Below are 44261 nucleotides of genomic sequence, written 5' to 3' on the forward strand. Positions count from 1 at the left end.
AAATAATCTGTTGCCAGGTGTGTTGCTTGGTTTGGTTGCTCATACCGACCTCCATCGATTAAAAGTGATGGAGGTAGTTTGAAGCGATTAATTCTTAAATTGTAGGTGCTGTTTTATGGGCGCATACGAAGAGGGGGTCTAGTTAATTAACGATTAATACGTTTTTTTAACTCCACCGTGAATCTCAGTGTTTCACTGCCCCCAGCGGGCAGGTGCATCTGCCCTGTGAGTTTTCCTGCGCCATCATCTTTCATAGGATGAGTGGCATCACGTAATGACCATTCTTGTTGAAAGCCAACGCTAATATCAAGGCTACGGCCTTCATTACCTGCGTTAGTGACAGTGACTTCCTGTTGAATGGTGACACTATCAAAGCCATCACTGAACAGGGTTTGACGACGCTGTATGTTCAAATCAAAGGCGCGTCCTAAGGCCAGTTCTGCTGTTTCTCCAGTCGCTAAGTTACGCAGATTCGCGGCACCAATGAACTGCATCTCTCCTTGTCGATCAGGACGAAAAACCCGTGCTTGTCCTGCGGGTAATGGCGCGTTTTGATCCTTTAACTTGGGCGCATCAAATACCAAGCTGATATCTGCCTGTGCTTGATGTCGCTGTTGATCCAATGCCGGCCAAATGGAAAAATGATGTTGGTAACGCAGCGTTGCTTCAACATCAGCCAGTTGTATTAAAGGAAGTTGCTTTGTTTCGTTAGGCTGAAAGGAAACTGGGTGAGGAAGTCGATACAGATAAAAATCTTGAACCGATTCCGCTGCTTGCTCGGGCATACTGCCTAACGCATCATTCATGGCCATGGCACGCATCATGACAGGTTGGCGTTGATCCGGTGCATTAATGTCGCCCGCCATCAGTCGCAGTTCCGCGTTAGTAAAATGACCACCGCTATGGTTATATACCGATGCTAGGCCTTCAACGGCTAGCGATTTACCTGGTGCATCTAAGGTCATGACGTAATCCATCTTCCAACCTAACCCCGACGTCAGGTAGCTCAATATGGCTGTCGAATCTTGTTCTGTTCCTGCGCTGGTAAAGTGAATACTGTCTTGACCTTGTAGGTTGCTGGGTAATTCAGCGGGGAAAATAAAGCGCCATTCTCTGGTCTGAAGCGGAATGGACTCGATCTGTCCCTCTCGACGAATCAGCGCATGGCTTCCATCGACACTGAGCAATTCGACACGACTGATGGTTTCTTGCCCTGTGCTCGTGTTGAGTCGGGCGACGTTTAGTGTCTCGCCAACATAGGCTTGAAGCAGGGATAGGAAGTTAAGGGAAGAGCGTGAAATTCCCTGCTCTAGAATCTGCCCTGCGTTTTGAATTCTCAAGGTTTCAGGCAGTATAGCGGGGCTCATATTCTGAACTTGAACCTGTTCGCCAGCATTCAGAACTGATAGTTGTCTGTGATCTTCAACCACAGCAAAATCTTGGTTGTACACCGTTAGTTTGAGCTGTGTCTGTTCTGCTTCTGTTAGAAGCGTTGCCTGAATAGGAAAGGTAAACAGACTGGCTGCCATTAACAGGGGTAACAGTTTCATTCCTTGGGCCATGATAAAATCTCTTGTTTGGAGGCTTTAGTTAAAGCGTTTCTAGGACGTTAATCTAATAGTTCTAATGAATATTTAGGGAGCTTCGTGTAAATCTACCGCAACTCTAAAACCAAAGGTGTGTTGGCGAAGATTGATTTCTTGTCGATAGCGGCTAGATGAACGAATCACACGGGGGATATCAAACCAAGATCCGCCACGCAGAACCCTTAGGTTACAATTACCCATGTGCATGGCCGAACCATCTTCAGGTGCCGAGGTATAATGGTCACTGTAGCAATCTTCGACCCATTCTTCGACATTGCCATGCATATCCTGTAAACCCCAAGCATTCGCGGGGAGTTGACCGACAGGTGCTGTTTGCTGACCATCCCATTGTGTTCCACAACCATCACAAACGGCCATGCCCGGTTCCAGCTCATTACCCCACCACCATGCGGAACCCGTTCCTGCACGCGCGGCATATTCCCATTCCGCTTCAGTCGGTAGACGATAGGGTTGTCCCGTTACATCCCTTAGCCAACGGGCATAGTCGCGAGCATCTTCCCAACTGACATTGATGACAGGGCGATCACCACGCCCCCAGCCGGCATCATCAGGTAAGTCGCGTCCTGTCGCTGCAGCAAATTGATCATATTCAGCAAAGGTGACCTCATGAACTCCGATGGCAAAGCGATACTCAAAAATAATCTCTCGCACGGGTCGTTCATTATCGTCGCCAATACGATTCAGGTCGCCCATTAAAAATTCACCCTGTGGTAACTCCTGCATCATCGGTGCAACGCCGCTCTCACCAAAGAAATCTTGGAAGCGGATCAATGATTCTGGACTTTCAGTATCTTGAAGGGTCTGTCTATTGGTCGGTTGAGCCGCTACTGGTTGGTAGCTAGCCTGCGTATCATTATTCTCGGCAAGAAGATCATCTATTTCCATTGCGGGTTCAGGTGATTCGTCAATTTCAGGAGCTGACAGTGGCTGCTGTTGTAATGCTTCCAGCATCGCTTGAGTGCTAATTAACTCATTTTCAAGGCGAAGGATTTCGTTGGTAAATTGAGTGGTATTCGGTCTTAACATTAAGCTGATGAGAAGTCCCAGAAGTAAACCTGCAAAAAACAACGATAGCATTCGTGTTTTGTTACCAAAACCTTGAGTCAGTTTGGATAAGCGCGAAAACGGCTTTATTAACCCACTGGGGAGTTTGCTGATAAGCCAGTGATCACTGGATTTGTTGTTTCCATCTTCAACATCCGAACGTTGCTCATTAGTTTGATCTGTCGTGTCAGCATCGACGGAAGACTGCTCATCTGAATCCGCTTCTGAATCTTTAGCAGACAAAGCGTAGAGTTGCTTCAACAGTACCATAGCGTTTGCCGGACGGGTGTCTTGATCAGGGCTTAATGCGGCCTGCAGATACTGCCATTGGTGCTCATCCAATTGAGTGGGTGCTTTCAGTTCACGTTGGAAGCGAGATTTTTCATCGTCATTGAGTAAAAAAGCAGGCTTGCCTGAGTAAAGATGATAAATCATCGCAGCAAAGGCATATAGGTCGGACTTTTGGGTGGTCGGTAGTGGATCAAAACCTTCGGGTGCTTGATATTGACGATAACGAGGTTCGCCAGGAATTAAGTCTAGAAATTCATCAACAATATGCCGCCAACCCAACATCATCACTCGAACACCTTTGCCAGAGCTGATAAAAATGAGTTCTGGCGAAAGGCTAGAGTGGCTTTTACGCGTGTCGCGATGGAACGCATCTAGCGCCTTGCCGATTTGAATAACTAGACCTTGTTTTTGCTCCGGTTTCAGTTTTTGCGCTTGATTGTTATCCAGCATTTTTGCGAGTGTGAGGCCATCAATGGACTCGAATGCAACAAAGATAGCACCCTTATGAGAGAATAAACCATAGCAGTCTAACGCATTAGGGTGTTTGCACTTGCGTGCTAAAATCACCAGTTTTCGCAGTTCTTCCACACAAGATTGCTGTCGGCTTAAGACATCAGGGAGGAACAGTAACATGACTTCAGTTTTAGATGATGTCGCTAAATCCTCTGCCTTCCAGCAACTGCCATAAGGATGCTCGCCTAAAGAAGACAGCAATCGAAATCGGTGTCTCTCAGGGCCTACAATGGCATCACTTTTGAGTGTGGAAAGGATTGATTCGGCCATGTTATTGACTGGTATCCAGCACTGGAAGTGATTTGATCAAATCATCGACTGCTTTCATCTGTGATAAATACGCCTCCAGTGTATGAAGTGGCAAAGCACATGGACCGTCGCATTTGGCTTTACTGGGATCGGGGTGGGCTTCTAAAAATAAACCGGCAATCCCTTGAGAAAGTCCAGCACGGGCTAGCTGTGCAGCCATAGCACGACGTCCATCTGCAGAGTCAGCACGACCACCTGGCATCTGTAAGGCATGTGTGGCATCAAAAATAACCGGATAGCCAAACTCTTTCATGATAGTAAAACCGAGCATATCGACAACAAGATTATTGTAGCCAAAACTGCTGCCGCGCTCACAAAGCATCAAATTTGAATTACCGGCTTCTTCGCATTTATGCAGGATGTGTTTCATCTCTTGAGGAGCTAAGAACTGTGCTTTCTTAATATTAATCACAGCGCCTGTGGAAGCCATGGCTTGAACTAAATCGGTTTGTCGCGATAGAAAAGCAGGTAGCTGAATAATGTCACATACTTCTGCAGCAGGCGCCGCTTGGTGGGGTTCATGAACATCCGTAATAACGGGTACATTGAAGGTTTGTTTGATCTCTTGCAGAATTTTTAACCCTTCATCTAAACCAGGTCCACGATAGGAGTGTAATGACGAGCGATTGGCTTTATCAAAAGAGGCTTTGAACACATAGGGAATGCCAAGCTTTTGCGTGACTTCAACATACTTTTCTGCGATTTGCATCGCTAGATCACGCGACTCAAGTACGTTCATCCCTCCCAATAGCACCATAGGGTTGTTATTACTAACGGATAAATGACCGACCTGAATTGTTTTCTGTTCCATATTAACATCCTGTGAGCAAATGAATGACTACATTATAGGAAGGCAAGTTAAACAAGTCTTCCTTATTGAGTCGATTAAGGTTTAAGACGTTGCTGAATTCATGAGTAAATACTAGCCGTTAGTAGTTCAGCGCAAAACCAAAGCGCAGCGGCAAGGTAAATTAAACAAAGTGTCGCTCTAAATCTAAAGCGTTTGACCAGTTTTTCCTCATCTTGAGTAGAGATGAGCAATGGGTGGCCAGGTAAACCGGGATTGGACAAGGTATGCATATCGGGAAGATCTAATGACGCTTGTCGTTGTTTTTGTGCTTCTATACGAGCAGCGTCACGAACGTTTTGCCATTCGGTATCCGATAGTAGTTTGGCTCCCGGTGTTCCGAAACGTATCAATAGATCTTGATAATTTGCTTTCCAATCCCGAATAATTTGAGCTTGTAATTGCTCTATATTAGCTACTCCTCGACCTCCGCCAACCGTCTGAAAAGTACCGAGTGCATAGACTTTTTCATGCTCTAAAATGAGGGTTTCAATATAACGATATCGAGTGCCTAGGGGGATGCCTGCTGCTATTGTTAGTGGTCTAGTTAGAAAGCTGCCGGTGTGAGTGTGAGTCGTCGTGTTAAGATTGGGGTTAGGCGTGTTGCCATACCATACTCTGTGTTGCACGGCATCTATCTCAGCTTTTGCAGGATCGATAAGGCAAACCCCTGTGCCGTCATCTACCTGAAACCATTGCTCGGAGGTACCTCGATGTTCACTACTCCAGCGGTTTTTTCGACTAGAGCTTTGACGGTCTACCCGATATCGGTACCAAACACAGGGTCTGCCCGATAATGGAGCTTCTAATAAACCTCCTTCACCGCCAACCACATGTCCAATGATTTCCACATAGCCTTGCGGTGCCGAGCGTATGAGTGCCGTTGGTGTGTCGGTAATGAGTCGATAGCGACGAAGATGACGAAACATAAACCATGCAGCAGCCAGCATGCTGGCAGAGCAAACGATGATCCCAAGCCAAAATTCTTGTTGGTCTATATGTAAGTTCAATAACATAAAAACCCAGTATTGGCTTAGCTAAATAATTGTTTCATGTTGACGTCTTTTAGTTCTGCTTCTTCAAACTCCAACAGCGTGGCAGCGGTAAAGCCTAAGCGTTTCGCCACGATAATATCGGGGAATTGCTCTATGCGGATGTTCAAATGGTTTACAGAGTCGTTATAAAACTCACGACGATCAGCAATACCTGATTCTAACGATGAAATTCGGGAATGAAGGTGTTGAAAGGATTCACTGGCTCGTAATTCAGGGTAGGCTTCAGCAACCGCGAATAAATTACCTAAGCCAAAGCGCATTTGCGTTTCAGCCTGTCCCAGTGCTTTGACGTTACCGCTTTCTCTCGCTTCTGAAACCGCAGCACGGGCTTGCATGACACGTTCAAGCGTTTGTTGTTCGAATTCCATATGTTGCTTGCAGGTTTCAACCAGTTTCGGCAATTCATCATGCCGTTGCTTCAGTAACACATCGATATTCGACCAAGCTCTACTCACGTTATGCTTCAATCTAACAAGATTGTTGTAGATGAATATGCCATACAAGATAACGAGTGTTAGTAGAACTAGCACGATCAACCAAAAAGGATCCATAGAAACAACTCCACTAGGTTTGTATGGAATAACTATAGCTTAATCAAAGATCCATGAGATAGACAATCAAGTTTTTAATCAAGAAAACACCTAATCCAAGTCCCAAAGCAAGAAATAATATAAAGGTACCAAACTTGCCTGCTTTCGACTTTTTGGCTAAGTCATAAATGATAAAAAAGATAAAAGCAGCAAACACAGCTAAACCAACGTTCAATGCAATGGCTTCGATTTCAGCTAGACGCATGAGGATCCTCTTAAGATGACATGAATGAGTATTCGATCAGCACGATATTGTACCTAGGACAACACGGCGACAGCGAAAAAAATTCAAATATTGCAATAATATTTGATTATAGGCTTATGCTGGTGAAAACGATCATTTTATTGGCTGATAGGCTGCTAACCAATCGATAAAATATTTACCAGGAACTGGTTTGCAGAAGAAATAGCCTTGGAGGTACTCACAGCCTAAGCTTAATAAAAGCTTACGTTGTTCGTCAGTCTCCACCCCTTCTGCTATCAACCGCAACTTTAGGCTTCTGGCCATTGAGATGATGGCTTCTACTAATAATGAATCGTCACTATTGACCGTCATTTCACTGATAAATTCCCTGTCAATTTTAAGCATATCGATAGGGAAACGTTTTAGGTAACTGAGTGCTGAATAGCCCGTACCAAAATCATCGATGGCTAAATGAACGCCCATGTTGCTAAACGATTGAAGCCAAGCGATGGTGGTATCGCTGTTGTCTAGTAACATGCCTTCAGTTATTTCGAGTACTAGCTCATTCGCCGGAAAATGTGATTGCTCGAGAATCCGTTTTAGAGAACTGGCATCCAATCCTAAATCACGTTGGCGCCCGGAAATATTCACGGATAGATAGAGCTTAATACCCTGCTGGCGCCATAAGTTGACTTGTTGGCAAGCGGTTTCCAGTACCCACTGACCGATAGGGCCAATCAAGCCAGTATCTTCAGCTAGAGGAATGAACTTATCGGGTGGCACCATGCCGAGTGTTGGGTGATGCCAGCGCAATAGTGCTTCAACGCCCGTCACCCTTCCTGTATTGGCCTTAACCAGTGGTTGATAAAAGACTTCCAGTTGACCTTTATCTAAGGCTAAACGTAAGTCTTGCTCCATCTCCATCAGGGTATTGGCTTGCTCTTGTAAACTGCCGGTAAAGAATTGGAAGCGATTACGCCCAGTTTGCTTAGCTCGATACATCGCAAGATCCGCATTGCGAAGTAGGGTATCAGGATCATCTGACTCACCGGGAAATAGGGTCAAACCTATGCTGGCGCCAATCACTATTTCTCGACCTGCGAGTGTAAAGGGTTCAGATAAGCGTCGAATTATTTTCTCAGCAATCAGAGTAGCCGCGCGTTCTGATTGAATGTTATGTAATAAAATGACAAATTCATCTCCACCAAAGCGTGCCACCGTATCGCTTTCACGGACACAGTTGCTCAGTCTTTTGGCGACCTGAACGAGTAATTCATCACCATACTCGTGCCCAAGCGTGTCATTAACATATTTAAAGCGATCCAAGTCGATAAAGAGTACCGAGATGATTTGTTGATCTCTTTCGGCGGTATGGATGGCCACTTCCAAACGATCGAGCAGTAAATTACGATTAGGCAGTTGAGTTAGTGCATCATAATAGGCTTGATGACGAATATGGGCTTCAGCCTCTTTACGGTTAGTGATGTCAGAAAAGACTGAAACATACTCCGTAGCATTACCGTCATCATCATGTAGCGCTGAAATTGAAAGCCATTCTGGGTAAACGCTGCCATTTTTTCGACGGTTCCAAATTTCGCCTGACCAACAGCCTGTCGTTGTGAGTGTTTCCCACATACTTTCATAGAAATCACGATCATGTCGACCAGAGCTTAGCATACTGGGATTTTTACCTTTGACTTCATCAGCCGTGTATCCAGTAATACGCTCAAAGGCGCGGTTAACCACTTTGATAAGACCCTTGTGGTCGGCAATCATGATCGCTTCATTACTGGTTTCAAAGACGGCAGCAACCATGCGAAGCTGCTCTTCTGCGTTCAGTCGCTCGGTAATGTCCTCCTTAACTGCAATGAAATGACTAATCGTGCCGGTATCATCGCGCAAAGGAGAGATAGAGGTAGAGTCCCAAAATAACGAGCCATCTTTTTTACGATTGAGTAGCTGTCCTGTCCAGGTTTTGCCTTCACGAAGGACGTTCCACATCTCAATAAACAAGCTGGCCGGCATTTCTCCCGATTTTAAGATGTTATTGTTTTGACCCAAGAGTTCATCGGATAGATAACCTGTCATTTCAGATAGCTTCGGATTGATATATTCAATAACCCCTTCGGTGTCAGTAATCATAACGGCCGAAGGACTTTGTTCTAGAGCACGTCCTAACTGTCTGAGGCGTAAATGGGTTTGTTGCATTTCGGTGATATTGGTTCTGACACTGGCAATCCCCCCTTCAGCCGTTAGATTATTGCTTGCTTGATACCAGCGTCCATCAGGGGTTTGTTCTAGATAGTTTTGGGTTGTATCCAGTGTGTTTGAAATATCGGCAGAGGTTGTCACTCCGAACTGCTTGTTCAGTCGTTGCTGGGAAGCCCAATCTAAAGAGTCCAGCTCTTTCAACCAAGGATAAAAGGATTGCCAGCGCTGATTGAACAGAACTAATTTGCCGTCCTTATCAAAAAGAGCAAACGCTTCCGATAAACTGTTAACGGCATCTTGTAAGCGAGTACGCGCTTGCTCAGAGCGTTCATTGAGTTGCTGTAAGCGTTTAAACATTCCACCTAACAACAGCATAAGCAGAATACTTAACAGCAAGAGTGTTAGCGTAAAAGCTTCGGCATGCCGAGATCGTTTGTTGTAGTGGCTTTGATAGCTTTGTTCCAGTGAGCGCAGCAAACTCCGAGTACTAATATTATTGAAGGCATCTCGGTATTGATGGAGGTTGTTCAAGTGGCTTAGGTTTTGATTTGCCTGAGTTGCAAAGGCAGTTAATGCTGGATGATTATTATCCAAGTTGCTTTTGAAGTGATCAACACTAATGTACAGATCAGTTAACACCCGAGGATCGGGAAACAGATGATAACGAAATAGTTGACTCATCAAGCGAGCGCTTTCGTCGCGTTGAGGGTGCTCATCATCACGTAACTCTTGCACTAGGTTAGGCATAAATAACAATGCATTACGAATAAGCGCAGCATAGAGTTTTATCTCTTCGGTGATGCGCGCTTTCTCTGCTTGAGCCTGAGCGTATTGGTGTAGCAATTCAGAAGATTTTTGATCCAGTCCTTGATAGAAGCGGCCGTCTTGATGGATCAATTGAGCAACAAGAGTGTCGATCTCTTTACGCAATTGGACCTGTGTGTCGTATTGATTTTGAACGCCTGTTGCAATCAGCAGTGTTTGCTCATCTAGCTTCGAATCCAGCTCGCGTAACTGCAAAAAATGATCTAAGCGTTCAGTATGCTCTATTAAACCGATACTCCTCGTTTGAAGGAATAGTGCAATTAAAGCCGAGATCGTCAGGATTAACAGTACTGTGAATGGTCGCATTAACGCTGGCATTACTGCTGCTCCAACTTGTTATTGAGCGGTGAGCTTAAGCGTGGATGTGTTCCTGTTAATGAGTGTATAAAGGCGGCTATATCGGCAATATGTTTCTCAGGAAGTTGGCGTCCTAATTGAAAGCGCGCCATGGTAACAATAGCGTCTTCAAGTGAATTGGCACTGGAATCGTGAAAGAAAAAATCGTTTAAGGCGGCGGTTCTTAAACTAGGCACTTTAAATACATACCGGTGATTCGGGTTTCCGGTCACGTTATAACGGCCCAGATCAGCTTGAGAGATGTGTTCACCCTTTAATTCGAAATAGTTTTCCAGTGATCCCATACGTGAAAACATATTGCCGCCAACGTTTGCTCCTTGATGACAACTGATGCAGCCATAACTTCTGAATAACTCATAACCTCTCACCTGTTGTGACGTGAGTGCCGAATGATCACCTAACAACCAACGATCAAAGGGTGAGTCAGTTAAAATTAGGGTTTTCTGAAAGGCAGCGAGTGCCTCGCGAATATTATCGGCGGTAATGCCATTACGAAAAACTGCATTAAAGCGTTGTGTGATGCTAGGGTCTTCTTGCAGTTTAGCAATAATACTTTCCCAATCTGATCCCATCTCGACTTCGTCATGAATAGGTCCATCGACTTGTGATTGCAAATCGATAGCTCGCCCATCCCAAAACTGGGCAAGATCAAAAGCACTGTTATAGACACTCGGCGCTCTTATTCTTCCAACGGCACCGCCGACCCCTACAGAAAAGGGTCTACGATCAGCTCCATTGTGAGATAAATCATGGCAACTGGCGCAACTAATGGTGTTATCTGCGGAGAGGCGAGTGTCATGAAATAGTGTGTCTCCTAAGCTGACCAATGGTGCTGGTAAAGAGGGGAGTTCTGGCGTAGGAAGGATAGCTCTGTTCGCGTAACTATTTAGGCTGACAGCACACAGGGAAAAACACACCATCACCTTTAGATAATGTAATAAAGAAAAACGAGTGTTTTTGATCAAAAACGGGAGCAGGTAGTTTTTCACACGAATGTCTAATGACCTATTTTTTGAAAGTGTAATAATCAGGTTAAACCTAAATAAATTCAACTGATCCAATCAGCTTTGTTTGTTAAATATCAATGATTTTTATCATTTAGTATAGCTGATTGGCTTTTCGGTAACGACCTTGGTAATCGAAGAGCTTTTCTTCTATTTTCCAGAAGTGTCCTTGACGCTTCGCTATGACAAAGTCAGGGTGCTTAAATTGTGCTTCCAGCTGAAAGACCTCATCAAGAGAGTTAAATGATTTCGAACCCATATACATGCGTCGACCTAACTGTTCATTAAACCTGTGTCGTGACTTAGTGTAACTAAAATCAAATGCCTCTTTTAGCGTATCACCTTGCTCATCATGGTAAATCACGATAAGACGTTGTTGATCCGTTTCAAAAGAAATACCGGCACATCGCATGACTTTTGCATCTTTTAGCGACAAAGCTCGTTTAAGTATATCGTCTGGGTCAATTAAGACATTATCGCAATGTTCGCAACGTCGAGCAGCAATATCATTTTCGTGATTGCAAAAAGGGCACTCTTTGAACACAAAGCGATAGTGACATTGACGTTTGTTTTCACCCTGAAATGTTAAGCCTTGGCAGCGCCGACCAAAATGCTCAATCACCTGACCTTGTTCGTCCCTTCTTCCCCAAAAAATATTGGCAAAGTTGCATAGGGGACAAAATACTTGAACCGCCTCCGTATCCGCAGCAGGTTTAGGTGAACCTATCTCAGGACTAAATAAGTTAAACCCATTCGCAGCATAATCGATGATTAGGCAGTCTTTTTTATCAGGGTAAAGGCGTAGACCGCGCCCTGCAATCTGCTGATAGAGGCTTACTGATTCGGTGGGCCTTAAAATCGCAATTAAATCGACATGTGGTGCATCGAATCCAGTGGTCAACACTGAGACATTGACCAAAAATTTAAGTTGCTGCTGCTTAAAGGCGTTAATCAAATTTTGTCGTGACTGGCGATCAGTTGAGCCTGTGATAATGGCAGATTGTTGTTCGGGCAAGTAACGATAAATCTCCTTTGCATGCTCTACACTTGCGGCAAACAGCATCACTCCTCGTCTAGACTTAGCCAGTTCGACGACTTCCTCTGTAATGGCACGAGTCACTCTGGGGTACTTTCGCAATAGGTGACTCAAAGCTTGGGTTTGATGTTGATGGTCAACCGCTATCAGGCTAGAAAAATCATAATGATGAAGTGCCGCATCAATACAAACAGGCGGTGTTAAAAAACCTTCTCGTATCAGTTGGCTTAATGGAAGTTCATAAATGCAATGGTCAAAGACAGCATGGTTTGTTTCCCTGACAAAACCGCGATAATCATAACGATAGATCCATCCTTGACCAAGACGATAGGGCGTTGCGGTTAAGCCTAATAGCATTAAAGAAGGATTACGCTCTCTTAACGTGCTAATGACTTGCTGATATTGACTATCATCCTTGTTACTCACTCGATGACATTCATCGATGATGATCAACGAAAACTGTTGATTGAACTCTGTAAGGCCATTCGCTATGGATTGAATGCTCGCAAAAGTTACCTGTTCTTGTGTTTGGCGCTTACCCAGTCCTGCCGAGAAAAGTCCCGCTGTGAATCCGAGTGCTTCATATTTCGCGTGATTTTGTTCGACCAGCTCTTGCACATGCGTCAGTACTAGCAGATTTCCACGCGCCAATCTGGCCAGTTCTGCAATGACTAAGCTTTTCCCTGATCCCATAGGCAGCACAATGATGGCCGATTCTTGAGACTGTCGAAAGTGATTAAGCGTCGCAGTCACTGCCTGTTTTTGGTAGTTTCGGAGTACAATCGCAGTCATTAAATCGTTTTAAGCCCTATTGATGGCAGTGAATTTATGAAAACAAACCCGCTGGTAACCATGTCTATGATAACAATTGTAAAAGCAGATCTCACTCAAGCTACTCATGCGCAGGCGGTGGTCAGCCTGTTAAATGAATATGCCTGTGATCCAATGGGAGGAGGCGAGCCGCTGTCGATAGAAGTTCAGGCTAGTTTAATTGACGCTATGATGAAGCGTCCTTTTATACACAGTTTTATCGCTTATGATCAAGATACCCCAGTTGGACTGATTAACCTTGTTGAAGGTTTTTCGACCTTTGCAGCGAAACCACTCTTAAATGTTCATGATGTAATGGTGATTGAGGCATATCGCGGTCGAGGAATCGCCGCGCAACTCTTTACTGCAGCAGAAAGTTTTGCCTATGAATTAGGCTGCGTGAAGCTAACATTAGAAGTGTTGGAAGGCAATGAGCCAGCTAAACATGCCTATCGTCGACTGGGTTTTAAGCCCTACCAACTGGATCCTTCTGCAGGAGTGGCGCAATTTTGGCACAAAAAAATAGTCTAATAAGATCTAAATGTTCTGTTTTTTCCGAATATTCTTTGATATAGTTTTGTTACACATTTGGCAATAAGAAAGGTTGGTGATGTTAAAACAACCCTTCATTGCCTAAGCAGGAGATCTAAATGGTTCTAACAGGAAGTTAGCACCATTTTATTGACAGCGCAGGGGGTTACCCTTGCGCTGTTTTTGCATCTAGGAATTCTTCGCTTAAATAGAGCGATTCATTGCTGTTGATGCCTACGCCACGAGCGATAATATCTTCGGCAATCTGCTTAGCTTCTTCCAAAGAGTGCATTGTGTAGGTTCCACACTGAAATTCGTTCAGCTCTGGGATATCTTTCATTGATGGTACATGAATGACATCTTGCATGGCGGCCGACCAAGCATTAGCAACTTGCTGTTCACTTGGCGTGCCAATTAAACTCATGTAAAAGCCTGTTCTGCAACCCATTGGTGAAATGTCAATAATCTCAACTTGATCACTGTTCAAATGATTGCGCATAAAGCCAGCGAACAGATGCTCAAGAGTGTGAATTCCCTTCTCTGACAAAATTTCTTGGTTTGGAACACAAAAACGTAAGTCAAATACGGTAATCGCATCGCCTGAGGGGGTTTGCATTTTTTTTGCGGTTCTAACGGCAGGTGCGTGCATTCGAGTGTGATCGACGCGAAAGCTATCTAGTAATGGCATGATTAACTCCTGAATGTTTCCGAATTACTTTAGCACACTACGTACATTAGTTGGTATTTAGATGTGTGTGCTGGCTAGGGCAAATGTTTTTGTTCTATAGTTCTTCCATGAAGTCCTAGCTTTACTAGAGTAAAAAAGTGTCTGATTAGACACTTCATAATTTAAAAATTATAAGGATGAGCCATGTTGTCCGATCCGGCGATCAATGAGCTTTTGCAAAACCTTGCGAAACTTTATGTTCAACGCTTACCAAAAGAAGTCGAGCAGCTTCAGGTGGTTGCGCATGAACTGGCAGAACAAGGTTTTACTAGTGATCTGCTGGAAAAGCTTGGGCATCAATTACATGGCATTGCTGGCTCAGCGGGTACCTTTGGGTTTCATGAGGTTACTGAAAGCACACGTATTGTTGAAAACCTAGTCAAAGCATTAACTGAAAACCCTGAGTCAGAGGTGTATCAGCATAATCTACATGGATTGATTGATGACCTAGTAACACAGCTTAATGAAGTCAGGTATCTAGATCCCTCTCCCAATACAAGCGTAATTGACCCTCCTCGGTATCTACCTAATCAACCGCATTTGTGGCTTATAGAGGATGATGCTCTTCAAGCTGCTGAAATACTGCGTGTATTGGATCAATTTAATTATTCGGTTAGATGGTTTGAATCATTTAATGTTGCAGAAGAAGCGGCAAAGTATGAGCGTCCAGATGGTTTAATCTTAGATGTCATGTTTTCTATAGAACAGATCAACATTGCAGAGAAGTTAACGCGTGAATCTCCACTAATGAGATTAGGTGTGCCGATGGTGTTTATATCAGCATCTGACTCATTTAATGCCCGTCTTAAAGCAGTTCGAATGGGTGCCTTGGGTTATATGCTCAAGCCCCTGGACTATCCTAGATTAATTGACCGATTAGAGTCAGTTCTAGAGCAAGAGAGGCAAATTGCTTATCGAGTGCTTATTGTCGAGGACGATGATCTACAAGCACAACACTATGCTGCAATATTGACTGCTGCTGGAATGTTAGTGCAAACCTTAGCTGAGCCAACTGAGATCATGGATAAGTTGGCAGATTTTCGTCCAGAATTAGTGTTAATGGACATTCACATGCCGGGTTGCTCTGGTGCAGAGTTGGCAGGCATGATTCGCACTTATGAAGAGTGGGTAAGTTTGCCAGTAATTTATCTTTCCGCCGAAACCGATTTAGACCAGCAACTGATGGCCATGGGAAGAGGTGGTGATGACTTTATCACTAAAACTATCACGGATACTCGTCTAGTGGCTTCTGTTCGTGTGCGTGCCGCACGTTTCAGAAAACTGGATTCGCTGATGTCTCGTGATGGGTTAACGGGACTGCTAAAACACTCAAGAATAAAAGAATCATTAGAGGTTGAAATAGCTCGTTCTGAACGCAACTCCTTGCCTTTATCAGTTGTGATGTTAGATCTAGATCACTTTAAGAAAATTAATGATACCTACGGTCACGCTGCCGGTGATCAAGTAATCAGAGCGATGGCACATCTGTTACGACAGCGGTTACGCAAGTCTGACATCATTGGTCGCTATGGCGGTGAAGAGTTTGTCATTATCCTGCCTGACACCGGTTCAGAAATTGCTGAACACCTCATGACCGATATTTTGCGTCGCTTTAGTGATCTGCAATTCAAAGATGAACAGGAAGAATTTCATGTGACTTTTAGTGCAGGTATCGCTTCTACCGCCGATCAGGTAACACCAGCAGCACTATTAGCTGTTGCTGATAAAGCACTTTATTTAGCCAAGTCTGAGGGGCGTAATCAAGTTAGACGATTTACACCTAGGAATCGTTTGAATGAATAAAAAAGCTTCTATGGATCAAGTTGATCGTCTCTTACGTCAATTAGCGGAAGCTTTTTTAACTGAGTTGCTTGATCATTGTGATGATGCTGAAGCTGATCTTCTGTTGCTGGAAAAAAAATTTGATACCGACGTATTCAACCGTCTTTTTGGTTTAGTTCATAGCATTAAAGGATCCGGTGGTACACACGGGTTTGGCATGATTACCAGTATTGGTCATCAATTTGAATCTGCATTGATTGAATGGCAAAGTTCGCCAAGTCGTGATTCTTTGCCAGTGCTGCTAGGTTTTGTTGACTTACTTCGCCAAGCGGCAGATCTGTTATCAACGGGCGCAGATCTAACTGGGTTGAAACAGCAGCTTGAAAAGCTGTGTTTAGATTCAGATCAGGTCTCTAAGAGAGTGCTGTTGGTTGAGTCGTCTCGCATCATGCAGCAACTTTGCCAGCAGGTTTTAGCGGATCTGGCAGTTCAAGTGAATACCTTCGATGATGGCTTGAAGGCCCTGAATGAGTTACTCCATTCGCGCTATGACTGTTTGATTATTGGGCGTCAGTTAAACTCCTTAAACGGTTCTGCTGTAGTTGCTGCGGTTAGAGAGTCAGATTCGCCTAACCACAATATACCCGTTTTGATGCTAAGCACTGATCAACGTCAACTGCCTGATCATTTAAATATATTAAGATTATTGCCTAGGACACCGGCATTATCTGACGTTTTACTTATTGAAATGGAGAGATTGATAAAAAAGCGTCCCGCTAAAGAGGGTGGCAAACTTGGCTGAAATTTTAAAAATAGATAATCTTTCTAGACAGCAAAAGCGCTTTCGTAATTTGATGGCGCTTTCAGCGTTTTTATTTGCCAGCGTTTTTTTGGCATTGAGTGTCTGGGTGGTTCGTGAAACTGAAGAGGATCATTTGCTTCGTGCCGCAAGAAATTACTCTAATGCCATAGAGTCTTTCCGAAACTTCTACACAGAGGTGATCGTCAGTCCTTTGGTAGGGCATCCTTGGGTTATCATTACAGAACATTACCGCGATCAAGGAGGTGCGATCCCGATACCCGCAACCATGACTATTGACTTGGTTGACTACATGAGTCAACGTGATGAGACTATTGATGCGCGTCTAGTCAGTGATTTTCCTTTTCCGCAGCGTGCTGACCGTCTCATTACGCCCTTTGATATTGATGCATTAGAACAGATGCGTGAACAAAATCTGCCTGAATTCTTTCGCTTTCAAGTCGATGATCAGGGCAAAGAACTGGTTTATGCAACACCGATTAAAATGCTGCCTACCTGTGTAACATGCCATAACAATCACAAAGATTCACCCAAGCGAGATTGGCAAGTGGGCGATGTTAGGGGTATTCAAGTGGTAACGATGCCCGCCAGTCAAAACGTGCTAGCTCAAAGTGGGCGCTTCTTATATCTGATAAGTTTTGTTGTATTAGCTTTTATCAGTGCCTTGTTTGCCCTTTTCTTTATGGATGGGCGAGTACGAAAAACGATCAAATTACTTTTCGATCGAAATCGTAAGCTTGAATTTGCAACTAAAGAACTTAAGCAGCAGCAAAATGCATTGGATCAGCACGCGATTGTCAGTATGACTGATCGTGCAGGGAATATTATCTACACCAATCAGCACTTTAAAAATATATCAGGATATGAAGATGACGAATTGATTGGAAAAAATCATCGCATCATCAATAGTGGCCATCATTCGGTTGAAATGTTTGAAGCGCTTTGGCATACCATTGTGTCAGGTCAGGTTTGGCATGGTGAAATTAAAAACGTGAACAAACAGGGGTGTCATTATTGGGTGAAAGCCACCATCATGCCCCTTTATGATGCAGACGGACAGATAGACAGATATATCTCTATACGAACCGATATAACGCAGCAGAAACAACTGGAACAGGATCTAAAACAAACTAACGACGAGCTTAATGCACTGAATAAAACGCTGGATGAAGCACGAAAAGAAGCGGTTGCTGCCAGTGAAGCAAAAAGTGCGTTTTTAGCGAATATGAGTCATGAAATACGCACACCCATGACAGGTATTATCGGAATGACGGATCTTGCCTTAGATACCGAACTAACGCCTGCTCAACGAGATTATTTAGATGTGGTCAAATCCTCAGCGGATGCTTTGCTAGCTATTCTGAACGATATTTTAGATTTTTCTAAAATCGATGCGGGCAAGCTGCAAATCAGCCCTATCAATACAGACGTAAAAGTATTGCTATCGCAGTGCCTGAAACCTGTGGCCATGTTGGCAGAGAAAAAAGGGATTACGCTGGTCGTCGATATCCAGTCAAATGTACCTGATTGTTGTCTCATTGATCCGGTTCGTGTGAGACAGGTATTAGTCAATATTTGTGATAACGCCATTAAGTTTACAGCTGAAGGCGAAGTTCGTGTAACCATCGGTTGGCAAGCCATTGAAGGCTCTTCAGGAGAACTTTATTTAGGAGTCAAAGATCAGGGTATCGGAATCTCCAAATCGCAGCAGAAACATATTTTCCAAGCTTTTTCTCAGGCCGATGATTCGACTACTCGTCGCTTTGGTGGCACTGGGTTGGGTTTGACCATCACGGCTAGACTAGTTGAGCTAATGCAAGGCGAGATAGGTGTAGAGAGCGAGCCTGGTCAGGGAAGCCTCTTCTGGATTAAGTTACCTTGTCAGCAAATCGATATTGAACCTGAAGATGTTATGGATAAGAGTCAAACATCTTCTTCAGAGAGTGCGCCACTCAATATTCTGCTAGTCGAGGATAACAAGGTTAATCAGAAGTTAATCACAACCTTACTGAGCAAGCGAGGACACTGTGTAACGCTTGCAGAAAATGGCCAAGAAGCAGTGGACATCTGTAAAGAAAGCACTTTTGATATGATTTTGATGGATATGCAGATGCCGGTGATGGGAGGGGTCGAAGCAGCCAGTCATATTCGAAAAAATGAACGTGTATTGTCAAAGCCTCCTATCCCTATATTTGCCATGACCGCTAATGTTCTACCCACAGATAAAGAGGCTTGCTTGAATGCAGGTATGAATGGCCATCTTGGTAAACCTGTTAAGTTAACTGAACTGGACGCTGTCCTTGACGCTGTTAAAAGGTCCAAAACGCATGACTGAGTCATTAACACGTATCTTGATAGTCGATGATGCAAACATCGAGCGTATGAAGCTTAAAGGTTACTTGGGTAAACGAGGTTTTGAAATCATTGAAGCCGCCAATGGCGCCGAGGGAGTAGATCAGTATATTAAGCAACATCCAGATCTGATCTTAATGGATGTCAATATGCCGGTGATGAACGGTTATGATGCGATACGGCAGATACGTCTACAAGAATCTAAAATGATGACGCCGATTTTAATCCTCACCGCAGATGATGATTTAGTGGCCATAGATCAGGCTTTTGAAGCGGGTGCCAATGACTTCTTCCCTAAGCCGATCAATTATCCACTGCTACACAAACGTATTCGCTATGCACTTAGAGATGCAGCGCGAGAGCGCGAACTAATGCGTATCACGGGGCTTCAGGAAACTGCGCGCATTCTTGCAGGTCTTGCTTTCTGGGAAGTCGATATGAAGACACAGGAAATGCGCTGGTCTGATGATGCCAGTGATCTATTGCATTGGATTGATGAGCTTCCCAATAGCTTTGAAAGTGGTATGCAGATTATTCATCCAGATGATCGTCAGCGTATGATTCGTATCTTTGAGGATGCTGCAAAAACTGGAGCTAAGTTTGAATTAGAGGTACGCTCACCAGCACAAAAACAAGATCATATTTTAAAAATTGTTGGTCAGCACAATATAGCACAGGGATTATTTGTTGGAGCTATACAAGATGTATCCTCACAACGCCGCCTTGAACATCAGGTCAACTATCTCGCCTTTCATGATGCAACGACAGGGCTGCCTAACCGAAAGCTTTTCCTGCGCGATTTAGAAGAAAGTATCGAGTTATCTACCAGAAATAAGTCACAAGTGATCGTTGGCGTTATTGAGCTCATTAGATTCCAACAGATTACCGAGACTTATGGCGTTGATGTGGCTGATCAGCTTTTGATCAATTTGGTGTCCCAGCTTCGCAGTGAGCAATTACCCAATACCTTTATTGCGCGAATGGATGGAGGAGTGTTTGTATGGCGAACACTGCTTGATACGGATAACAATGATGAGCGTATTTCTGCAGAGATAAATTGGTGGCTAGCTCAGCTAAATCGCTCTTGGATGTTAGGAGATCGTGAAACCTATCTGACATTCACAGCCGGTGTTGCCATCGGACCTCGCCATAGTTCTTCGGCCAGTGAGCTGTTAGGTATGGCACATCGAACACAGCGACTGCAAAAGCCGACAGCCAATGTAACGCTTGGATTTTACACCGACAGTAAAGACGATGGTTTACAAAGTCGTTTACAAATGGAATCTGACTTAAGAATGGCGGTGACTGAAAAGCAGTTTTATTTAGTTTACCAGCCGCAAATTGATTTAAGCAGTGATCGAGTGGTAGGCGTTGAGGCATTGTTACGTTGGCGTCATCCTCAAGGAGAGTCGGTGCCACCCTTTCGTTTCATTCCAATTCTCGAAGAGATGGGGTTGATTAGTGAGCTGGGAGACTGGATTCTAGAAGAAGCCTGTCGTCAACAAGTGGAATGGACGACAGAGGGCTATCCACTTCGCATGGGAGTTAACCTTTCCCCTATACAGTTTGACCAAGCTGATCTGCCTGCTCAAATCCAAGCAATTGTTATCAAGACAGCCATCGTTCCTCAGCAGCTTGAATTAGAGATAACAGAAAGCCTTGCAATGCATAACCCCGAGGCAACGATTGAGACGTTACATCAGCTCAGAGAGATGGGTTTCAAGATAGCAATCGATGATTTTGGTATCGGTTTTTCATCGCTGGAATATTTACTACGCTTCCCGATAGACACTTTAAAGATAGATCGTGCTTTCGTAAAAGATATCACTCGAGGAAGAAGCGACCGCGCCATCGTGCGTGCGTTAACCTCACTGTGCCAAGGTCTTGGGCTGACCACTATTGCCGAAGGTGTTGAAACACAACGACAACGAGATTACATCGATGCTTTAGGTGCCACTGAAATACAGGGTTATTTGATTTCACCGCCTTTGGAGCCAAAGGCATTGATCAACTTGATTAAAAATTTATAACTACCCTTTAGCTGCAAAGAAACCTGATGAGCAGGTTAGGAGCATAATAATGAAAACTTTCTTTCTTGAAGATCCATCCGTTGAAACGCTAAAGGCTCAGCTTGAGCAGCTAAAATCGCAACCAGACGTGTCTTCGATATTAGTATTTGCAGCGGATGACAATGGTTGGACGCCTGAGTTGGTGGATCCGATACTCTCAAGTGCAAACCTAACTGTCTTAGGTGGTATTTTCCCACAGGTGATTTATGAAGGTAAAAACTACACCCAAGGCACAGTGTTGGTCACGTTTCCGACTGCGTTGCAGTGGTCTGTCGTTGATCAATTAAGTAATCTTTCGGCCGATTTTGATACACCCTTGGCACATCTGGCTGATCATTGGGATACCTTTGACGGCTCTGCAACTCACCTAGTTTTTGTCGATGGTCTGTCTACCTGTATTGCTACCTTTATTGAAGCCGTTTTTATGAACTTGGGACTAGAGCAAAACTATCTCGGGGGCGGGGCAGGATCGCTATCCTTTGTGCAGAAGCCTTGCTTAATTACACCAAACGGATTAGTTCAAGATTCAGCTTTGCTCATACGTTTGCCATTGCTTAGTGGTATTGGTGTGTCGCATGGTTGGACACCCATCAGTGAACCGATGAAAGTAACTGAATCGAATAAAAATCATGTGATCAGTTTAGACTGGAAGCCTGCCTTTGAAGTCTATCGTGCACTGGTTGAAAGTCATAGCGGTCAAACTTTTACTGACGATAACTTCTTTGATATTGCTAAGTCTTATCCTTTTGGTATCAGTAAATTAGATGCAGAGCTGATCGTTCGTGATCCCTTGATGTTAAAAGATACCACAGGTATGGTTTGCGTGGGTGAAGTCCCTGAAGGAAGCTTTGTTCGTATTTTAAACGGTACTCCTGAAAGTTTGATCAATGCAGCCTCTGAGGCAAGTGAGCGAGCCCAGCAGGCGTTTAATTCAGTATCTAATGCTGCACCCAGTTTAGGTTGCTTCATCGACTGTATTTCACGTGTGTTATTCATGCAGGAGGGTATACTGGAGGAATTCAAACAAGTGTCGGGTGACTATACCCTCTTCGGTGCGCTTACTCTGGGCGAGATAGCAAACTCAGGTCAGGATTACCTTGAATTTTATAATAAAACCGCTGTGTTGGGCTTGTTATCCTCGCCTACTGACAAGTAAGAAGAGTCATTCAATTTGAGCCAAGTCAACGAAACTGAACTACTGTACGAAATTGCTTTGTCGATTGGTAACAGTTTGCATATGCAAGAAATGATGCGTCAGTGTTGTTCAACCATGATGCGTGTTCTAAATGCTAACGGTTGTGCAGTATTCAGTTTTGAACAAAGCAAGATGCAAGATCAAGCAGGTCATGATATCTGCTCGATGGAATTGATATGGGAAAATGAACTGAGCTTACCGCGACGTTTTACCAAACAAGCTGACATTATAACCTTGATTGAGACAGCATCCTTTCCCGTTGATCGTATGCAGCTAAGTGCTTTTATGCAGCAGTTACCAAGAGTCTTTGAAGAAACAGGGTCCTATCGTTATCTGTTTTCATTACCCGATTTTGGTGTGCTTTTATTACAAAAGGCGGATCAACCTCTCAGTGATGACTTAAAGGCGTCTCTTCAAAAACTCATGTCCAAGCTTGCCGGCGCAGCCTTAGCATGTCGCTATGAAGAAGCGCTGCAACAGCAAATACGTGCTGCTGAAGCCGCCAGTATTGCTAAAAGTCAGTTTCTTGCCAATATGAGCCATGAAATTAGAACACCGATGAATGGTGTAATCGGTATGTTGGATCTGGTGTTAGAAACCCATTTAGATCGTGAACAACGTGAACATTTGGATCTGGCAAAACTATCTGCTACGAATCTTCTTGAAATCATTAATCATATTTTGGATATATCCAAGATCGAAGCCGGTAAGCTAGATCTGCAAACGGAAGTTGTTGACCTGCTAGAGTTAGTAGGACTTTCTGTTAAAACGCTGGCTTCGAGAGCTTGGGCTAAGGGGCTGCAGATACATTACGACATTTCTGAAAATTTACCTCAATATGTTGAAGCTGATCCAAGTCGTTTGCGTCAAATTATTACTAACTTGGTGGGTAATTCGATCAAGTTTACTGAACAGGGTGAAGTGAAGCTTAGTGTCGCTTATATCGATAAGACCGAAATACCGCACTTTCATTTTGTTGTTGAAGATACCGGTATAGGTATTCCTGATGATCGTTTACCCTATATCTTCAATCCATTTGAGCAAGTAGATGCTGCCACGAATCGGAAGTATGAAGGTACAGGATTGGGTTTATCTATTACCCGACAATTAGTCGAAATGATGGGAGGAACTGTTTCGGTTTCTAGCCGTCTCGGTGAAGGGTCTCGATTCGAATTTGATCTGCCACTAACCGTTGCACAATCCCCAGAAGAAGTTGGACGAGTCGATATAGATTTAGCTCAACAAAAAGTTCTGTTGGTAGATGATGAACCGGTGAATCGACGAGTTATTTTCGCTATGCTGCAGAAAATTGGCGTGCAGGTTGACGTATGTGCTTCAGGCCCAGAGTCTATTTACATTGCTCAACAAGCTTTGCGCTCAGGAAAATCCTATGGGTTGATTTTAATGGATGCCTGGATGCCCGGTATGAGTGGTTATACCACTGTTGAAAAGCTGCGTGATCAGGGTTTGTTGGAAAGTACACGTACACTGATTTTAACCTCATCAGCAGAATCGGGAGATGCTCAACGCTGTAAGAATCTGGGCATTGCCGGATACTTAACCAAGCCATTGACGCTATCGGAGTTAAGAAGAGCGTTGAAGGAACAATTGTGTCAGTTAGAGTATCAGCGACAACCAGTTACATCTGGAAATGCCTATGATGTTTTACAAGGTATTACTGTATTACTGGCTGAGGACAATCCCATTAACCAACGAGTAGCCATGAAGCTTTTGGAAAAGAAAAATGTTTCCGTGATCTTGGCTCACAACGGATTAGAAGCTCTACAACTTTTTAAAAGTCAGTCGTTTGACTTGGTACTGATGGATCTCATGATGCCAGAGATGGATGGTCTTGAAGCGACAAAGCAAATTCGTGATTTTGAATCATCGCATTCATCAGTTAAAGTGCCTATCCTTGCCATGACAGCGAATGCTATGCAGGGTGATAAAGAGCGATGCTTAGCTGCAGGTATGGATGGGTATGTCTCTAAACCTATCAGACCTGATTTACTTTTTAGTGAAATGAGTAAAATGGTTACCCAGTACGGTAAATCAACCATTAATGATAGTCAGCAAGGTAACCCATCATTGGATGAGATGATGATAGCCTTGTCGTTAGATAAAGATACAGATCAAATTGAGTCGACAACTAGCGCTGAAGTTCTTTTTCAGCCAGAAATAGGAAGCGTTATGTCCACAAATGATATGCCATTGTACAATTGGGAAGAATCACTTGAGATGATCGGTGGTGAAGAAGAATTATTGTTATCAGTATTAGAGATGTTTCTTCATGAAGTCCCTGAGTATATGGCGAATTTAACTCAAGAATTAGAGCAGTCGGATTACATGAGTGCCGCTCGTACGGCACACACCTTGAAAGGGTTGCTAGCCACTTTCTGTGCCGGTCAAGCCACGACGGCAGCCTTAAATCTAGAGCAAGCAGCCAAGAAACAGCAAGATTGCTCTGACTTAATGCATGAACTAGAAGATGCTATCAATCAATTACTTCCTCAGCTTCAGCAAAGGTTGTAGTATCCCGTTTAAGAGGGTTTACTTTGCGTGTTTTAAATTTTTCAGTTGCTATCATTGCACTTGCTATATGTTACGCAGGCGCAGGGCTGTTAGTGGCAGGTTCAGGACTTCATGATCAAATAGTCCCGTTATGGGTTCCCACCGGTATAGGTTTAGCTGCCGTATTACGATTTGGTTTTCCGGTTGTCCCTGGCGTTTTTCTGGGAAGCGTGCTGTTCAATCTTTGGCTTCCCTATAGTTTTCAAAATAGCTTACCGTTTAACGTTATTCTGACAGCGTTATGTATTGCAGTTGGTGCAACGCTTCATGCTGTTGTGGCAAGTGCTTTGATCAAGCGCTACAGAGCCAACCCGTTAAGGCCTCAAAATGTTCAAGGGTTGTTAAAATTTATCCTGTTTGCTGGATTTTTAACCTGCATCATCAGTGCCACGATTGGTAGTTCAGCTATTTATCTGCTATCAGACAATCAGGGCAGTGCTGGTTTCTTAAATGACTGGTTAAGCTGGTGGATGGGTGATACCTTCGGTGCGATTTTGGTAACCCCGTTATTGTTGGCATGCTTTGAACTATTTGAAAAACATCGGCCTAAACGTCAATTACGACTGATATTGCAACTCTCGATGGTGATTTTCATCGTACTGATGATCAATCAGTTGTTTCTCGCACATCTATCACAACAGTTTAAGCGAAGTTTTGAGCAAGATGTAAAAGTACTCGACTCACAGCTTCAAGCCATTATTCAGCAAAACTTAGCCGATTTATCTCATTTAGGTCAGGCCTTTTCAGGACCTATTGATCCAAATCCAGCAGAATTTAGGGCGATGGTGTTAGAAATCCAACAACGCAATCCCTCGGTGTTAGCCTATTCATGGGATCCGGTTGTATTGCCTAATGAGCTAGAGGTCTTTGAAGCAAAAACGCAGCAGCTTCTCAACGAACCTAATTTCAAAGTCTATGGCGCGTCACTTTATCCTGATGACCCACTGATTCCAGTCCAGTTTGTAGAACCCATAGAATACAACCGTCCTGCACTTGGCTTTAATCTTCTATCGATTGAAGACCGCCGGCGCTGGGTTATTAAGGCGCAAGAACAAGGTCGTCCGATTGCCACGCAAATACTGAATCTTACCCAAGCTCCGGATGAGCCTGGGATGTTAATTCTTCATCCAGTGTATACCTTACTTGATCAAGACAATCCTTTAATGGGCAATAAGCAGTTAACAGGGTTTATGGTCGGAGTCTTCACCGTTGAACGAATGTTCAATGCGGCTCTTGAACAAGCAGGTATAGAGTACATTACCTTTAGATTATTTGAATCAGGACTTGGCGAGCACTTCTACAGCAATCAATATTCTGGTTTAGGAAAAAATACCCTCAGCACAGAGTTTGAAATTGGTATTGCCCAGCAAGTCTGGAATATTCAAGCGGAAGCAGGTTCTACCTATTTTTCAATGAACCAAGCCAGTAATGCTCAATTGATGCAAACACTGCTGGTATTAGTCGGTTGTATGGGCAGCTTGTTAGTTTTAAGTATGCATGATCGCGAACGCTTGCTGACGGATCTTGTGAATCGTCAAACGCAAACTTTAGCTCATCAAGCACGACACGATATGCTAACGGGACTTCCCAATCGCTATATGTTAATGGAAACCGTATCACAGCATATTGATCAAAAAGATAAGCAACCTTTCAGTTTACTGTTTATCGACCTCGATAGATTCAAAATGATTAATGATAGTTTGGGTCATCAGATAGGGGATAAGCTGTTACAAAGTATGTCTTTAAATCTTTCTCGACGATTAGTTGAAGATTCTGAATTGTTCCGAACCGGTGGTGATGAGTTCATTCTGATGGTTAAAGGGGATGTACAACGCGGTGCTGATGAAGCTGACCGGTTTCTTAACCTATGCACGATTCCATTACAAATAGATGGCCACAAGCTACAAATGACCTGCAGTATCGGGATCAGTCACTATCCTGACCAAGCAGAAGATTTAGACACTCTAATCAAATTTGCCGACACCGCTATGTACAAAGCGAAGGCACAGGGGAAAAACTGTTCTGAAGTTTACAGCACAGAATTGACCGAAGAGGCGTTAAACTCTTTCCAGTTAGAGCAAGACTTACGCATTGCCATCCATTCACACCAACTGGTTTTACATTTTCAACCTCAGTATTCGCTTAAAAATGGTGACGTCTGTGGCTTAGAAGTACTGGTGCGTTGGCAACATCCAGAAAAGGGATTGATGCTGCCAGGCAAGTTTATCGCGTTAGCTGAAGAAACCAATTTGATCGTGCCTCTAGGTTGGCAAGTGATTGAAATGGCATGTGAACAGATTGTCATTTGGCAAGAGCAAGGCTTAATGGTGCCTCCGGTTGCGGTCAATATCTCACCCAAGCAATTGCTAGAAGCTGATTTTATAGAGCATATTAATGCTATTTTAGACCGCTTTGGTATTGCTCATGGTCAGTTAGAGTTAGAGATAACCGAGGGCTTGATCATGCAAGATCCTGACTACACCATTCAGAAGCTCAATCTATTAAGAGAAGCGGGCTACCGACTAGCGATAGATGATTTTGGTATTGGTTACTCTTCTTTAAATCGACTTAAACAACTTCCTTTGGATAGGTTGAAAATAGACTATAGCTTTACCAGAGATATTGGTACCAATCCTAGAGATGAAGCAATTATCCTGACCGTTATTGCCTTAGGAAAAAGCCTAAATATCGAAGTGCTAGCAGAAGGCGTTGAAACAGAAGAACAGCGACGTTTCCTAAAAGCCAGTGGCTGCGATAGTGTGCAAGGCTTCCTGTTGGGTTACCCTTTACCCAATCAGGAAGTCCTATATTTACGCAAACAAAGTGCCTAAACGATTCCGGCGGTCCGAGTGAGGGTTAACAGTAAATAGCTGGTATAACCGATAAAAGCGCAGAGTAAAATACCGCCTTCGATGCGGTTAATACGTCCTAATCGACCTCTAAAACCATAACCCATTACGAATAAGGCTGCCGTTAATGCAGCCATTACAGGCCAGTCTCGAGTTAGCAACTCTGGGTCAACATTCAATGGATGAATAAGGCCTGCTAGACCCACGACAGCAAGGGTATTGAATAGGTTTGAGCCAATCACGTTACCTAAGGCTAAATCATGCTCGCCTTTTTTAATTGAAGCAAAGGCGGACGCTAGCTCAGGTAAAGAGGTGCCTATTGCCACAACGGTTAAACCGATAATAAGGTCACTGACTCCCAGCGATGTCGCAATTTCAACTGCACCCCATACCAGTGCTCTAGAGCTGACAATTAATAAGGCTAAACCAATCACTAACCAGATAATTGCTTGTTTCATGCTCATTTGGTCAGGATCAACAACATCATCCGTTGTGCCAACAATGGGTTCAGCTCGGCCCTTGAATCCTTCTCTAATGCTCCAAGCCATGACACCAGTGAAGACCACGAGCATAATTCCCGCGTCCAAACGCGAGATTTGACCATTGATTAACAGTAGACCAGATAGCAGAGTGATTGCCGCTAAAATGGGTAGTTCTTTTCTTAAGACAGAAGCTTTCACCGCGATAGGACTCAGCAAAGCGGTAAGTCCTAAAATCAAACCTATGTTAGCAATGTTTGATCCATAGCCATTACCAAGAGCTAGTCCAGGATTTCCTTGAGAGGCCGCCAGAGCAGAAATAAACAACTCAGGCGCCGATGTACCGAAGCCGATAATTACCATGCCGATCAATAAAGGTGGCATGCCTAAATAATATGCAGTTGCAGCAGCACCGTCGATAAACCGATCAGCACTCCAAACCAGTAACGCTAAGCCCAGCACAATAGCGACTAAGGCAAGTAACATGATGTCGTCTCCGAAAAGATAGAAAAGTTTTGGTAAGTCTTAGAGGATTGGTTTACAAGATTCGAATGTATCCCAGATGAAAACACTAAACGGCGTTGATTATAACGGATAATACCCAGTTTTCCTCTTGTGATTTAAGGTAAGTCTGTTAATATACGCGCCTCTACAAAACGGTCAGGTGTCCGAGTGGTCGAAGGAGCACGCCTGGAAAGTGTGTATACGGCAACGTATCGAGGGTTCGAATCCCTCCCTGACCGCCATCAACCATTCCAATCATGTTTTTCCCAGTCTCACAAAATTCTCAACCCCTTGTAAACACTAGGCCTCAAGCCTATATTTGATCTTATCTTATCCCATCATTTCTTTTTAATTACTGGGGCAAGACTTAGAGGAAGTGGGGCAAAGAATGGGGCATGACCCCAAAACTCTGAAATTCATGCCCCACTTGTCAGATCAAGCATAGGGGAATGGCATGACCGACATTACACCCAAAACCACACGCGCAAAGATCACAACTGACATTCAGTGCCGCACAGCTGCACCGGAAGCAAAGCTTTATCGTCAATTCGTGGGCGGTGGCCTATATCTAGAAGTTGCTCCATCCGGCAGCAAAATCTGGCGCATGAAATATAAGTATCTCGGCAAGGAAAAGCGTCTGACGATCGGGAGATATGGAAATGACCCTAAAACGGACGTAAGCCTGAAGGCAGCAAAGCAAGCTCGGGATGAAGCAAAGTTGTTGCTGGCGCAAGGTATCGACCCCAGCGCACAGAAGAAAGCCAAGAAAGAAGAAAATACCGCAATCGATGAGAACACCTTCAAAGCGATAGCATTAGAGTTTTTTCAGGTTCGGATGCTGGATAAGAGCGCGACCCATCAAGAGAGAACAAAGCGCTGTTTGGAGATGTATCTATTCCCCAGGCTGGCGCATAGGCCCATCAAAGAAATTACGACTCCAGAGCTTTTGGACGTACTAAGAGACGTAGAAAAGAAAGGGATACTCGTCACTGTACAGAAAACACGCCAAGCAGCTAATCAAGTCTTTAAATACGCGATAACGATAGGGAAGTGTGACCGTAATCCAGCCGGAGATATAGCCGGAGCGCTACTTACACCCAAGCGCGGCCACTTTGCTGCAATAACGGAACCGGATGAACTAGGAAAGCTAATGGCAGCCATTGAAGGCCGTTCCGGTTCGTACATCGTCACCCAGGCTATGAAATGCCAAGCGCTTTGGTTATGTCGCCCTGGTGAGTTAAGACAGCTGGAATGGAGCCAGGTGAATTGGGATGAGGAACGCATTGAAATTGTTTCATCCAAAACTAACCAAGAACACATTATTCCACTCGCACAACAGTCTATTGAGATTCTTCAGCAGCTCCACAACGTGACCAGCTCAAGCCGCTATGTTTTCCCTTCTGCTCGGGGTGATAGTAGGCCAATGAGTGAGAACGCAATCAGACAGGCGCTCCGTGATCTTGGTTACACCAACGAGCAAATGACCGCACACGGTTTTCGTGCAACAGCCAGAACCCTATTGGATGAGGTGTTGAATTATCGCATCGAATGGATTGAGCAACAGCTGGCGCATGAAGTTCGGGACGCTAACGGCAGATCATACAACCGGACTAAACACCTTAAACAACGTCGAGAGATGATGCAGCACTGGGCTGATTACTTGGACCAGCTACGCACACAAGCCGATGCACCAAACATTTTAACGTTTAAACGCACTAAGAAAGCATGAGGACTACACAATGACCGAGTTAAAAATTCAAGGTGGCGCAACATTTAAACAGCTTGGCCAGTTAAGCGGAAAAACGGAGCTATACCGAGTCAATGACGGAGTGAACGCAGCCGAGGCGCTGCAATACGCTGATGACCTTTTTAGCTCAATAGAACGCGCCCTTTATGATGCCTTTATGAATGACCCGTTAAAGGGTGATCCGGCAGTGCTGGCGCATCATGCCATGAAGAGCGCTAGAGCCGTTCTACATTCCGTTATAGGTACGCTAGAGGACATACAGGAACAGGCCATTAACGAAAGCGCCAGCCATTAGAGAGGGGTTACAGGCCATGACCATAAAGACCCTAGTAGCTTACAAGCGTAGAGGCGCAATAGAGAGCCTACCACCTGAACAGGCTAAAGAACTGGTGAACCAGCTTCACGAAAAAGGCTATCAGGAGCGCACAGGCGAATTTGAAAAGCTGATACCCATCTTAGAAAGAAACGAATACACAACCACCACGGTAAACCTTAAAGATGAGGCACAACAACAGCTATTTAGGCGGGTTATCTCGACCTATGGCGTATTTTGTTGACCACTCAAACAACCACAGCACAGGAAACCGCAACATGAAACACATCACATTGATAGCAACTAAGGCGCGAGGCGTTGAAAGCATCCAGCCGGAACACATAGAGGCCGCTTTATCCTTGCTAGAGGATAGAGGACTAACACGGGTTACAGGGGAGTTTGAAAGCCTCATCGATGACCTGAGCGCCACACAATACAGCGTTATTGATCTTGATCTAACCAATGAAACGCACAAGGCGCGATATGACGACATTCTGAAGGCGCACGGGGTTTACTGCTAACAAGCAAGCCTGAAGCATAGCGCCAGCATTAAAGGCGCATAACTGGCTTATAACAGGCTCATACATGAATTAGACGAGTATCAGCCAACGGCAGACACCCCCACAGCAACGACACAGCCAATAGAACAGGAAACTAGACCATGACCACACAGACCACAGCAACCAGCCAAACAAATGACCTTGATTCGACATTAGAGCGCATCGAAGCAATAGCCGATCACGGGCAAGCGCTGGCGCTTTGCATGGTGGCAAATGACCACTTTAAAGACATTAGACCGGATTACCTAGCCGCTATGCTGGATGATCTTCAAAACAAGTTTAAATCAATTAAAGGAGAACTTGAAAAACTCCATCATGCTTAAAAAAATAAGTCGATCTTTAGATTGTGAGCAGCCAGGCTAATGGAATAATTTAATCTGGTTGTTTTATTCATCATATTATCAGACAAGTTTGGAATACTATTTATTGAACTGTTTGCTGGTACTGGTGGTTTAGTAATGAATAAGATCTGTAAATGACTTCATAGCAGTTTGACAAGCAAGATTATTTGATTATACTTAGGTATATCTGTGTAAATGTACAGGGTTATCATAAATGAAAACCAGTTGTCTTAAAGATCTTCTAAAGTTAACGATTTCACTTTATTCGCTTAATAAAGCGATTGGTGAGCGCGTGCTGGATGATTACGAGTTAGACAGCTTAGTAGAGGAAGATAAAAACGAGCTTATTGTTACCAGAGTAATAATTAACGAGCTCAAATCAGCTGTTGAAATGGACATTGAAGCCGTTCATTCTAAAATGAAGCTTTACTGTATACAGCTAATTAATGCTTTAACACATAAAGCAGTACGAGAGGGCAAAGAGCAGTATTGTTACAGGTCTATTAATCCGGTTTACATGCTGATTAGCCTTATTATTCAGCAAATACTAGAACAGAACAGAGCAACTAAAGAGAAACTTCCTGATACCGTTATTGAGCGCCCACCGCTGGCGCTTGGTTATGATATAAACACCCCACCAGCAGCACCCCCTATTTCAATCTAATACGAAATTATTTTTTTCTAATTAGATTTTTATAGGTGTATCCCATGAGTAATACATTATTACGACGTCATGCTGTCGAGGCAGAGATAGGCTTTTCTCGTTCAACAATCTATCGATTAATGGATAAGGGAGAGTTCCCTAAACCGATCAGACTCACCAGCGGCAGCGCCAGCGGCAAAGGTGGTTCCGTTGCGTGGCTGAAATCAGACATAGAAAAATGGAAGGAAGATCGGATTGCTGAAAGTAAAAAAGATGCTGACTACTTGAGCAAAGTTCACATTATCGAAAGTCAAAAGGACGCTGACCGCATGAATACAGCTCGCATTGCTGAAAGTCATAGTGCTTTTGGGGGTGATGTATGAGCAGGAAGGACGCCCCCGAAGGGGCCAGACTTGAGCAGTCAAATAAGATTCTAACTAATTCAGGCCGCAAACCCAAGCATAAAACAAAGCCAGAGATGGCGCTGGAAATGCTTCTAAATGCTGGTCAGCAGGGAGTCGTCAAGTTTGATACTTGGGACCAGTATAATGACACATGCTTAAACAGCACCATCTCACAACTTAAGCGAAAGCATGGTATTGAGTTCATCAAAGAGAACGTGAGCCATACCCATGCAAATGACGGTCCTACGTGGTTCAGACGATACAGCATTGACCCTAATTATCTTAATCATGCAAAACAGGTACTCAAGCAGCTGAGAGAGGCCAGAGAGCAATGATTAGTCCAGATGACCTATTAAGTCGTCTGGATAAGGTGAGAAAAGGGCAAACAGGCCAATGGATGGCTTGTTGTCCTGCTCATCAAGATCGGACGCCTTCACTTAAAATTTCGCAACGCGCAGACGGGAAGCTTTCACTTCATTGCTTTGCTGGATGCCACATAAATGACATTTGTGAAGCTATCGGAATTAGAGTTGTTGATTTATACCCGAATACACCCAAGCAGCCTGGCGAAGTATTACCAGAATGGAAACGACATAAGTTAAGGAAAGCACTGTTTGATGCTCAGTTATATGTTGAGCTTGCCCGATCTGACCTAGCCAAAGGGCGCAATGTAACATCGTCTGAAGCTGAAAAGGTACTCAAGGCGAATGAGTGCATTGGACGCATCGAGGGGGTGTTACATGACTGATCTATCAGACTTTGATGCTATCACTAAAGACTTGGAAAAAATTGAAGCGTTACAGGGAAAGCGCTGTTTTCCGGTCATGTGTGGCTGGCAGGGATACGACAAGCCACAGCGCTGGCTCATCAAAGGGGTATTACCTGAAAACTCACTAGCGGCAATCTATGGCGCTTCAGGATCATTCAAAAGTTTCCTAGCGATTAGTATGAGCGCACACATTGCAACGGGCAAAACATGGGATGGACGAAAGACTGCTAAGGGTGTTGTGTTGTATGTCGTTGGTGAGGGTGGCGTGGGTGTTCCGCAGCGGATCAAAGCCTGGGCGCTTAAGCATAATGACGACACGGACCCAAAGCTGCTATTCAGAATAGATCATCCTGTATTTCCGGCCGATCCTGCACAGGTGGCAATGCTGAAAGCTACGTGCGAGCAGTTAGCCAGGGAAACCGGAGAGCCGATTAAGTTGATCGTATTCGATACGCTGGCGCGTTGTTATGGTGGAGCCGACGAGAATTCAGCCAAAGACATGGGCGCGTTCATTCGTGGCTGTGATGATGTTAAGGCCCACACTGGCGCGACAGTTTTACTTATCCATCATTCAGGCAAGAACGAGGAAGCTGGCGCGAGGGGTTCAAGTGCGTTACGAGGTGCGCTGGATGCTGAACTATTGGTTAAGCGTGAGCAAGGAACCAAAGCTTTAAACGTGCTTTGCACCAAACAGAAAGACTCTGAACCATTCCAAGAGGTGGCTTTTGATCTTCAGCCTAGACAAGTTCTAATTGATGAGGATGGAGACCCCGTTTACTCCCTAATCCTTATGGATGAGAGCAGAACCCCGTCACCAGAAAGGCCGGACGGGAAAGCATTGAGTTCTAATCAGCAGTCTATTTACCAGGCAGTAAGAAGCCGAATGGCAAGACAGGAGCCCACCAGCAAGGAAGTAATTCGCGACGACTTCAAAGCTCAGGGATTAGATATTAAGAATTTCTCTAGAACATTAACTCAATTGCTGGAAAGAGGTGTTCTGGTGGAGATTGACGGAAAATTATTAACCAATATTAAAAGCGAGGAAGAAAGTGAGGAATAAGTGAGGAGAACAAAAACAAGGTGAGGAAAAAGGGTTAATTCCTCACTTTTTCCGCACTATACAGAAATAAGTGAGGAATTGGGCTATTTTTTGTTTGTTTTCTGTTTTATTTCATTAGGTTATATGCTCCTCACCTACCCCCTAAAAAAAAGGTGGGTGAGGAGACAAGTGAGGTGAGGAGTAAGTGAGGAATGAGTGTTTTTAGAACCCCAAAAAACTATTAATTCCTGTTTGTATCTATATTTATAAAGATCAAATAAACACACAATTATTGCGCAAAACATAGGCATTTTTATCCAATTACTGTATATTTAAACAGTATCAAGATCGGAGCCAGATTCATGACGCAAAAAAGAAAAAAACCCGTAATACCTCAGCCATCACAAGCACAAGTGAATAGAGCTTACCGTTTAATTCGTAATGCTGTTGAGGCTGGTGATATTAGAGCCGCTAAAATGCTGCTAGACCTTACAAGAGGAGATGCTCATGACTGCTTATGAGTCATTAATGGCTATTGCTGCAAAATATGAAAAGCTTGATGAGATAACTAGAGCATATAGGGATTTACAACCCGAGTATGACCAGAAAAAATCATTTCTAGCTAAAGCGAAGATGAATTCAGAAAATGTTAAGCTCGATTCCAATAATGAACGTCGTTTAACATTAAGCGAAAAGATTTCAGAACTCAAAAAAGCAGTTGAATTAGCTCAGCGCGATTTTGATGAAGTTGCTTTAAGGTATAACACTTTGAGAGATCAGTCTGACAGACTCGATGAAGATATATTAAATCTAAAGTCAAAACAGCCGGAAGTTACACTAAGTGACCTGCAAGAATTATCAAACAATAAAAAGTTATTGGATGATGAGCTAGAGACTCTTTTGCTAAAGAAGGCTGATGTTTCTCATGTTGATGTATCTGATTTAGTTGAGTCAGTGAAGAATGCTCAGGCGCTTTATAATGAAATGATCGCGCTCAAAGAAATCGGGAAAGCCTCTGCTCAGGAAGTTAAATCCGTCATGGCAGATTTAGAAAAATTTCAGGCTGAGTTAAGTAAGGCTAATGTTAAAGCAGGTGAGCTTAACGGTATTAGACGAGGCTTTGACGGTCTAGTCATAAGCAAGCAAGAAGAAATTGACCGCTTTGAATCTAAGCGCAAGGCTTTATATCTACAACACTTTGATGATCTTGATAAAAAGGCAGGTTGCAGGATCAGCAAGCTAATTGATGATATTAAAGAAGTGATGTGTGAGCTTGCTTGTCATGACTCATTACGTGCACAGTTTGGTGGAAGTATAAGACATAATCGTGCATCCATCGATCTAGAATGTATGAATCATATCGGTATAAATCCAACTACCATAAAGCCAATAATGGATAATGAAATGCTTTTGAGAATAAAGGCAGATTCATTATTGTAATGTTTACTAGGAACGTTGATGAGCTCGGCTAAAGCTTGCCAGGGAAGGCACACCCATCCTCTAACAAATAATTCAGCTATGTATGCACCACAAACAGGCTAAAGCTAATAAAACTAATGAATAGCAATCAATGCTAATTATCATGATTGATCTATTATCTTACATTAGAACCACGATACAGAGAGTTGCTAACGCTACTAATTACCAAGTAAGGCTTTCTGTGCGAGAACATATGAAACCCATATCCTAGAAAAGCCAAAAGGTACTTCCAACTTGGTTTTGAAAACGTGGGTAATTCGAGGCTCGGGGTTTGACAGTTTTTGTTTTTAAATCTGAGTTTGTATTGTTTGCCCCACATGGGGGCAAAATCTAAGCACTAAAGACATATCAAACCATGAGACTGGAGATTTAGATGCTTTCGATGTATGAACGCACACGCCAGAATGAATTATTCGTTATTGAAGTGAGATTGAACGCTGATAAGCAGACACGTGTGAGACTGGACGCATTTCAGAATGAATTGATTGATGAGTTCGGGGAGCCGCCGGAATGGTTTAATCTGGATTTCTATGTGATGGCAAGCGCACACGAGTTGTATAAGGCTAAAACACCAGATAATGAAATTACAACACGCATAATTTCAGCGTATAAAGTCATGCTCCCACTCATCAATTCATACAGGCCAACCATGCACCAACATAAAAGCCTTTTAACATCGATACGCAGCCAGCCAAATTCAGCAAAGGAAGATGATTTATTCTGGTAATCGGTAATAAGCGTTAAAAGTTTGGTATGAATTCATAATTCAACACTAATTCAACACCACTAACGCGCGAGGTTCAGCAGCTCCAGCGCTGGTTAATCAACTATGAAACTTTCGTAGTGACATTAGTAGCCCAAATTAAGGCTTTTAAAATATCGACAGCGCCAGCCAATTTAATCAGGGAATTTTCTTAGTGAAGTTAGAAGCAGGAATTCCCGCTTCTAAAGCATCGATAGCAACAGCAGCTTTGAAGGGTTAGCCCAAAACTGGTTATACCCAACAGTACGCGCCTACCCTACTGAAACAAACGGAAAAGCTAAGTTATTGATTCTTTCGAGATTCACCAATGGTGGAAGCCGGAGCAATTCAACCAGCACCGCAAAAGGGTTTCCCCAAAACTGGGGAGACCTACAGCAACACGGTAAATAGGGGTTACTCAATCTGAGGAGACGGGCAAGAGCTGGCGCTAGTGTCCGGTAATTTTAAATAAAGCGCATCCAGCTACTTAGCTACAGGCCATAGACGAAACCACCCATAAAACGGGTAGTTTATCCGGTTGATTGCGTTGGTTGATCGAATTACCTCAAGCTGAGTAAATCTAATTCCCACCATTGGTGGAAATCTAACAAGATACCGGAATTCCGGTATCAGATCAGGTCAAGGGGTGAACGATTCGTTCATCCTCTTACGATAGATATCCGCAAAGATCGCAATTCGCTATGATTGCCGATGCTACAATTAGAGCATCGAGGGGGCACTAAAACGCAACCCCCTTATCCTCAGCCTGAGTAAAAGCAACACCCTCAATTTGAGGAAGTTAGAAACGGTAATTCCCGCCAATGGCGGAATTTAAAAGACCCTTTACCACAGATTGTGGAAAAGCCCTCAATGGGAGATGGGAAAAACCTTTACCCTCAATGAGGGAAAAGTCACTAATGGTGAAAGTTAAAAAAGGCTAATTCCCGTCACTGGTGCTTTTGTCCTGTAAATTATTGCTAATGAATAGCTACGACTCACACAACCCAAACTCAGCGTAGATTCCTGCACCTGTAAAGCGCACCACTTATAACCGATTAAAGATCATGTTGACGCTGAAAGCTCATAAAAAAAGGCATTATGAATTGATCGATATAAATCACTAAAACACATGAAAAAATAACACGAACCAATGAAACATTTTAAAAGTGGGGCAAAAAGTGGGGCAAAATTGAAAATTACAGATTATAAAAATAAATATAATCAATTATTTAAGGTGTTTTTGTGGCGTACTCCCTGACCGCCAATTACTTATTAATCAATAAGTTACGTCAAACTTTATCGAAGACTCCATGATTGCTCTCTGGTGTGCCACTTAACGGTGACACTTGGGGTAGAATTTTATGCCAACTTCGATACCACATACCTACCGAAAACCCAGCGGTATTTATTACCTTAGAGCGGTTCTTCCTAAAGAGTTTCGAGATATTTTTCCGTCCGTTGGACGAGAGATTCGTTTGTCTTTAAATACCCGTCATCATGCTGAAGCAAAGATGCGCCTATACCAATTTGTAAATAATGTCAATTTTACTATTGATTTATTTTTAACTTGTTACTATAATGCGCAGTTATGTCGATTTAGTATATTCAAAAAAGATATATTAAACCGTTATAATATCAATTTAAATAATATAACCATATTTTCAGGAGACGAGCCATGCGACTGGCATGCCGTAACAAAGAGGGATTTTTATATGATCATGGAACAGATACGATACGTTCACCCCGATGGTAGTGTAATTTCTTTCCTTTCCAAGGATTGGGAAAACAATATCAATGGATTAAAGGCACTTCGTGAACACGAAATGGGTCTTTATCCTGTGCCTTCTTCCCTTTCATGTAAAAAAGACTCTTTTAAATTCAATGATGTAAGTTCAAATAATGTCATTGATACCGATTTTATTGAATGTTTCCGCGATAGCTATACGCCAGATTTGCCAGATACTGTATGGGATCACATCATTAGTAAACAGCAAGAAGTATTAAATATTGAAGAAAAACAATCGGTTAATGAAATAGGCGAAACAGATGTTCAATCTGATGAGTCGATTCCATCTGAGGTTTGCTCAGTTGAGCAAATTCCTTTAAAGGGGAAAAAAAGCATCATTCTCTCTGATGAGAAGGTTGAGACAATCAGCGATGCTCCCGTATCCGATGCTCACTTAGATGAAAACACGGATGCTGACGTGGAATATGTCGATCAACCTGAAACCGCTGAATTAACAACCCCTCTGGCAACGCCGAATTCTAACAATCCTGAAGACATGGATGGCAATACATCCATTGGTCAGTTTGTTGAGTACTACTTTAAGCAGATGGATAAAGAAGAGTGGTATAAGGCGGGTACAAGCACTTACAACAAATATGTTGGTTATATGAAAGGCGTTGTTGAACTACTCGGTTATGATACCCCGTTACGTGAATTGCGACCCTTGAAGGTTCAACAACTCAAAAACGACCTTTTGCAATATCCCCTATATCGCCACCAAGGAAAGAGGAAGCATCGTTCATTAGCAGACCTCATGTCAGATCCCTCTGTGAAGCGGCTCGCAACGGATACCGCAACTGAATATTTTGATCGCTTCCGTGAAGTAATGAATGAAGCTTGCAACTTGGAATTGATTGGCTCAAATCCTGCTGGAAAAATGAAGATTTATAAGAAAAAAGGTAGGACAGGAACAGAGGTTGCGCAAGAGCAAGAGACTGAACGTGTATCCTTTACGAATGAAGATTTAATTGGTTTATTAAAGGGTTATGTGTTTTCTGGTGAGTACACTGGCAATAAGCGAAATCTGACAGATGCTCACTTTTGGGGAATCTTGGTTGCCATGTACAGTGGTATGCGTATTAACGAAATATGTCAATTACATATCTCGGATATCAAGACTGATGCAGTGCATTGGCATGGTCGTGTGTTTAATTACCCTTTCATCAAAGTGGGAACCGATCATTCCAGTCAAGAGTTGAAAAATAGTAACGCCTATCGGGATGTCCCCATTCACCAGACATTAATCGATATTGGCTTTTTAGACTGGGTTAAACGACGTCGCAGCGAAGTTGAAAATCCAGCTAAAGAAAAGCTTTTTGAAGGAGTTCGTTACGATAGTCATTCAAAATGGGGGCGTGAGCTAAGTCGTTGGTTTAATGGTGAAACAGTATCACCATCAGAGGATGAGCTAGATCAAGAGCCTGTTAAGCGTAATGGCTACAAAGATCTTTGTATTGACGAAAGTAACATTCAAGGTAAGGTCTTTCATAGCTTCCGTCACACCTTTACCGATCTAATAAGATTTGCAATGGGTCTTGATAAAGGATCAGAACCTATTTCTGCCAGCATTCTGGGACATGAGCATGATACCAGTACGGCAGGATATGGTGATGGACACCAGATAGAGGTAAAGGCGCAAGCGATCAATCTGGTGAAATACTCCGATGAAGTTGAATCGTTAGTTCGAAGCGTTAGCTTTGAACGATTTGAGAAACTGAAGTGGAAAATTGCAAGAAGAGATAGTTACCTCTTTATGAAGAAAAGAAGACTCCAAAAAGTTGCATGATTTGCGCTTTTGGGGGTTTCAAGGGGTATCCCCTTGACCGACGTCTTCCCCATCGACCGTAGGGAAAATGGGTAAGACATAGTCGGTCACTGGGTCTTAGACCCACGCTTTGAAAACAAACTAAAACAAGGACTTGAAAAATGAAAAGGATTTTTATTTATGGCTGGATTTCAATTTATCCATTACGAAGCTTATGCCCGTACAGGAAATGCTAAGAAACGTAGTTTACTTTCTATCGCTCAAGAAGCGAACCGTGATACAGGTAGCCACCCTCATGTGACTGCTCCCCAACCACCCGAATACCTGAAGGGCACTTCATTTATTGAATCGGCAGAGGCGATCATTCATGCCGCCGATAACAGCAAAGTAATCCACGGTGGCAAGAAACGAAATATCCGCAAAGATGCTAATGTCGGGATCGGCTTAATCGCAAGTCATCCAACATCGATTGAAGATATTAATTCAATGTCAGAATTGGATCGTACCCACGCCATAGACGAAATCAAACAATGGGCTGACGATACCATTAAATTTGCAGAGGCTGAATTTAATGGATTAGTTCTGGTGGCTGCCATTCATTGGGATGAGTCCCATCCTCATATTCACATTTTGATTGGTGACGTTGAACCATCTGATGACTTTAAGATTATTCACAAGGGTGAACAAGCCCGAAAAGCGGCTCAAGGGAATGATCGGACAGCGTTAGGGAAGAAGCTTGGAAACAATGCCTACACTGCCGAAATGAGACGTTTTCAGGACAAGTATCACGACGATGTCGCAATTTTTTATGGTCAAGCTAGACTCGGACCAAAACGTAGGCGAAAGAGTCGCGCTGAGTGGAAGAAAGAGCAAGCTCAACTGGACTTACTTGCTAAATCCCTTTTAAGGGGGAAAAGTATTGACCATTTAGTTGATGAAGAGTTAGCCAAGGCGTCAGATCAGGCGCAACTGATGATCGACGCAACTCAGGAGGAAATTGATCGCCAGAAAAAGTTGACTGATAGACAAAAATCTTTAGCTGATGACCAGTTGGTTGAGGCAAGGCGCCTTAAGGAGCAAGCTGAGCTTGACGCCAGAGAAGCGGCTGATCTAAAGAAAGAAGTTGTTAAGTTAAAATCAACGCTTGATGAGCGTATCCGCCAGATGTCAAAGTACGATGGTGTATTGGGTAAATTTCTTGGGTGGCTTGGTATTACTCAACGGATAGAGAAAAAGGCTGAAGACCGACTAAATGGACAATTATCTAAGTTGCGTGACAAAGTTGATGAGCTGAGTAGACAGGTGGGTAAAGAAAAATCTATGCAACGTCAGCATCGTGTAACGGAAGATGCTCTAAAATCGCTTCAGAGGGCACTTTCTGTTTCAGTTGATGATTACCCTCAGTTAAAAGAAAAGGGTGCTCTAGAGAAGCATTTTGAGCAAATTCAGAAAATTGTGATTAAAAACAAATCGGTTGAAGATTTCTCTGGTCAAATTGATGCATACTTTGATCAATTGACGGCTACTAGTCAGGTATTAATGGATTCATCATTAAATGAAATTATCATTAAGCCTTGATACTGTTTAAATGTACAGTTAATCCTTGATCTAGGGAATAAAAGCGGACATAATGTCCTCAAACAATCCCTAAGGTTAGAAATATGCATTCAACAGACACTATACACCTACTGCGTACAGCTAGAACGTTGTACACACAGAAGGAACTTGCTTCTATTCTGGATGTTGATGTTAGAACAATTAGACGTTGGGAGGTGCTAGAAAATGATCCTCCTACGTATCTTTCGGACGTAATACGTCAAAGAGTTTTACCACTCGTAGAGAAAAGTAGAATAGATAAAAAATCATTTAAATTTATTGATTTATTTGCAGGTATTGGTGGTGTTCGCCTTGGGTTTGAAGCCTTTGGTGGACAATGTGTGTTTACAAGTGAGTGGAATAAGTTTTCCCAGCAAACCTACTTGGCTAATTTTCCTGAAACAACGAATCATACTTTCGCGGGTGATATTACATTAGTTGATGAAGGAGATGTACCGGATCATGATGTTCTATTAGCTGGATTTCCTTGCCAGCCTTTCAGTATTGCAGGTGTTTCTAAGAAAAATGCACTGGGGAAACCACATGGTTTTGAATGTACAACTCAAGGCACTCTTTTTTTTGATGTAGCAAGAATCATCTCAAAGAAAAGACCAAAGGCTTTCTTGTTAGAAAATGTAAAAAACCTTTTGTCACACGACAAAGGTAATACATTTAAAGTTATTTTACAGACACTTGTAGATGAGCTTGGATATGAGGTTCACTATAAAGTTATTGATGGTCAGCATTTTGTTCCTCAACATCGTGAACGGGTTCTTATAGTAGGATTTGATGGAAAAACTAATTTTTCATGGGACGATTTGAATCTTCCAGATAAGGGGTCGGTTGTTTTATCGACTATTCTTCATCCACAGGATGGAACTGAGTTGGCTGAAGAGCCATATACACATGGTGATTTGGCTAATGTTAATAGCAAATATACATTGACGCCTAATTTATGGAAATATCTGCAAGAATATGCTGAAAAACATCGCAAAGCTGGAAATGGGTTTGGTTTTGGTTTGGTTGATGGTAATTCAGTTACTCGAACACTTTCAGCAAGATATTATAAAGATGGGTCTGAAATTCTGGTATCTCAGGGTGAAAATAAAAGACCTAGACGCTTGACGCCTAGAGAGTGTGCTAGATTAATGGGTTTTCCTGATTGTTATATTATTCCAGTCAGCGATACGCAAGCATATAGGCAGTTTGGAAACAGTGTAGTTATGCCAGTAATGAAAGAAGTTGCGCGTATCATGCATCCTCATCTACAGCGACTTTCAGTCGAAGAAAAGCAGCAGCATCAGATTCCGTTAATAATCTGATGGTGTTGTCAAGAGAAAGCCTTGATGTATGTTTTTTAGCAAAATCTATATTTAATATGGTAACAGGATGAAAAAAGGATATCTTTCTCAGTATTTTCATGGAGTTGCGGTAAAAGTGCTAAGCGCTGTTGAAGCTGACACGCTAGCTTCTAATCAGCATGAATTTAATGGAGTCGAGGGTTTAAGAAACCTATTGGGTGAACCTGAGGGAAAGAAAAAATATCCAGCTAAATTTGTTTATCTTACAGATCATGATGGTGATCCAGTGACAGAAGATGGATTTCTTACTTGGTATGATGCTAGGCAAAGGGCGAGATTAGAGCGTGGTGTGATGCGGTGGGAGTACCGCCTTTATTTTCCTACAAATCATGTGTCACAGTTGGCAAGTGCGGGTGACATCCTAATTATAGCCAAAAGACCTGACAATTCGTTGTTATCTATAGTTGCCGAAGCTGAAACAACCATATCGCAACAATTGCTTTGGCTTTTTGGTGTTGGAAGTTTGATTCATCCCGGCTTTTCAGTTCGGGAAGAGCTTGAAACAGAACAAGATCGCATAGAGTTTGCATCCAGATTTATACTTGAAAGTATTGGGGTGCAGGTTGAAGTAAATGACCAATCTTATTTAGATCAGATGATACAAAATTTCTCAGGGAAATTTCCAACTACAAGAGAGTTCTCTCTTTATGCTAGGTCTACTTTACCTGATCTTCATCCAGAAGATGGGCAGGATGAAGTTCTTATGGCTTGGATGGAGAGAGAGGAAATTCTGTTTCGGACTTTGGAAAAACATATGATAGGTGAAAGACTATCACAAGGCTTCGATGGTGATGTAGATGGATTTATTTCTTTTTCTTTATCGGTCCAGAATCGAAGAAAAAGTCGTGCGGGTCTTGCGTTAGAGAATCACCTTGAAGCCCTTTTTAAGGAGTGCGGTGTTCAGTATTCTAGAACACCAATAACTGAAAATAAGTCGAAACCTGATTTTATATTTCCCGGTCAAGAGGAATATTTTGATCCTTTATTTGATGAATTAAAGCTGACTATGTTGGGTGTTAAGTCGTCCGTAAGCGCCCATAAAACAGCACCTATAATTTAAGATGTAACCGCGACACACTATCTCCATCACTTTTAATCGATGGAGGTCGGTATGAGCAACCAAACCAAGCGACACATCTGGCAACAGATTATTA

Annotated in this window: 36 protein-coding genes and 1 tRNA gene; 26 read left to right on the plus strand and 11 right to left on the minus strand. The window is 43.1% G+C overall.

Annotated elements, in window-relative coordinates; all coding sequences use genetic code 11:
- Positions 1–146 precede the first annotated feature (146 nt).
- The 9 genes from F7R24_RS13835 to radD all read right to left on the minus strand — a co-directional run bounded on the left by F7R24_RS13835 (position 147) and on the right by radD (position 12665).
- A complete protein-coding gene (locus tag F7R24_RS13835; protein WP_151671856.1) occupies positions 147–1562 on the minus strand; it encodes a DUF4139 domain-containing protein in 1416 nt (471 codons plus the stop codon).
- Between the two features lie 72 nt (positions 1563–1634).
- Positions 1635–3725 carry an SUMF1/EgtB/PvdO family nonheme iron enzyme gene (locus F7R24_RS13840; RefSeq protein WP_151671857.1) on the minus strand — a complete coding sequence of 697 codons (2091 nt, stop codon included), beginning with the start codon at positions 3723–3725 and terminating at the stop codon, positions 1635–1637.
- 1 nt (position 3726) lies between these two features.
- Positions 3727–4575 (minus strand): 3-deoxy-8-phosphooctulonate synthase, encoded by an 849-nt coding sequence (kdsA, locus tag F7R24_RS13845; RefSeq protein WP_151671858.1) that lies wholly within the window; start codon positions 4573–4575, stop codon positions 3727–3729.
- A gap of 98 nt (positions 4576–4673) precedes the next feature.
- Positions 4674–5621: a GIDE domain-containing protein gene (locus F7R24_RS13850; RefSeq protein WP_168926840.1), complete on the minus strand. Its 948-nt coding sequence runs from the start codon at positions 5619–5621 to the stop codon at positions 4674–4676.
- Between the two features lie 23 nt (positions 5622–5644).
- Positions 5645–6217: a LemA family protein gene (locus F7R24_RS13855; protein ID WP_151671860.1), complete on the minus strand. Its 573-nt coding sequence runs from the start codon at positions 6215–6217 to the stop codon at positions 5645–5647.
- A 43-nt stretch (positions 6218–6260) separates the two neighbouring features.
- Positions 6261–6461, minus strand: coding sequence for a DUF2788 domain-containing protein (locus F7R24_RS13860; RefSeq protein WP_151671861.1), 201 nt, complete (start codon positions 6459–6461; stop codon positions 6261–6263).
- A 132-nt stretch (positions 6462–6593) separates the two neighbouring features.
- Positions 6594–9794 (minus strand): EAL domain-containing protein, encoded by a 3201-nt coding sequence (locus F7R24_RS13865; RefSeq protein WP_151671862.1) that lies wholly within the window; start codon positions 9792–9794, stop codon positions 6594–6596.
- Positions 9794–10822: a cytochrome-c peroxidase gene (locus tag F7R24_RS13870; protein ID WP_151671863.1), complete on the minus strand. Its 1029-nt coding sequence runs from the start codon at positions 10820–10822 to the stop codon at positions 9794–9796. Before F7R24_RS13870 ends, F7R24_RS13865 begins: the two co-directional genes overlap by 1 nt.
- Before the next feature lie 109 nt (positions 10823–10931).
- Entirely contained in the window at positions 10932–12665 is a 1734-nt protein-coding gene (gene radD / locus F7R24_RS13875; RefSeq protein ID WP_151671864.1) for a DNA repair helicase RadD, read from the minus strand.
- 66 nt (positions 12666–12731) lie between these two features.
- Here radD and F7R24_RS13880 point away from each other — a divergent pair, with 66 nt between their 5' ends.
- A complete protein-coding gene (locus F7R24_RS13880; RefSeq protein WP_151671865.1) occupies positions 12732–13214 on the plus strand; it encodes a GNAT family N-acetyltransferase in 483 nt (160 codons plus the stop codon).
- A 166-nt stretch (positions 13215–13380) separates the two neighbouring features.
- Here the strand turns inward: F7R24_RS13880 and luxS are convergent, their stop codons facing one another.
- Entirely contained in the window at positions 13381–13902 is a 522-nt protein-coding gene (gene luxS / locus F7R24_RS13885; RefSeq protein ID WP_151671866.1) for an S-ribosylhomocysteine lyase, read from the minus strand.
- A 183-nt stretch (positions 13903–14085) separates the two neighbouring features.
- On the opposite strand from luxS, the gene F7R24_RS13890 reads away from it, so the two are divergent.
- From F7R24_RS13890 to F7R24_RS13920, 7 genes are read left to right on the plus strand one after another with little or no spacing between them, the layout of a single operon-like run.
- A complete protein-coding gene (locus F7R24_RS13890; protein ID WP_151671867.1) occupies positions 14086–15744 on the plus strand; it encodes a diguanylate cyclase in 1659 nt (552 codons plus the stop codon).
- Positions 15737–16525 carry an ATP-binding response regulator gene (locus tag F7R24_RS13895; RefSeq protein WP_151671868.1) on the plus strand — a complete coding sequence of 263 codons (789 nt, stop codon included), beginning with the start codon at positions 15737–15739 and terminating at the stop codon, positions 16523–16525. The genes F7R24_RS13890 and F7R24_RS13895 overlap by 8 nt, the downstream gene beginning before the upstream one ends.
- Complete coding sequence (locus tag F7R24_RS13900) at positions 16518–18878, plus strand: ATP-binding protein (RefSeq protein ID WP_151671869.1); 2361 nt, start codon at positions 16518–16520, stop codon at positions 18876–18878. The genes F7R24_RS13895 and F7R24_RS13900 overlap by 8 nt, the downstream gene beginning before the upstream one ends.
- Positions 18871–20925 (plus strand): two-component system response regulator, encoded by a 2055-nt coding sequence (locus tag F7R24_RS13905; protein WP_151671870.1) that lies wholly within the window; start codon positions 18871–18873, stop codon positions 20923–20925. The genes F7R24_RS13900 and F7R24_RS13905 overlap by 8 nt, the downstream gene beginning before the upstream one ends.
- A 49-nt stretch (positions 20926–20974) precedes the next feature.
- Complete coding sequence (locus F7R24_RS13910) at positions 20975–22120, plus strand: FIST signal transduction protein (RefSeq protein WP_151671871.1); 1146 nt, start codon at positions 20975–20977, stop codon at positions 22118–22120.
- A 15-nt stretch (positions 22121–22135) separates the two neighbouring features.
- On the plus strand, positions 22136–24691 hold the full coding sequence (locus F7R24_RS13915; RefSeq protein WP_151671872.1) for a response regulator: 2556 nt from the start codon (positions 22136–22138) through the stop codon (positions 24689–24691).
- A gap of 23 nt (positions 24692–24714) precedes the next feature.
- Complete coding sequence (locus F7R24_RS13920) at positions 24715–27561, plus strand: EAL domain-containing protein (RefSeq protein WP_151671873.1); 2847 nt, start codon at positions 24715–24717, stop codon at positions 27559–27561.
- Here F7R24_RS13920 and F7R24_RS13925 read toward each other — a convergent pair.
- Complete coding sequence (locus tag F7R24_RS13925) at positions 27558–28544, minus strand: calcium/sodium antiporter (RefSeq protein ID WP_151671874.1); 987 nt, start codon at positions 28542–28544, stop codon at positions 27558–27560. The genes F7R24_RS13920 and F7R24_RS13925 overlap by 4 nt on opposite strands.
- Before the next feature lie 172 nt (positions 28545–28716).
- Between F7R24_RS13925 and F7R24_RS13930 the strand changes: the two genes are divergently transcribed.
- From F7R24_RS13930 to F7R24_RS14010, 18 genes are all read left to right on the plus strand, one after another.
- Positions 28717–28804: transfer RNA gene (locus tag F7R24_RS13930), tRNA-Ser, on the plus strand.
- Positions 28805–29016: 212 nt separating this feature from the next.
- Complete coding sequence (locus F7R24_RS13935; RefSeq protein WP_151671875.1) at positions 29017–30291, plus strand: tyrosine-type recombinase/integrase; 1275 nt, start codon at positions 29017–29019, stop codon at positions 30289–30291.
- Between the two features lie 10 nt (positions 30292–30301).
- On the plus strand, positions 30302–30604 hold the full coding sequence (locus F7R24_RS13940; RefSeq protein WP_151671876.1) for a DUF3077 domain-containing protein: 303 nt from the start codon (positions 30302–30304) through the stop codon (positions 30602–30604).
- Between the two features lie 16 nt (positions 30605–30620).
- Positions 30621–30866, plus strand: a complete 246-nt coding sequence (locus tag F7R24_RS13945; protein WP_151671877.1) for a hypothetical protein — start codon at positions 30621–30623, stop codon at positions 30864–30866.
- A gap of 34 nt (positions 30867–30900) precedes the next feature.
- Positions 30901–31143: a hypothetical protein gene (locus F7R24_RS13950; RefSeq protein WP_151671878.1), complete on the plus strand. Its 243-nt coding sequence runs from the start codon at positions 30901–30903 to the stop codon at positions 31141–31143.
- Positions 31144–31283: 140 nt separating this feature from the next.
- Positions 31284–31505 carry a hypothetical protein gene (locus tag F7R24_RS13955; protein ID WP_151671879.1) on the plus strand — a complete coding sequence of 74 codons (222 nt, stop codon included), beginning with the start codon at positions 31284–31286 and terminating at the stop codon, positions 31503–31505.
- A gap of 232 nt (positions 31506–31737) precedes the next feature.
- A complete protein-coding gene (locus F7R24_RS13960; RefSeq protein ID WP_151671880.1) occupies positions 31738–32187 on the plus strand; it encodes a hypothetical protein in 450 nt (149 codons plus the stop codon).
- Between the two features lie 44 nt (positions 32188–32231).
- On the plus strand, positions 32232–32549 hold the full coding sequence (locus F7R24_RS13965; RefSeq protein WP_151671881.1) for a helix-turn-helix transcriptional regulator: 318 nt from the start codon (positions 32232–32234) through the stop codon (positions 32547–32549).
- Positions 32546–32905 (plus strand): hypothetical protein, encoded by a 360-nt coding sequence (locus tag F7R24_RS13970; protein WP_151671882.1) that lies wholly within the window; start codon positions 32546–32548, stop codon positions 32903–32905. Before F7R24_RS13965 ends, F7R24_RS13970 begins: the two co-directional genes overlap by 4 nt.
- Positions 32902–33318 (plus strand): CHC2 zinc finger domain-containing protein, encoded by a 417-nt coding sequence (locus F7R24_RS13975; RefSeq protein WP_151671883.1) that lies wholly within the window; start codon positions 32902–32904, stop codon positions 33316–33318. The genes F7R24_RS13970 and F7R24_RS13975 overlap by 4 nt, the downstream gene beginning before the upstream one ends.
- On the plus strand, positions 33311–34399 hold the full coding sequence (locus F7R24_RS13980) for a helicase RepA family protein (protein WP_168926841.1): 1089 nt from the start codon (positions 33311–33313) through the stop codon (positions 34397–34399). Before F7R24_RS13975 ends, F7R24_RS13980 begins: the two co-directional genes overlap by 8 nt.
- Positions 34400–34740: 341 nt before the next feature.
- Positions 34741–34899 carry a hypothetical protein gene (locus tag F7R24_RS14630; RefSeq protein WP_168926842.1) on the plus strand — a complete coding sequence of 53 codons (159 nt, stop codon included), beginning with the start codon at positions 34741–34743 and terminating at the stop codon, positions 34897–34899.
- The gene (locus tag F7R24_RS13985; protein WP_151671885.1) at positions 34886–35818 is read left to right on the plus strand and encodes a hypothetical protein; all 933 of its coding nucleotides are present in this window, start codon (positions 34886–34888) and stop codon (positions 35816–35818) included. The genes F7R24_RS14630 and F7R24_RS13985 overlap by 14 nt, the downstream gene beginning before the upstream one ends.
- A 412-nt stretch (positions 35819–36230) precedes the next feature.
- Complete coding sequence (locus F7R24_RS13990) at positions 36231–36584, plus strand: hypothetical protein (RefSeq protein ID WP_151671886.1); 354 nt, start codon at positions 36231–36233, stop codon at positions 36582–36584.
- Positions 36585–37960: 1376 nt separating this feature from the next.
- On the plus strand, positions 37961–40171 hold the full coding sequence (locus F7R24_RS13995; protein ID WP_151671887.1) for a site-specific integrase: 2211 nt from the start codon (positions 37961–37963) through the stop codon (positions 40169–40171).
- A gap of 159 nt (positions 40172–40330) precedes the next feature.
- A complete protein-coding gene (locus F7R24_RS14000; RefSeq protein ID WP_151671888.1) occupies positions 40331–41728 on the plus strand; it encodes a plasmid recombination protein in 1398 nt (465 codons plus the stop codon).
- Between the two features lie 83 nt (positions 41729–41811).
- Positions 41812–43068 (plus strand): DNA (cytosine-5-)-methyltransferase, encoded by a 1257-nt coding sequence (dcm, locus tag F7R24_RS14005; RefSeq protein WP_151671889.1) that lies wholly within the window; start codon positions 41812–41814, stop codon positions 43066–43068.
- Between the two features lie 67 nt (positions 43069–43135).
- The gene (locus F7R24_RS14010; RefSeq protein WP_206057567.1) at positions 43136–44167 is read left to right on the plus strand and encodes a type II restriction endonuclease; all 1032 of its coding nucleotides are present in this window, start codon (positions 43136–43138) and stop codon (positions 44165–44167) included.
- Positions 44168–44261: the final 94 nt, after the last annotated feature.

Source organism: Nitrincola schmidtii (genome assembly GCF_008973715.1).
In the GTDB taxonomy this organism is placed as follows: Bacteria; Pseudomonadota; Gammaproteobacteria; order Pseudomonadales; family Balneatricaceae; genus Nitrincola; species Nitrincola schmidtii.

What these genes read in the sequence shown, in the direction of transcription:
- radD (WP_151671864.1), bottom strand. Translation starts at nt 12,665, where the DNA reads ATGACTGCGATTGTACTCCGAAACTACCAAAAACAGGCAGTGACTGCG.
- F7R24_RS13880 (WP_151671865.1), top strand. Translation starts at nt 12,732, where the DNA reads ATGATAACAATTGTAAAAGCAGATCTCACTCAAGCTACTCATGCGCAG.
- F7R24_RS13995 (WP_151671887.1), top strand. Translation starts at nt 37,961, where the DNA reads ATGCCAACTTCGATACCACATACCTACCGAAAACCCAGCGGTATTTAT.
- dcm (WP_151671889.1), top strand. Translation starts at nt 41,812, where the DNA reads ATGCATTCAACAGACACTATACACCTACTGCGTACAGCTAGAACGTTG.
- F7R24_RS13950 (WP_151671878.1), top strand. Translation starts at nt 30,901, where the DNA reads ATGAAACACATCACATTGATAGCAACTAAGGCGCGAGGCGTTGAAAGC.
- F7R24_RS13935 (WP_151671875.1), top strand. Translation starts at nt 29,017, where the DNA reads ATGACCGACATTACACCCAAAACCACACGCGCAAAGATCACAACTGAC.
- F7R24_RS13945 (WP_151671877.1), top strand. Translation starts at nt 30,621, where the DNA reads ATGACCATAAAGACCCTAGTAGCTTACAAGCGTAGAGGCGCAATAGAG.
- F7R24_RS13985 (WP_151671885.1), top strand. Translation starts at nt 34,886, where the DNA reads ATGACTGCTTATGAGTCATTAATGGCTATTGCTGCAAAATATGAAAAG.
- F7R24_RS13940 (WP_151671876.1), top strand. Translation starts at nt 30,302, where the DNA reads ATGACCGAGTTAAAAATTCAAGGTGGCGCAACATTTAAACAGCTTGGC.
- F7R24_RS13955 (WP_151671879.1), top strand. Translation starts at nt 31,284, where the DNA reads ATGACCACACAGACCACAGCAACCAGCCAAACAAATGACCTTGATTCG.
- F7R24_RS13910 (WP_151671871.1), top strand. Translation starts at nt 20,975, where the DNA reads ATGAAAACTTTCTTTCTTGAAGATCCATCCGTTGAAACGCTAAAGGCT.
- F7R24_RS13960 (WP_151671880.1), top strand. Translation starts at nt 31,738, where the DNA reads ATGAAAACCAGTTGTCTTAAAGATCTTCTAAAGTTAACGATTTCACTT.
- F7R24_RS13890 (WP_151671867.1), top strand. Translation starts at nt 14,086, where the DNA reads ATGTTGTCCGATCCGGCGATCAATGAGCTTTTGCAAAACCTTGCGAAA.
- F7R24_RS13980 (WP_168926841.1), top strand. Translation starts at nt 33,311, where the DNA reads ATGACTGATCTATCAGACTTTGATGCTATCACTAAAGACTTGGAAAAA.
- F7R24_RS14000 (WP_151671888.1), top strand. Translation starts at nt 40,331, where the DNA reads ATGGCTGGATTTCAATTTATCCATTACGAAGCTTATGCCCGTACAGGA.
- F7R24_RS13925 (WP_151671874.1), bottom strand. Translation starts at nt 28,544, where the DNA reads ATGTTACTTGCCTTAGTCGCTATTGTGCTGGGCTTAGCGTTACTGGTT.
- kdsA (WP_151671858.1), bottom strand. Translation starts at nt 4,575, where the DNA reads ATGGAACAGAAAACAATTCAGGTCGGTCATTTATCCGTTAGTAATAAC.
- F7R24_RS13965 (WP_151671881.1), top strand. Translation starts at nt 32,232, where the DNA reads ATGAGTAATACATTATTACGACGTCATGCTGTCGAGGCAGAGATAGGC.
- F7R24_RS13990 (WP_151671886.1), top strand. Translation starts at nt 36,231, where the DNA reads ATGCTTTCGATGTATGAACGCACACGCCAGAATGAATTATTCGTTATT.
- F7R24_RS13860 (WP_151671861.1), bottom strand. Translation starts at nt 6,461, where the DNA reads ATGCGTCTAGCTGAAATCGAAGCCATTGCATTGAACGTTGGTTTAGCT.
- F7R24_RS13970 (WP_151671882.1), top strand. Translation starts at nt 32,546, where the DNA reads ATGAGCAGGAAGGACGCCCCCGAAGGGGCCAGACTTGAGCAGTCAAAT.
- F7R24_RS13835 (WP_151671856.1), bottom strand. Translation starts at nt 1,562, where the DNA reads ATGGCCCAAGGAATGAAACTGTTACCCCTGTTAATGGCAGCCAGTCTG.
- F7R24_RS13855 (WP_151671860.1), bottom strand. Translation starts at nt 6,217, where the DNA reads ATGGATCCTTTTTGGTTGATCGTGCTAGTTCTACTAACACTCGTTATC.
- F7R24_RS13840 (WP_151671857.1), bottom strand. Translation starts at nt 3,725, where the DNA reads ATGGCCGAATCAATCCTTTCCACACTCAAAAGTGATGCCATTGTAGGC.
- F7R24_RS14630 (WP_168926842.1), top strand. Translation starts at nt 34,741, where the DNA reads ATGACGCAAAAAAGAAAAAAACCCGTAATACCTCAGCCATCACAAGCA.
- F7R24_RS13975 (WP_151671883.1), top strand. Translation starts at nt 32,902, where the DNA reads ATGATTAGTCCAGATGACCTATTAAGTCGTCTGGATAAGGTGAGAAAA.
- F7R24_RS13865 (WP_151671862.1), bottom strand. Translation starts at nt 9,794, where the DNA reads ATGCCAGCGTTAATGCGACCATTCACAGTACTGTTAATCCTGACGATC.
- luxS (WP_151671866.1), bottom strand. Translation starts at nt 13,902, where the DNA reads ATGCCATTACTAGATAGCTTTCGCGTCGATCACACTCGAATGCACGCA.
- F7R24_RS14010 (WP_206057567.1), top strand. Translation starts at nt 43,136, where the DNA reads ATGAAAAAAGGATATCTTTCTCAGTATTTTCATGGAGTTGCGGTAAAA.
- F7R24_RS13895 (WP_151671868.1), top strand. Translation starts at nt 15,737, where the DNA reads ATGAATAAAAAAGCTTCTATGGATCAAGTTGATCGTCTCTTACGTCAA.
- F7R24_RS13905 (WP_151671870.1), top strand. Translation starts at nt 18,871, where the DNA reads ATGACTGAGTCATTAACACGTATCTTGATAGTCGATGATGCAAACATC.